Annotated in this window: 60 protein-coding genes (2 of these 60 only partly in view); 48 read left to right on the plus strand and 12 right to left on the minus strand. The window is 58.8% G+C overall.

Annotated features, from left to right (window positions below; all coding sequences use genetic code 11):
• On the plus strand, positions 1–1157 hold the 3' portion of the coding sequence (locus tag D7024_RS00585) for a radical SAM family protein (RefSeq protein WP_121450085.1). The gene continues 88 nt to the left of window position 1, outside the view; only the last 1157 of its 1245 coding nucleotides appear in the window; its start codon lies beyond the left edge, outside the window; the stop codon is at positions 1155–1157.
• Here D7024_RS00585 and D7024_RS00590 read toward each other — a convergent pair.
• Positions 1141–1398: a GGDEF domain-containing protein gene (locus D7024_RS00590; RefSeq protein ID WP_121450086.1), complete on the minus strand. Its 258-nt coding sequence runs from the start codon at positions 1396–1398 to the stop codon at positions 1141–1143. The two genes, D7024_RS00585 and D7024_RS00590, sit on opposite strands and share 17 nt — an antisense overlap.
• A 96-nt stretch (positions 1399–1494) precedes the next feature.
• Here D7024_RS00590 and rpmE point away from each other — a divergent pair, with 96 nt between their 5' ends.
• From rpmE to prmC, 4 genes are all read left to right on the plus strand, one after another.
• Positions 1495–1695 carry a 50S ribosomal protein L31 gene (gene rpmE / locus D7024_RS00595; RefSeq protein WP_121450087.1) on the plus strand — a complete coding sequence of 67 codons (201 nt, stop codon included), beginning with the start codon at positions 1495–1497 and terminating at the stop codon, positions 1693–1695.
• A 130-nt stretch (positions 1696–1825) separates the two neighbouring features.
• On the plus strand, positions 1826–2731 hold the full coding sequence (locus tag D7024_RS00600) for a DUF1385 domain-containing protein (protein ID WP_165859215.1): 906 nt from the start codon (positions 1826–1828) through the stop codon (positions 2729–2731).
• Positions 2694–3767: a peptide chain release factor 1 gene (gene prfA / locus D7024_RS00605; protein WP_121450089.1), complete on the plus strand. Its 1074-nt coding sequence runs from the start codon at positions 2694–2696 to the stop codon at positions 3765–3767. Before D7024_RS00600 ends, prfA begins: the two co-directional genes overlap by 38 nt.
• 17 nt (positions 3768–3784) lie before the next feature.
• Positions 3785–4687 carry a peptide chain release factor N(5)-glutamine methyltransferase gene (prmC, locus tag D7024_RS00610; protein WP_121450090.1) on the plus strand — a complete coding sequence of 301 codons (903 nt, stop codon included), beginning with the start codon at positions 3785–3787 and terminating at the stop codon, positions 4685–4687.
• Here the strand turns inward: prmC and D7024_RS00615 are convergent.
• Positions 4662–5345 carry a nickel/cobalt transporter gene (locus D7024_RS00615; RefSeq protein ID WP_121452396.1) on the minus strand — a complete coding sequence of 228 codons (684 nt, stop codon included), beginning with the start codon at positions 5343–5345 and terminating at the stop codon, positions 4662–4664. The genes prmC and D7024_RS00615 overlap by 26 nt on opposite strands.
• A gap of 171 nt (positions 5346–5516) precedes the next feature.
• Between D7024_RS00615 and D7024_RS00620 the strand changes: the two genes are divergently transcribed.
• The 4 genes from D7024_RS00620 (at position 5517) to D7024_RS00635 (ending at position 8646) form a co-directional block, all read left to right on the plus strand.
• Positions 5517–5942 carry a Fur family transcriptional regulator gene (locus D7024_RS00620; protein ID WP_121450091.1) on the plus strand — a complete coding sequence of 142 codons (426 nt, stop codon included), beginning with the start codon at positions 5517–5519 and terminating at the stop codon, positions 5940–5942.
• A 70-nt stretch (positions 5943–6012) separates the two neighbouring features.
• Positions 6013–6969 carry a metal ABC transporter substrate-binding protein gene (locus D7024_RS00625; RefSeq protein WP_121450092.1) on the plus strand — a complete coding sequence of 319 codons (957 nt, stop codon included), beginning with the start codon at positions 6013–6015 and terminating at the stop codon, positions 6967–6969.
• A complete protein-coding gene (locus D7024_RS00630) occupies positions 6966–7736 on the plus strand; it encodes a metal ABC transporter ATP-binding protein (RefSeq protein ID WP_121450093.1) in 771 nt (256 codons plus the stop codon). The genes D7024_RS00625 and D7024_RS00630 overlap by 4 nt, the downstream gene beginning before the upstream one ends.
• Before the next feature lie 25 nt (positions 7737–7761).
• Positions 7762–8646, plus strand: a complete 885-nt coding sequence (locus D7024_RS00635) for a metal ABC transporter permease (RefSeq protein WP_121450094.1) — start codon at positions 7762–7764, stop codon at positions 8644–8646.
• A 139-nt stretch (positions 8647–8785) separates the two neighbouring features.
• Here the strand turns inward: D7024_RS00635 and D7024_RS00640 are convergent, their stop codons facing one another.
• Both D7024_RS00640 and D7024_RS00645 read right to left on the minus strand, forming a co-directional pair.
• Positions 8786–9487, minus strand: coding sequence for an ABC transporter permease (locus D7024_RS00640; protein ID WP_243113636.1), 702 nt, complete (start codon positions 9485–9487; stop codon positions 8786–8788).
• Positions 9484–10455 (minus strand): ABC transporter ATP-binding protein, encoded by a 972-nt coding sequence (locus tag D7024_RS00645; RefSeq protein ID WP_341466929.1) that lies wholly within the window; start codon positions 10453–10455, stop codon positions 9484–9486. Before D7024_RS00645 ends, D7024_RS00640 begins: the two co-directional genes overlap by 4 nt.
• 195 nt (positions 10456–10650) lie before the next feature.
• Here D7024_RS00645 and D7024_RS00650 point away from each other — a divergent pair, with 195 nt between their 5' ends.
• The 23 genes from D7024_RS00650 to D7024_RS00760 all read left to right on the plus strand — a co-directional run bounded on the left by D7024_RS00650 (position 10651) and on the right by D7024_RS00760 (position 28902).
• Positions 10651–11742, plus strand: coding sequence for an L-threonylcarbamoyladenylate synthase (locus tag D7024_RS00650; protein WP_121450095.1), 1092 nt, complete (start codon positions 10651–10653; stop codon positions 11740–11742).
• Between the two features lie 88 nt (positions 11743–11830).
• Positions 11831–12364: a manganese efflux pump MntP gene (locus D7024_RS00655; RefSeq protein WP_121450096.1), complete on the plus strand. Its 534-nt coding sequence runs from the start codon at positions 11831–11833 to the stop codon at positions 12362–12364.
• A 30-nt stretch (positions 12365–12394) separates the two neighbouring features.
• The gene (locus tag D7024_RS00660) at positions 12395–12943 is read left to right on the plus strand and encodes a low molecular weight protein arginine phosphatase (RefSeq protein WP_121450097.1); all 549 of its coding nucleotides are present in this window, start codon (positions 12395–12397) and stop codon (positions 12941–12943) included.
• Between the two features lie 79 nt (positions 12944–13022).
• Entirely contained in the window at positions 13023–13484 is a 462-nt protein-coding gene (rpiB, locus tag D7024_RS00665) for a ribose 5-phosphate isomerase B (RefSeq protein WP_121450098.1), read from the plus strand.
• Positions 13485–13521: 37 nt separating this feature from the next.
• The gene (gene glyA, locus D7024_RS00670) at positions 13522–14763 is read left to right on the plus strand and encodes a serine hydroxymethyltransferase (RefSeq protein ID WP_121450099.1); all 1242 of its coding nucleotides are present in this window, start codon (positions 13522–13524) and stop codon (positions 14761–14763) included.
• A 64-nt stretch (positions 14764–14827) separates the two neighbouring features.
• Positions 14828–15271 carry a deoxycytidylate deaminase gene (locus D7024_RS00675; RefSeq protein ID WP_121450100.1) on the plus strand — a complete coding sequence of 148 codons (444 nt, stop codon included), beginning with the start codon at positions 14828–14830 and terminating at the stop codon, positions 15269–15271.
• 122 nt (positions 15272–15393) lie between these two features.
• Positions 15394–16047, plus strand: a complete 654-nt coding sequence (locus D7024_RS00680; RefSeq protein ID WP_121450101.1) for an HAD family hydrolase — start codon at positions 15394–15396, stop codon at positions 16045–16047.
• Entirely contained in the window at positions 16038–16646 is a 609-nt protein-coding gene (locus tag D7024_RS00685; RefSeq protein WP_121450102.1) for a hypothetical protein, read from the plus strand. Before D7024_RS00680 ends, D7024_RS00685 begins: the two co-directional genes overlap by 10 nt.
• 97 nt (positions 16647–16743) lie before the next feature.
• Positions 16744–17889, plus strand: a complete 1146-nt coding sequence (gene wecB, locus D7024_RS00690; protein WP_121450103.1) for a non-hydrolyzing UDP-N-acetylglucosamine 2-epimerase — start codon at positions 16744–16746, stop codon at positions 17887–17889.
• 156 nt (positions 17890–18045) lie between these two features.
• Positions 18046–18276, plus strand: coding sequence for an AtpZ/AtpI family protein (locus D7024_RS00695; protein ID WP_121450104.1), 231 nt, complete (start codon positions 18046–18048; stop codon positions 18274–18276).
• A 6-nt stretch (positions 18277–18282) separates the two neighbouring features.
• Complete coding sequence (locus tag D7024_RS00700; RefSeq protein ID WP_121450105.1) at positions 18283–18714, plus strand: ATP synthase subunit I; 432 nt, start codon at positions 18283–18285, stop codon at positions 18712–18714.
• A gap of 17 nt (positions 18715–18731) precedes the next feature.
• A complete protein-coding gene (gene atpB, locus D7024_RS00705; RefSeq protein WP_121450106.1) occupies positions 18732–19472 on the plus strand; it encodes a F0F1 ATP synthase subunit A in 741 nt (246 codons plus the stop codon).
• Between the two features lie 71 nt (positions 19473–19543).
• Positions 19544–19780 carry a F0F1 ATP synthase subunit C gene (gene atpE / locus D7024_RS00710; protein WP_013824414.1) on the plus strand — a complete coding sequence of 79 codons (237 nt, stop codon included), beginning with the start codon at positions 19544–19546 and terminating at the stop codon, positions 19778–19780.
• Positions 19781–19882: 102 nt separating this feature from the next.
• Positions 19883–20377: a F0F1 ATP synthase subunit B gene (gene atpF / locus D7024_RS00715; RefSeq protein WP_121450107.1), complete on the plus strand. Its 495-nt coding sequence runs from the start codon at positions 19883–19885 to the stop codon at positions 20375–20377.
• Positions 20371–20913, plus strand: coding sequence for a F0F1 ATP synthase subunit delta (locus tag D7024_RS00720; RefSeq protein ID WP_121450108.1), 543 nt, complete (start codon positions 20371–20373; stop codon positions 20911–20913). Before atpF ends, D7024_RS00720 begins: the two co-directional genes overlap by 7 nt.
• Before the next feature lie 24 nt (positions 20914–20937).
• Positions 20938–22473 (plus strand): F0F1 ATP synthase subunit alpha, encoded by a 1536-nt coding sequence (gene atpA / locus D7024_RS00725; RefSeq protein ID WP_121450109.1) that lies wholly within the window; start codon positions 20938–20940, stop codon positions 22471–22473.
• Positions 22474–22523: 50 nt separating this feature from the next.
• Positions 22524–23390 carry an ATP synthase F1 subunit gamma gene (atpG, locus tag D7024_RS00730; protein WP_121450110.1) on the plus strand — a complete coding sequence of 289 codons (867 nt, stop codon included), beginning with the start codon at positions 22524–22526 and terminating at the stop codon, positions 23388–23390.
• Positions 23391–23447: 57 nt separating this feature from the next.
• Entirely contained in the window at positions 23448–24851 is a 1404-nt protein-coding gene (gene atpD, locus D7024_RS00735; protein WP_013824409.1) for a F0F1 ATP synthase subunit beta, read from the plus strand.
• A gap of 1 nt (position 24852) precedes the next feature.
• Positions 24853–25254, plus strand: coding sequence for a F0F1 ATP synthase subunit epsilon (locus D7024_RS00740; protein ID WP_121450111.1), 402 nt, complete (start codon positions 24853–24855; stop codon positions 25252–25254).
• Between the two features lie 240 nt (positions 25255–25494).
• Positions 25495–26463 (plus strand): stage II sporulation protein D, encoded by a 969-nt coding sequence (spoIID, locus tag D7024_RS00745; protein ID WP_121452398.1) that lies wholly within the window; start codon positions 25495–25497, stop codon positions 26461–26463.
• Positions 26464–26523: 60 nt separating this feature from the next.
• Positions 26524–27255 carry a murein hydrolase activator EnvC family protein gene (locus tag D7024_RS00750; protein ID WP_121450112.1) on the plus strand — a complete coding sequence of 244 codons (732 nt, stop codon included), beginning with the start codon at positions 26524–26526 and terminating at the stop codon, positions 27253–27255.
• Positions 27256–27445: 190 nt separating this feature from the next.
• Positions 27446–27694 (plus strand): sporulation transcriptional regulator SpoIIID, encoded by a 249-nt coding sequence (spoIIID, locus tag D7024_RS00755; RefSeq protein ID WP_121450113.1) that lies wholly within the window; start codon positions 27446–27448, stop codon positions 27692–27694.
• Between the two features lie 164 nt (positions 27695–27858).
• Entirely contained in the window at positions 27859–28902 is a 1044-nt protein-coding gene (locus tag D7024_RS00760; protein WP_121450114.1) for a rod shape-determining protein, read from the plus strand.
• A gap of 150 nt (positions 28903–29052) precedes the next feature.
• Here the strand turns inward: D7024_RS00760 and D7024_RS00770 are convergent, their stop codons facing one another.
• Together D7024_RS00770 and D7024_RS00775 are read right to left on the minus strand one after the other, a co-directional pair.
• Complete coding sequence (locus tag D7024_RS00770) at positions 29053–29460, minus strand: putative toxin-antitoxin system toxin component, PIN family (RefSeq protein ID WP_121450115.1); 408 nt, start codon at positions 29458–29460, stop codon at positions 29053–29055.
• The gene (locus tag D7024_RS00775) at positions 29457–29717 is read right to left on the minus strand and encodes an AbrB/MazE/SpoVT family DNA-binding domain-containing protein (protein ID WP_034634349.1); all 261 of its coding nucleotides are present in this window, start codon (positions 29715–29717) and stop codon (positions 29457–29459) included. The genes D7024_RS00770 and D7024_RS00775 overlap by 4 nt, the downstream gene beginning before the upstream one ends.
• Positions 29718–30001: 284 nt before the next feature.
• On the opposite strand from D7024_RS00775, the gene D7024_RS15295 reads away from it, so the two are divergent.
• Positions 30002–34474 carry a S8 family serine peptidase gene (locus tag D7024_RS15295; RefSeq protein WP_121450116.1) on the plus strand — a complete coding sequence of 1491 codons (4473 nt, stop codon included), beginning with the start codon at positions 30002–30004 and terminating at the stop codon, positions 34472–34474.
• A gap of 120 nt (positions 34475–34594) precedes the next feature.
• Here D7024_RS15295 and D7024_RS00785 read toward each other — a convergent pair whose 3' ends face one another.
• Positions 34595–35962, minus strand: coding sequence for an anti-sigma factor family protein (locus D7024_RS00785; RefSeq protein ID WP_165859216.1), 1368 nt, complete (start codon positions 35960–35962; stop codon positions 34595–34597).
• A gap of 22 nt (positions 35963–35984) precedes the next feature.
• Positions 35985–36641, minus strand: a complete 657-nt coding sequence (locus D7024_RS00790; protein WP_121450118.1) for a sigma-70 family RNA polymerase sigma factor — start codon at positions 36639–36641, stop codon at positions 35985–35987.
• Positions 36642–37067: 426 nt separating this feature from the next.
• Here D7024_RS00790 and D7024_RS00795 point away from each other — a divergent pair, with 426 nt between their 5' ends.
• Both D7024_RS00795 and D7024_RS00800 read left to right on the plus strand, forming a co-directional pair.
• Positions 37068–40460 carry a S8 family serine peptidase gene (locus tag D7024_RS00795; RefSeq protein ID WP_121450119.1) on the plus strand — a complete coding sequence of 1131 codons (3393 nt, stop codon included), beginning with the start codon at positions 37068–37070 and terminating at the stop codon, positions 40458–40460.
• A gap of 153 nt (positions 40461–40613) precedes the next feature.
• Positions 40614–41237: an NERD domain-containing protein gene (locus D7024_RS00800; protein WP_121450120.1), complete on the plus strand. Its 624-nt coding sequence runs from the start codon at positions 40614–40616 to the stop codon at positions 41235–41237.
• On the opposite strand, the gene D7024_RS00805 is transcribed toward D7024_RS00800, so the two are convergent.
• The 3 genes from D7024_RS00805 to D7024_RS14635 form a co-directional block, all read right to left on the minus strand.
• On the minus strand, positions 41155–41640 hold the full coding sequence (locus tag D7024_RS00805) for a Uma2 family endonuclease (protein ID WP_243113639.1): 486 nt from the start codon (positions 41638–41640) through the stop codon (positions 41155–41157). The genes D7024_RS00800 and D7024_RS00805 overlap by 83 nt on opposite strands.
• A gap of 192 nt (positions 41641–41832) precedes the next feature.
• A complete protein-coding gene (locus D7024_RS00810) occupies positions 41833–42099 on the minus strand; it encodes an AbrB/MazE/SpoVT family DNA-binding domain-containing protein (protein ID WP_242655842.1) in 267 nt (88 codons plus the stop codon).
• Between the two features lie 174 nt (positions 42100–42273).
• Positions 42274–42441 (minus strand): hypothetical protein, encoded by a 168-nt coding sequence (locus tag D7024_RS14635; protein ID WP_165859217.1) that lies wholly within the window; start codon positions 42439–42441, stop codon positions 42274–42276.
• A 215-nt stretch (positions 42442–42656) separates the two neighbouring features.
• On the opposite strand from D7024_RS14635, the gene D7024_RS14885 reads away from it, so the two are divergent.
• Positions 42657–42824: a hypothetical protein gene (locus D7024_RS14885; protein ID WP_166344736.1), complete on the plus strand. Its 168-nt coding sequence runs from the start codon at positions 42657–42659 to the stop codon at positions 42822–42824.
• A gap of 51 nt (positions 42825–42875) precedes the next feature.
• Positions 42876–45059, plus strand: a complete 2184-nt coding sequence (locus D7024_RS00815) for a copper amine oxidase N-terminal domain-containing protein (protein ID WP_121450122.1) — start codon at positions 42876–42878, stop codon at positions 45057–45059.
• 311 nt (positions 45060–45370) lie between these two features.
• Here D7024_RS00815 and D7024_RS00820 read toward each other — a convergent pair whose 3' ends face one another.
• Positions 45371–45757: a DUF4351 domain-containing protein gene (locus tag D7024_RS00820; RefSeq protein WP_243113640.1), complete on the minus strand. Its 387-nt coding sequence runs from the start codon at positions 45755–45757 to the stop codon at positions 45371–45373.
• A 294-nt stretch (positions 45758–46051) separates the two neighbouring features.
• Between D7024_RS00820 and D7024_RS00825 the strand changes: the two genes are divergently transcribed.
• The 11 genes from D7024_RS00825 to D7024_RS00875 form a co-directional block, all read left to right on the plus strand.
• A complete protein-coding gene (locus D7024_RS00825) occupies positions 46052–46531 on the plus strand; it encodes a nucleotidyltransferase domain-containing protein (RefSeq protein ID WP_121450124.1) in 480 nt (159 codons plus the stop codon).
• A 489-nt stretch (positions 46532–47020) separates the two neighbouring features.
• Positions 47021–48157: a TolC family protein gene (locus tag D7024_RS00830; RefSeq protein ID WP_243113641.1), complete on the plus strand. Its 1137-nt coding sequence runs from the start codon at positions 47021–47023 to the stop codon at positions 48155–48157.
• Between the two features lie 315 nt (positions 48158–48472).
• Positions 48473–49006, plus strand: coding sequence for a MarR family winged helix-turn-helix transcriptional regulator (locus D7024_RS00835; RefSeq protein ID WP_121450126.1), 534 nt, complete (start codon positions 48473–48475; stop codon positions 49004–49006).
• Between the two features lie 117 nt (positions 49007–49123).
• Entirely contained in the window at positions 49124–50329 is a 1206-nt protein-coding gene (locus D7024_RS00840) for an efflux RND transporter periplasmic adaptor subunit (RefSeq protein ID WP_121450127.1), read from the plus strand.
• Between the two features lie 169 nt (positions 50330–50498).
• Positions 50499–53663 (plus strand): efflux RND transporter permease subunit, encoded by a 3165-nt coding sequence (locus D7024_RS00845; protein ID WP_121450128.1) that lies wholly within the window; start codon positions 50499–50501, stop codon positions 53661–53663.
• A 69-nt stretch (positions 53664–53732) separates the two neighbouring features.
• Complete coding sequence (locus tag D7024_RS00850) at positions 53733–54386, plus strand: HlyD family secretion protein (protein ID WP_121450129.1); 654 nt, start codon at positions 53733–53735, stop codon at positions 54384–54386.
• 22 nt (positions 54387–54408) lie between these two features.
• Positions 54409–55935 (plus strand): DHA2 family efflux MFS transporter permease subunit, encoded by a 1527-nt coding sequence (locus D7024_RS00855; RefSeq protein WP_121450130.1) that lies wholly within the window; start codon positions 54409–54411, stop codon positions 55933–55935.
• A gap of 54 nt (positions 55936–55989) precedes the next feature.
• A complete protein-coding gene (locus D7024_RS00860) occupies positions 55990–56241 on the plus strand; it encodes a type II toxin-antitoxin system CcdA family antitoxin (protein WP_013824370.1) in 252 nt (83 codons plus the stop codon).
• Positions 56220–56642: a PIN domain-containing protein gene (locus tag D7024_RS00865; protein WP_121450131.1), complete on the plus strand. Its 423-nt coding sequence runs from the start codon at positions 56220–56222 to the stop codon at positions 56640–56642. The genes D7024_RS00860 and D7024_RS00865 overlap by 22 nt, the downstream gene beginning before the upstream one ends.
• A 30-nt stretch (positions 56643–56672) precedes the next feature.
• Positions 56673–57506, plus strand: a complete 834-nt coding sequence (locus D7024_RS00870) for a WecB/TagA/CpsF family glycosyltransferase (protein WP_121450132.1) — start codon at positions 56673–56675, stop codon at positions 57504–57506.
• 122 nt (positions 57507–57628) lie between these two features.
• Positions 57629–57671, plus strand: partial view of a hypothetical protein gene (locus tag D7024_RS00875; protein WP_121450133.1) — the 5' end (the start) only. The gene runs 422 nt beyond the window's last position; 43 of the gene's 465 nt are visible here — the first part of the coding sequence; its start codon is at positions 57629–57631; its stop codon lies off the right edge, out of view.

Below are 57671 nucleotides of genomic sequence, written 5' to 3' on the forward strand. Positions count from 1 at the left end.
TGGAAATAACCCCTTCCGATATGATGCCCCTGCCCCGGGGGGCTTCCCTGGTGCTCATTCCGGCCGGGAGCCCGGTGGGGCTCGACCGGCGGGGTAATTTTGTTCTGGTGGAAGAGGTGGAGGGGGCTCCCGTCTTTGCCGTGGCCGCCCTTTTACCCCAGGGCTACACCCGCACCCTTTTACCGGCCTACCGCCGGCCGGCAGGGGAAAAACCCCTGCCCCTTTTTGGCTATGCAGCGGTGGCCTGGTATAAGGATGGGTTGTGGGTGGCCGCGCGGCAAACAGATAACCCCCATCGTTGGGACCCCCGGCATTATAACACCCCGGAGCTGGCGCAGTTGATTTCCGGGCGCCTGGACCGCCACCCCGGGAATCCCATCCTGGCCCAGCTGGCCCGTTGCGCCCGGGACTACTCCTGTTTTACCGCCCAGAATATTTTTTGCCGCCGCTGGGAGGGAGGAGTACCCGTTTCCCCCCGTTGCAATGCCGGCTGCCTGGGGTGTATCTCCAGGCAGCCGGCCGAATGCTGTCCCTCTCCGCAGGAGCGCATTTCATCCGTTCCCCCGGTGGAAGCGGTGGTGGAGGTAATGGAGGAGCACTTAAGGAGCGCCCCCGGGGCTATCATAAGCTTCGGTCAGGGATGCGAGGGAGAACCGCTCCTGGCTGCCGGTACCATTGCCGCCGCCATTTCCCGGGTGCGGCGGCTGGTATCCCGGGGGACTATCAATATAAACACCAATGCCGGGCATACTGCTGGCATGGAAAAAATCATCGCCAGTGGGGTTGACTCCATAAGGGTGAGTTTAATCAGCGCCAGACCTGATATTTATCGCGCCTACCACCGGCCCCATAATTACGATCTCCATGATGTGCGCCGCTCCATCGTGCTGGCCCGGCAGGCGGGGGTGTTTGTTTCCCTGAACCTCCTGGTTCTGCCCGGCCTGACCGACCGCGAGGAAGAGATGAAAAGCCTCCTGGCCTTTATCCAGGAGACCGGGGTTCAGATGGTACAATTGCGCAATTTGAACATCGACCCGGACTACCTCTTCGGCCGCCTGCCCCCGGCCCGGGGAGAACTGGCCGGTATAGGAGAGTTCATTGGCCGGTTGAAGAAAGTTCCGGGTCTTCTGGTTGGGAATTTTACCCGGGAAGTATAGCCGTGGCGTACCTGTTTTTACCACTCTTCTTAGCCCGGTACATGGCCCGGTCGGCGGCCAGGATCAAACCTTCAGCGTCCCGGGCGTGATCCGGGTAAACCGCTACCCCCAGGCTGATGGTCAGCCGTCCCTCCGTCTGCTTTTCGCCGTGGGGGAAGGAGTGTTTTTCCACCTTCTGGCGCAGCTTTTCCGCCACGGTAACCGCCCCGGCCAGGGTGACAATATCACAGTCCGACGACATACAATACTGACAAATCTTGCTCCTTATTATTCCCTATGTTATAATGATTAAGTATGCGATTAAGATGCAATGAGGTTTTAAGTGAGGTGATTTCCAGTGAAGGAAGGCATCCACCCCAAATACGGGCCGGCGAGGGTAATTTGCGTCTGCGGCAACATCTTTGAAACCGGTTCGACCAAAAAGGAGCTCAAGGTAGAAATTTGTTCCAAATGCCACCCCTTCTTTACCGGTTCCCAGCGGACTGTTGAGACCAGGGGAAGGGCGGACCGGTTCCGCAAAAAATACGGCTTAAAGTAGGGTAGCAGAGCGGGGGCTCTGCTATTTGCTTGGAGATGCCGCCCGTAAAAGTAAAGATCTTTTGACTTTTTTCGCGGCGGGTATGCGCCGCACCGGGCGGTTTCGCCTCCAGTGAGCGTAAGGGGAGAGTATGATGGGCGATTTTCAATACGGCGGGCAGGCCGTTATTGAGGGAGTAATGATGCGGGGACCGGCATTAAGGGCCGTGGCGGTGCGGCGGCCAGATGCCACCGTTGTTCTGGATACCAGGCCCGTGGGTTCCCTGGCTGCCCGGTTCCCCGTGCTGAAATGGCCCCTCGTCAGGGGAGTGGTGGTATTGATTGAATCCCTGGTCATGGGCCTGGAGGCCCTCTCCTTTTCGGCCAACCAGGCCGTGGGGGAGGAGGAGGAACTGAGCACCCGGGACATTGTTTTAACCCTGACAGTGGCCCTGGCTCTGGGGATATTTTTGTTCGTGATCCTGCCCGCCGGTCTCGCTCATTTCCTGGCCGGCTTTGTGCGGGGGGTTCTGGTCCAGAATTTTGTCGAAGGAGTAATTCGTTTGGGCGTCTTTCTCCTTTATGTGGCCTCAATTGGGATGCTGCCCGATATCCGGCGGGTCTTTCAGTACCACGGGGCTGAACACAAGGTGATCAATGCCTATGAGGCCGGCGAGGAGCTTACCGTGCCCAATGTACAGCGCTACTCCACCTTTCACCCCCGTTGCGGCACCAGTTTTATCCTCATAGTGCTGGTGGTAAGCATTTTTCTTTTCTCCCTGCTGGGTGAGCAGGTACTCTGGTGGAGGATTACCTCCCGCATTTTGTTGTTGCCCGTACTGGCGGGAGTTTCCTATGAACTGTTAAAGCTTTCGGCCAGGTATCCCGATTTCTTCCTGTGCCGGCTTTTCATCGTTCCCGGCCGGTGGCTGCAGAGCCTGACCACCCGGGAGCCCGATAATGACCAGGTGGAAGTGGCCATCTCCGCCCTGGGAGCGGTGCTAGGAGGTGATGCAAGGCATGCTCGACAAACTGGACAGCCTGGAGCAGCGCTATGAGGAATTGAGCAACTTGATTGCCGACCCGGAAGTAATTAACGACCGGGCGCGCTGGCAGCAATATGTCAAGGCCCATGCGGAACTGGAAGAGATAGTCGGCGTGTACCGTGAGTATAAAAAGGTGTGCCGGGACATCCAGGAAGCAAAGGAACTCTTGAGGGAAAAGCTGGAGCCGGATTTCCGGGAGCTGGTGGAGACGGAGCTTGAGGCGCAGGAGGAGAAGAAAGAGGAACTGGAGCACAAATTAAAAGTGCTGCTGCTGCCCAGGGACCCCAATGATGAGAAGAACGTCATTATGGAAATACGCGCCGGTACCGGGGGGGAGGAGGCGGCCCTTTTTGCCGCCGACCTGTTTCGCATGTACACCCGGTATGCCGAGCGCCAGGGCTGGAAAATTGATTTGATGAATACCAGCTACACCGATCTGGGCGGTATCAAGGAAGTCATCTTTCTCATCGAGGGCAAGGGGGCTTACAGCAAGTTGAAGTTTGAAAGCGGCGTGCACCGGGTGCAGCGGGTGCCCACCACCGAGTCGGGGGGGCGCATCCATACTTCTGCCGCGACGGTGGCCGTCCTGCCGGAAGCTGAGGAAGTGGATGTGGAGATCAACCCCAACGACCTGCGCATAGATGTCTTTTGTTCCACCGGGCCGGGTGGCCAGTCGGTGAACACAACCCAGTCCGCGGTGCGCATTACCCACCTGCCCACGGGAATCGTGGTCTCCTGCCAGGATGAAAAAAGCCAGCACAAAAACAAGGAAAAGGCCATGCGGGTCCTGCGGGCCCGTTTGCTGGACCGGTTGCAGGAGGAGCAACAGCAAAAAATTGCCTCCGCCCGCCGCTCCATGGTCGGTACCGGGGACCGCAGCGAGCGGATCCGCACTTATAACTTTCCGCAAAACCGCGTCACCGACCACCGCATCGGTTTAACCATCCACCGCCTTGAGGAAGTGCTCATGGGCGAGCTGGATGAAATTATCGACGCCCTGGTCACCACGGATCAGGCCCGGCGCCTGCAGCAGGTGGATAACGCATAAATCGAGGGGAGTTTTTTATGGATATTGCCACCGCCCTGGCCTTGGCCAGGGCTTTCCTGCACCAGAAGGGCATTGACGCCGCACCCCTGGAGGCGGAGGTGCTCTTAGCCCATGTTACCGGCACGGACCGGGTGGGTTTATACCGGGATGCCAACCGCCCCCTCACCGTGGAGGAGGAAGGGAAATTCCAGGAGCTGCTGCAAAGACGCGCCGCCGGGGAACCGGTGGCCTACCTGACGGGTTGCCGGGAGTTTATGGGGCTTTCCTTTCGGGTTACCCGGGATGTGCTCATTCCCCGTCCGGAAACGGAGCTTTTGGTGGAGGTGGCCCTCGAGCTGTTGACCGGCGGGGCGGTGCCGGATGAAGAGCGGCTTTTACTGGCTGATGTGGGCACGGGGAGCGGAGCCATTGCCGTCAGCCTGGCCCACTACCTGGGTAAGGGTACCATCTATGCCACCGACATTTCCCCGGCGGCCCTGGCGGTGGCCGCCGAAAACGCCCGGCGGCACCGGGTAGCTGGCCGTATCATCTTTTTGGCCGGGGACTTGCTGTCCCCGCTGCAAAAAGTCCTTCCACCCGGCAGCCTGTCCCTGGTGGCCGCCAACCTGCCCTATATACCCTCTGACGAAATCAAAAAGCTGATGCCAGATGTGGCCCGCCATGAGCCGCACCTGGCTTTAGACGGCGGCCGTGACGGCCTGGAGCTCTACCGGCGCCTGGTTCCCCAGGCCCGGGAGCTGCTGGCGCCGGGAGGGTACCTGCTCATGGAGATCGACCCCTCCCAGGCTCCCCTCATGTCCCGGCTGCTTCCGGAAGGCGCCTGGCGCTACCGGGTGCGGCGGGACCTGGCCGGCCGGGAGCGGCTGGTGGTAGCACAAAAGAAGGCCGCCGGCCCTATGGAAAGGCCGTCCACGCGGTGAGTACACCAATGAAAACGATTAGCACGCCGCTGGTCACCGTGAGCCAGCGCCAGCTGCGCTGCCCCAGCATGTTCTGAGCCAGGTTGGAAAGCTTCACGAAAAGCAGTCCCACACCCACCAGGGCCAGTGCCCCTCCCAGCCCAAAGGCCAGGACAAGGCTTAACCCCGCCAGGGGGGTGCCGCTGCCGATGGAGAGCAGCATTACCGTCAAAGCCCCCGGACAGGGGACCAGACCGTTTGTGACTCCCACCAGTAACAGCCCCCAGCGGTCCCGGCGTACTCCGGCTCCCACCGGCAGGTATCCCGGCCGGCCGCAGTGGGGGCAGCAGCCACCCCGAGTAAAAAGCAGCCGCAGGCCGATAAAAGCAATGAGCACGCCCGAGATCAGCTGCAGCCACACTTCCAGTTCCTGCCGGGGCATTCCCGCCGTCGCCACGGTGAGCCAGGTGACCCAGCGGGCGCCCATGGCCAGGACCAGCACCACCAGGGTATGGGTGACCGCCGTGATCAGCCCCAATAGCAGTGCATCTACAGCCCGTCCCCGGGAAAGAACCAGGTAGGTCCCCATAATGCCCTTACCGTGTCCCGGTTCCAGGGCATGCAGGAGGCCCAGGCCAAAGGCCGATAAATGGGTAACACCAAAAGTCAAGCCCCTCACCCCGACCGCAAGAATTCCCCGTTTATGCCGCTTATACAACTGCCACAGGACACTACAGCATATTCCCCGGATACCATTTTTTAGAACAGCGGTTCTTGACAAAAGACAGGTTATTTGATTAAATAATAAAAACTAGTACATTGGAATGATTCTGATCTGGGAGGCATACCTATGAAACTGGAGGATGCGCTGCTCAAGCTCAGGGAACAGGGTGTGCGCCTGACACCCCAGCGTCAGGAGGTGTTGCGCGTTTTAATTGAGGATGCAGATAAGGAAGAACACTTCAGCGCCGAGGAAATCTGGCGCCGGGTTCAGAGGCGCTACGCCAGTGTCAGCTTTGACACCATTTACCGCACCCTGCGCCTTTTAACCCGCTGCGGCCTGGCCAGTGAACTGGATTTCTCTGACGGCTGCCGGCGCTTTGAGTTTGCCGGCAATGGGCACCACCACCATCTGGTTTGCCTGAAATGCGGCCGGGCTGAGGAACTGCCCTTATGCCCGGAGGAGTGCCTGGCCCGGGTGCAGGTAGAAAGACCCGGGTTTAAAGTTACCGGCCATGCGTTTGAAATCTACGGATATTGCCAGAGATGTCAGTAAATACTAACCAGAATTAATCATACGGTCGGAGGGAAGTTTATCCGTAATGATCTCCGGGGGGGTTGGGTACTTGAAACCAAAGGGGCCTTTTTTGCTTCTTGCGGGCTTGTTATTACTCATCCTATCCGCTTGCAGCACCACTGCCGCCTCCGGCCCGCCGGGGGAGGAAAAAATAGCAGTGGTGACCACTGTCTATCCCCTTTACGATTTTGCCCGCCAGGTAGGAGGGGATAAGGTGGAGGTCACCAGGCTCTTGCCTGCCGGCGCGGAGCCCCACGACTGGGAACCGACGCCCAAAGATATGGTTACCCTTACCCGGGCAAAGGTTTTCATCTATAACGGCGCCGGCCTGGAACCCTGGGTCCAGCGGCAGCTGGGCATGCTTGCCGGAAAAGGGATAAAAGTGGTCGAGGCCAGCCGCGGCCTGGATCTTATTTCCGGCACCCCGGAGCACGGCCATGAACACCACAAGGGCGAGGAAAAGGCAGGGCCTGCCGGTGTGGATCCCCATGTCTGGCTGGATCCGGTGCTGGCACAGGAAATGGTGCGGCATATACGGGATGCCTTTATCGCCGTGGATCCAGACAACGCATCCTACTATAAATCCCGGGCCGAAGAGTATATGGCCAAACTCCAGGCTCTTGACCGGGAATACCGGGAAGCCGCGCAAAGCTTCAAGAGCCGGGAGTTCGTTACCTCCCACGCGGCCTTTGGCTATCTGGCCCGGCGTTACGGGCTGCAACAGGTTTCGGTGATGGGCCTTTCTCCCGAGAGCGAGCCCGATCCGGCCCGCATGCGCGAGATTGTGGCCTTTTGCCGGGAACACGGGGTGAAGTACATTTTCTTTGAAACCCTGGTTAGCTCTAAAATATCCGAAACCCTGGCTCAAGAGGTGGGGGCCCAAACGCTGGTGCTTAACCCCATTGAAGGCCTGACCCCGGAGGAAGAAAGCCGGGGAGAAAATTACCTTTCCATCATGAGGCAAAACCTGGCCAACTTAAAGATTGCCCTGGGGGGTAAATCATGAACCCTGTAGTGGAAGTAAAGGATCTTTCCTTCAGCTACGGTGAGGAAATGGTTCTCGAACATATTAACCTTACCGTGGCCAGGGGGGATTTTCTCGCCCTGATGGGCCCCAACGGTTCGGGCAAGACTACCCTGGTAAAGTTGATCCTGGGCTTGTTAAAGCCCCTTTCCGGGGAGGTCAGGCTTTTTGGCAGCCCCGTAAACCGCTTTCGCCAGTGGCACCGGGTTGGCTACGTGCCCCAGAAGGCCACCAGTTTTGATACCCGTTTTCCGGCCACGGTGGAAGAAGTGGTTCTTACCGGCCGTTTTGGCCTCCTGGGCCCGGGGCGCCGCCCGGGGAAGGACGACCGCCGGGCAGTGGAGGAAACCCTGGAACTGGTAGGGCTGGCCGGTGCCGGACACCGGACCGTTGGCAACCTTTCCGGCGGGCAACAGCAGCGGGTGTTTATTGCCCGGGCACTGGTGGGCAAGCCCGAATTGCTGGTGCTGGACGAACCGGTGGTGGGTTTGGACAGCCGGGCGCTTGATTCCTTTTATACTTTGCTGGAGCGCCTCAACCGGGATATGGGTATCACCCTGGTCACCGTGTCCCACGATACCGGCACCGTGGCCCGCCGGGTGGGCAAAGTGGCCTGCATCAACCGCTGCCTGATCTGCCACGGTGTCCCATCCCAGGTACTGACCACCGCCAACCTGACCCGTCTTTACGGGATACCGGTCCGGCGGGTAGTGCACGGCCACCAGACAACGCCGCACCTAAGAAGCTGACTCACAATAAAGAAGGGGATTCATTATGGGGGAAATTTTCTCATACGATTTTATGGTCCGGGCGCTACTGGCTGGTTTGGTGGTGGGCATCCTCTGCCCGGCGGCAGGCGTGTTTCTGGTCATGCGCCGGTACGCCTTTATGGCCGACACCCTGGCTCACGTATCCCTGGCCGGGGTGGCGCTGGGCATGATCCTGGGCATTTCCCCGTCCCTGACCACTCTGGCCGTGGCCCTGGCGGCCGCCCTGGGTATCGAACGCCTGCGGGCCGCCGGACGGTTGCACGGGGAGGCCGTCCTGGCCCTGATGATGAGCAGCGGCCTGGCCCTGGCCGTGGTCCTGATCAGCCTGGCACGGGGCTTTAACGTGGACATTATGGGCTACCTTTTCGGCAGCATTCTGACCGTAGGTCCCGGGGATTTACTCCTTATCATGGTGGTAGGGGCGGTAGTGCTGGGGTTACTGGCCTTTTTCTATAAAGAGTTGTTTTTTATCTCCTTTGACGGGGAATGCGCCCGGGTGGCCGGTTTGCCGGTGGACCGCCTGAATGTGCTCTTCATCCTGCTGGTGGCCCTGACCGTATCCGTAGCCGCCAGGGTGGTGGGGATTTTGCTGGTCAGCGCCCTGATGGTCATACCGGTGCTTACCGCCCAGCTGCTTTCCGGCAGTTTCCGGCGCCTTTTCTGGCTTTCCCTGGTCCTGGGTGTAACGGTTTGCTTCTGGGGCCTGGTCCTTTCCTACCACCTGGGCACGGCACCCGGCGGTTCCATTGTACTGCTGGCGGCAGCGTTTTTCGTCCTGGTCCAGGGCGGCACGGCCGTCTGGCGTGCCCGGCAGCGCCGCCGCCTGCTCACTGGATCGGAAGAAAAACTCCCCCTGGTGAAGCTGGGGGAGCGTACGTCCGGACCATGAATTCATGATTGTGTTTTCAGGCGATGGATGTTTTTCACTTCCGCCTCCATGCGGGAGAAAGGGCGGAGAACTATTTAATCACCAGCCGGCGCATCAGGTAGAGGGGCAGGGGAAACAGCACGGCGGTTAATGTCACCAGTCAGATGAAATCCCAGATTAAGCCGCTATGTACCTGGCCCAGCACCAGGCCGCGTGCCAGGTTGACCACGTGGTAAAGGGGGCTGGCCCAGGCCAGCGTTTGTATTATCCGGGGCAGGCCGCTCAAGGGGAAAAAGACGCCGGAAAAGAGAAAAAGGGGCGTCATGATCAGGGAGAAGAAGTAGTTGAAATTTTCCATGTTGGGCACCAGCCCCGTCCAGATCATGGAAAGAACGGCAAATAAAAGCCCCGCCACGGCCAGCACCGGGGGCACCAGCAGCGCCCAGGGCGAGGCCACCAGGCCCAGGGCCAGGATGACCACCAGGATCACCGAGCCGTAGAGGACACTTTTAAAAGTGCCGTACAGTATTTCGGCCACAATTACATCGTCTATGCTCACCGGGGTGGCCACCATGGCGTGAAAGGTTTTCTGGTATTCCATGCGCACAAAGGTGCCGTAGGTGCACTCGTAACTGGTGGCGAACATGGCCGAGGAGGCCACCAGGCCGGGGGCCAGGTAATGCAGGTAAGGCAGCCCTTCCATGGGTTTTACGTAGGCGCCCAGCCCCAGTCCCAGCGCCGCAATGTACAGGAGGGGTTCAAAGAAGTTAAATGAAAGGTTTGTTTTCCAGTTGCGGCTGAACACGATCAGGTGGCGGCGCAGCACCTGCCATACCAGGGGGGAAGTGTCAATCGACCTCAAGAATGCAACCCCCTTCCGGTGAGCTTTAAAAACACGTCCTCCAGGGTGGCGGGGCGCAGCAACAGGTGGGAAAAACGCACGGGCATGGACTGCAAAACCTTTAGCAGCGCCTGGCCGTTATCCCGGGGGAAAAGGAATAGGTTATCCCCCACCGCCAGGTGGTCCCGGAGCAGTTGTTTAGTCCGGCCCACAACCATTTTTATCGTATCATCGCAGTTGACCGCTGGCTGGAACTGTTCGGCGTACTCCATCCGGCCCAGGCCCACCTCCACCACTTCCCGCCCAATGTGTTTGGCCACCAGCCCGCCGGGATCCCCTTCCTCCAGGATTTCCCCTTTGTCCATGATTACCAGGCGGTCGCAGAGCTGGCTGGCCTCCTCCAGGTAATGGGTGGTCAGCAGCAGGGTCACCCCCCGCTCTTTCAGGCGGCGCAGGCGCTGCCAGACCAGGTGGCGCGCCTGGGGGTCGAGCCCGGTGGTGGGTTCGTCCAGGATCACCAGGTCGGGGTTATTGATCAGCGCCCGGGCGATGGTGAGGCGGCGTTTCATTCCCCCGGACAGGCGGTCCACCCGGTCTTGAGCCCGGTCGGCCAGGTCGAAAAACTCCAGCAGTTCCATGGCACGGGCGCGGGCAGTGGACGCCGGGATGCGGAAATAATTGGCGTAGACCAGCAGGTTTTGCATCACCTTTAAATCCGGGTCCAGGTTGTTTTCCTGGGGCACCACTCCCAGGCGGCTTTTTATTTCCCGGGACTTTTTTTGTACATCCATGCCCAGGACGGTGAGCCTCCCGGATGTAACGGGGGACAGGCAGTAGATCATGTTCACGGTAGTGGTTTTCCCCGCCCCGTTGGGGCCGAGAAAGCCGAAGCATTCCCGGGGCCGCACGCGAAAGTCGATGCCGCGTACGGCCACTTTACCGTTATATTCCTTGGTTAGTTTTTCAGCAACTATAACATCCATATCCATAAAACTTGAATGTCTCCCCTGCTGAATCAATCTTAACAATCCGGTCCGTTTCCTCCTCCGTATCTATTGTATTACAAAACAACTTTCCCATCCATTGGTTTTCCGTCTGTAAGGGTTGTATCTTTTGGGCGCCATTTTGTGGTATACTTTTTGTGGTATACTAACCGGCAAAGTTTCCAAAACGAAGGTGTTACCATGGAGCGATCGAAGAATCCGGCGGGGCGGACGGCGTACTGGCGGGTGGATCCTGCCAGACCCGATCCCGGGATCATGGCCCGGGCCGGGTTAATTTTGCGTCAGGGTGGGCTCGTGGCCTTTCCCACCGAAACGGTTTACGGCCTGGGAGCCAATGCCCTGGATGCCCTTGCCGTAGCCCGCATCTTTGAAGCCAAGGGGCGTCCCCAGGACAACCCCTTGATTGTCCACGTGGCCGACCGGGAAACGGTAGGCCGGCTGGCCTGCCGGGTGCCTGCCAGTGCCGGCAAGCTGATGGACGCTTTCTGGCCGGGTCCCCTTACGCTGGTGCTGCCTGCGGCGGATACTATTCCCCGGCAGGTGACGGCAGGGCTGGACAGCGTGGGCATACGCATGCCCGCTCACCCCGTGGCCCTGGCCCTGATTGCGGCCGCCGGGGTGCCGGTGGCGGCGCCTAGCGCCAACCTTTCCGGCCGCCCCAGCCCCACCACCGCCGAGCACGTTCTACAAGACCTGAACGGCCGGATTGAAGTCATCCTGGACGGCGGTCCCGCGGGGGTGGGTCTTGAGTCAACGGTACTGGATCTTACCGGGGATGTGCCCGTGATTCTCCGTCCCGGGGGTATAACTCGCGAGGAACTGGAAAAGGTTATTGGTGAGGTGCGGGTAGACCCGGGCATTGATGGCGTGCCCGACCGTGGTTCTCCTGCCGGCGAATTTCGCCCCCGTTCGCCGGGGATGAAGTACCGGCATTACGCCCCCCGGGCCCCCCTGGTGCTGGTGGAGGGGGAGCCGGAACGGGTGGCGGCCCGGTTGAAGGGACTGGCCGAAAGCTACCTATCCCGGGGCTGGCGGGTAGGTATTCTGGCCACTGCGGAAACAGCGGGAGAATACAAAGAGGGCCAGGTCGTGGTGGCAGGCTGGCGAAAAGATCCTGCCACCATCGCTTCCAGGCTTTTTGGCGCTTTACGCCGGTTTGATGAACTGGGGGTGGACATCATCCTGGCCGAGGGTATAGAGCCCCGGGGCATGGGGCTGGCCGTGATGAACCGCCTGCGGCGGGCCGCGGACAACCGCATTGAGCGGGTGTGAGGCTCACCGGAGCGAGCGAGAGCCAAAACAGGCCAGGTTAGAAATGGGGATAACTCAGTGTAGAAGGAGTTTTCTGGAGGCAACAGCGGTGAGTATTCCAACCTTGCTTTTGCTGGCGGTGGCCCTGGGCACCGATGCCTTTTCCCTGTGCCTGGGCATTGGAATGACCGGAGTCAGACGCCTGCAAATATTGCTCATTACTTTGACCGTGCTTCTTTTCCACATTGCCATGCCCCTTTTGGGCTTTCAAGCAGGGGAACTGGTGGGGGGGTTTTTGGGCCGCGCGGCCACCATAGCGGGAGCAGTGCTGCTCCTTTACCTGGGCCTGCGCATGATCAGGGAAGCCTTTAGCCGGGAAGAGCCGCGCATTGTTTTGCTGAACAACTGGGGGTTGTTTCTTTTGGGGGCCAGCGTAAGCATGGATGCCTTGAGTGTAGGTTTTACCCTGGGTACCCTGCGGACGCAGCTGCTTTTTACCGTGCTTACCTTCGGGCTGGTGGCCGGTCTCATGACCTTTTCCGGGTTGGTGCTGGGCCGCTACCTGGGGCATATAGTGGGGGAACGTGCGCGGCTTTTGGGCGGGCTGATCCTGGTGGGTATCGGGGTTAAGCTGTTTTTGTGAGTGTTGATAGCATTACCGGGAGGCGTGATCATGACCAGGAAAATACTCTTTGTGTGCACCGGCAACACCTGCAGGAGCAGTATGGCGGAGGCTCTGGCCAGGGACATGGTGGCCAGGAAGGGTTTGCAGGGGGAGATTGAAGTTGTTTCCGCGGGGATAGCCGCCCTGCCCGGTAGCGAGGCATCGCCGCAGGCCGTGGCGGTGATGGAGGAAATGGGCCTGGATTTGCGATCCCACCGGGCCACCCTGCTTACCCGCCGGGATGTGGAAGAGGCCGACCTGGTGCTGACCATGACTAAAAGCCACAAACAACTGATCCAGGAACAGGCGCCGGATCTGGCAGAAAAAATTTTTACCCTGGCCGAATACGCCGGCAGGGGTGGTGATGTCCCCGATCCCTTCGGCGGACCGGTGGATGTTTACCGCCAGTGTGCCGGCGAGCTGCGTTATCTGATCTCCCTGGCCCTGGACAGGCTGGCTGCCGAAAAAGCCGGGCCGGCACAAGCAAGCCCGGACCCCGGGGCGGCCCCGCCTTCCGGCGATCAAAAGACAGAACCCGGGCAGCCGGGGCCTGCATAAATTGAAGCAGGAAAATAGCGTTTTTTGTAGAAAGAAACTGGTTGTATTTCTTTTTTGGAGATAGGGGTGAAGTTGGTCCGTGCGGATTGCCCTGGCCGCCGATCACGGTGGCTTTCGCTTAAAGGAAGAGGTTATTTCTTTTTTACGGGAGAACGGCATTTCCTTTCATGATTTCGGCACCTATTCGGAAGAAGCAGTAGATTACCCCGATTTTGCCCTCCTGGTGGCCGAGGCCGTACGCAGCGGGGAATACCAGCTGGGCATCCTTTGCTGTGGTACGGGGATTGGGGTGGCCATTGCGGCCAACAAGGTGCCCGGCATCCGGGCGGCCCTTTGTCACGATACCTTTTCCGCCCGGGCTTCCCGGGAGCACAACGACGCCAATATCCTGACCATGGGCCAGCGGGTAATCGGCCCCGGGCTGGCCCGGGAGATCGTCCGGGTGTGGCTGGCTTCTGAATTTGCCGGCGGGCGCCACGCCCGGCGGGTGGCCAAGATCGCCGAGATTGAAAAGAAATACGGCGGGTGTACTGACCGTTAGCCGCAAAAGCACGTCGTGGGGGAGGAAACTGTATAACATGGAAATGAACAGATCATTAGCTGCAGTGGATCCTGAAATTGCCCGGGCAATTGAGCTGGAGCTGGGCCGCCAGCGCGATACCCTGGAACTGATCGCTTCGGAAAATGCCGCCAGCCGGGCGGTAATGGAGGCCCAGGGTTCAGTGCTGACCAACAAGTACGCTGAGGGTTATCCCGGGCGGCGTTATTACGGCGGCTGCCAGTTCGTGGATATTGCGGAGGAACTGGCAATTAACCGGGCGAAGGAACTCTTTGGTGCCGAGCATGTCAATGTGCAGCCCCACTCCGGTGCCCAGGCCAATATGGCGGTTTATTTCGCCCTGCTGGAACCGGGGGATACCATCCTGGGCATGAACCTGGCCCACGGCGGTCACCTCACCCACGGCAGCCCCTTGAATATGTCCGGGAAATACTTTCGGGTAGCTTTTTACGGGGTGGAAAAGGATACAGGCCTGATCAACTACGAGAAGGTTTTTGCCGCCGCCTTTGAACATAAGCCGAAGATCATCGTGGCCGGGGCCAGCGCCTACCCCCGGGCCATTGACTTTTATAAGTTTAAGGAAATTGCCGGGGAAGTGGGGGCCTACCTGATGGTGGACATGGCCCACATTGCCGGACTGGTGGCCGCCGGGGAGCACATGAACCCGGTGCCCTACGCCGATGTGGTGACCACCACCACCCATAAAACTCTGCGCGGCCCCCGGGGGGGCATGATTTTGTGCCGGGCTAAATACGCCGCGGCCATTGACAAGGCGGTTTTCCCGGGCATCCAGGGGGGGCCCCTGATGCACGTCATTGCCGCCAAGGCCGTGGCCCTCAAAGAGGCGCAGCAGCCGGAATTTAAGGAGTACCAGCGGCAGATCGTCAAAAACGCCCGTGCCCTGGCCCGGGCTCTGATGGACCGGGGCTTTGAACTGGTCAGCGGCGGCACCGATAACCACCTGATGCTGGTGGATTTGCGCAACAAGGGAGTTACCGGCCGTGAGGCGGAAACCGTCCTGGATTCCGTCGGCGTGACGGTGAACAAAAATGCCATTCCCTATGACCCGCAGCCCCCGGCGGTGGCCAGCGGGATACGCATCGGCACGCCGGCGGTGACCACCCGCGGCCTGAAGGAAGCGGATATGGAGACGGTGGCCGAAATCATCCACCTGGCTTTGAGTTTCCGGAATGACCCGGACCGCCTGAATCGGGTGCGTGAAATGGTGGCCGGGCTGTGCCGCCGGTACCCGCTGTATTAGGCGGGGCACTAAGAGAACAAAGGACCGGCGCCCCGCCGTTCCTGGAGACCGGAGGTGAGCAGCCCTGGTTAAAAGGCCTTCATTCGATGAGATTTATATGGAAGTGGTTGACGTTATTGCCCGGCGCTCCACCTGCCTGCGCAAAAAGGTGGGGGCCGTCATTGTGGTGGACCGGCGGATTATTTCCCACGGCTACAACGGGGTGGTCAGCGGAGCGGAGCACTGTATTGATACCGGCCAATGCCTGAAGGATCTGGCCGGCCGGGAAGACTACAAGCCCTGCGTCCACGCCGAGCAAAACGCCATCTGCCTTTGCGCCAAGCGCGGCCTGGCCGTGGGCGGCGGCACCATGTACGTGAACGCCGACATCTGCCTGACCTGCGCCAAGCTGATTGTCTCCTGCGCCCTGTCCCGGGTGGTGGTGCGCCGGGATTACCGGGGCACCGATGAGGGCATAGAATTCCTGCGCCGCCACGGCGTACAGGTGGAACTGTGGGAAAAGCCCTGATCTTTTTAGAACTGTTGTTTGGTTAATAGAATGATGTTTTAAAAAAACAGGAGTGAACGTCCATCGCCAAACGAAAGGCAGCCCTTTTCGATATCGGAGCCACCCTGATCACCGGACCGGAAGTGTCTCCAACAAAACAAATTGCCCGGCTGCTGGGACTGCCCCCGGGGCAGGACCGGCTGGTGGGGGATGTAATTATGTGCCGGGAGTTTGCCGGCCCCCGGGAAGTTTGCGCCGCCCTGGCTGAGGTGACCTCCCTGGACCGGCAGCAAGAGGAGGCCCTCACGCGCCTCTGGGTTGACCAGGAGAAGGCCGCGGTGGAAATACCGGGCGCGGCCAGGGCGGTCATGCGGGCCCGGGAACTGGGCTTTGCCGTGGGCCTGGTCTCGGACATCTGGGTTCCCTACTACCGGGCCTTTTTAGGTGCCTGTCCGGATATCGCCGCTCTGGTGGACTACGCCGCTTTGAGTTTTCGCGTTGGCAGGAAAAAGCCGGCAGAAGAGCTCTATCGGGCCGCACTGGAGGCTCTGGGTGCCGACCCCCGGCGTTCCGTCATGATCGGGGATACCTATGAAAAGGATATCCTGCCGGCCATAAACATGGGGCTGGCCACCATCTGGGTCCTGTCCCGCCCCGAGCGGGAGTACCCGGCCATGGCCCGGGTGTTATGGGGTGAATGGCCCCGGCCGGACATCATTGTGCGGAATACAAGTCGGATTGCCCGGGCCCTCGACGAACTTGAGCAAAAGAGGAGAGGTACTTATTCATGGAAATAACCAAAGTGGTACGCCATACACCCGAGGAACTTGTGGACAAACTGCGCCGGGTTACCATGCTCACCGACCCGGACTGTTACATATACCGGGACGTCTTCATCTCCCTGGAAAAAATCCACACGAATTTTCTGGCCCCGGCTCAATCCTACGTCCTCACCGGTGAACTGCAAAAGGTGCGGGAGCTGAGGTGGGAACTGGCCCGCCACGACTGTGACCTCTTCCACCTCGAAGGGTATGTTACCCTTTACCTGGCCGGTTACGATGAGCCGGTGGACCTCCTGCCGCCTGTCATCGAGGAATCGGTGGAGGCCGACGGATCGGTATTCAACATCATCTGCGACGGCATGCACCGGGTCTACCTGGCCCGCCTGGAATGGACCGTTCCCCAGGTGATCTTTATCCGGGGGGTGCCGAAGGACAAGCCCTATTACGCCTATCCCCTGCCCGGGGGCTGGTCCCAGGTGGTTTTGCGGGAGGACCTGCCGCCGGGATTCATTAAAAAATGGCACCGCATTGCCGGGTATAAATCCCTGTACCGCAACTTTAATTCCGCCTTTTACAATGTGGGTGGCCCCCGGGGGCACTTCCGCAAAGGATGATGGGGATGGAATTTACTCCCTTATATTTCAAGGATAAGCTGCATATAGTTAATCCGCGGGGATTTGTCGTTTAATTACCAGTCCAAGGAGACAAACTATGCTCAAGGTTCTAACTGTTTTCGGCACCCGGCCGGAGGCCATCAAGATGGCCCCCCTCATCAAGGAGCTACAGCGCCACTCGAACCGGGTCCTCTGCCGGGTGGCCGTTACCGCCCAGCACCGGGAGATGCTGGATCAGGTGCTGCATCTTTTTCGGATTACTCCCGACCACGATCTGGATATCATGAGGCCCGGCCAGAGCCTCTTCGACATCACCCGCCGGGCGCTGGACGGCCTGGAGCAGGTCATAGCACAGGAAAGGCCGGACCTGGTGCTGGTGCACGGCGATACTACCACCACCTTTGTGGCCGCTTTAGCCTCCTTTTACTTTCAAATACCGGTGGGCCACGTGGAGGCAGGCCTGCGCACGGGGGACAAATATTCCCCCTTTCCCGAGGAAATAAACCGCCACCTCACGGCGGTGGTGGCCGACCTGCACTTTGCCCCCACCGCCACCGCCCGGGATAACCTGCTGCGGGAAGGGGTGGCCCCGGAAAAGATCTTTGTCACGGGAAATACCGTCATCGACGCACTGCTGGCCACCGTGGACCCAGATTACCGGTTCAGCAATGCTGGACTGGCCGGTATAGATTACCGGCGCCGGCGGGTGCTGCTGGTGACCACCCACCGCCGGGAGAACCTGGGCGAACCCATGCGGGAGATTTACCTGGCTTTGCGGGATATCGTTGCCCTTTATCCCGATGTGGAGATAGTCTTTCCCGTGCACATGAACCCGGCGGTACGCGGGGTAGTGCAGGAAGTGCTGGGGGAGCTGCCCCGGGTGCACCTTATCGAGCCCCTTTCTTACCAGCCCTTCGTCAACTTGATGAACCGTTGCTACCTGGTGCTCACCGACTCGGGCGGGTTGCAGGAAGAGGCCCCGGCCCTGGGCAAGCCCGTACTGGTGCTACGCAACACCACCGAACGTCCCGAAGCCATACGGGCCGGTACCGTACGCCTGGTGGGTACAACCCGGGAGGCGGTTTACAACGAAACCAGGCGCCTGCTGGAAGACGCAGCCCACTACCGGCAAATGGCCGAAGCAGTAAACCCCTATGGGGACGGCCGGGCTTCCCGGCGCATCAGCCAGGCCATTCTGTACCACTTCGGCCTGAGTGACGAACCGCCGGAGCCTTTTGAGTAAATGCAGGACCATTTCTTATGAAAAAAGTCTTCCGGCGGTGAAGGAATAAACGACTTTATGTAGAACAATAACTTTGTGACGGGTGTAACGCAGCCGACATTTTTTCTGACAAAAAGTGACAGGTTGTCGCACCCGCACCAGGAAAGGTGACCTACCATGGGCGAGCGCCGGGTGGGAGGCCGTGTCCTGGCGGCCCTGGCCCTTACCACCACCATCGGCATGGAAATGGCCATCATGGTTACCGCCGGGTTTTACACCGGCCGGTGGCTGGATTACCAGTTACATACCGGGCCCTGGCTGATGACGGCGGGCATCCTGCTGGGGACTGCCGCCGGCATCTGGGGGGTAGTCCAGACCGTGTCACGTTTTTTCAAAGACTGGGGGTAAAGCCCTGTGCCTTCCTTATCACCCGTTCCCGAACTGGATAACCAGTTAAAGCGCACAACCCGCATCACCGGAGCGTTGCTCGTTTTGGTGTTGCTGGCCATTGCGGCCAACCCGGGGGACTCCCTGGCGTGGGGCCTTTTTCTCGGCCTGGCCACCGGGCTGTACAATACCGTCTCCCTGGCCCTGCGGATCAAGCGCCTGGGCTCGCTGGACAGGAGCGGTGCCCGGAGCTACATGCGCCAGGGCTTAATCATGCGCCTGGTGCTGGTGGCAGCCGTGGTTTTGCTGGCCAGCCGGGTGGCAAATGTAAATGTGTACTGGCTGGGGGCGGGCCTTTTGGCCGTCCCCTGTATTACCGCTGTGGACGCGGCTGTTCACGCGGCGCGCCTGAGCCGCTCTGAGGGGGGAGTGTTTTCCAGGATAGAAGAAAAAATTTAAAAAGAAGGAGGTGATAACTGGTGAAAAGCCTGGAACAAATCCACGAGGAATTAAACGTGTGGGGTTTCCCCCACCATCCATGGGAATTTACCCTGGGCAACACCCATATTGTCCTGAATCCCAAGACACTGGTGATGACCTGGATCGTCATGTTACTGGTGATCCTCTTCACCGTGTCGGCCACCCGCAACATGAATATGAAACGGCCGGGTAAACTCCAGTTGATGGTGGAGGAGATCTTCCAGTTTTTGCGGGGCCTGGTTTACGAAAATATGGACCCCAAGAAGGGCGCAGGCCTGATGTCCCTGATCTTTACACTCTTCATCTTCCTTCTCTTCAGTAACCTCTGGGGCCTGGTTCCCACCATGATGTCGCCCACCGCAGACGTGAACACCACCGCCGGGATGGCCATAATGGTTTTCTTCCTTGTCCAATTCATGGGGATCCGCTACAAAGGGGCCGGGCATTTCAAGCACTTCCTGGAACCGTTTCCCTTCTTCCTGCCACTGACCATTGTTGAAGAACTGGCTAAACCGGTAACGCTGGCCTTCCGTCTATACGGGAACATATACGGCGGCGAGGTTCTCATTGCGGTTCTCCTGGGGCTTTTGGGACTGAACACCTTTATCTTTGGCGGGTTTATCCCTTCGGTAGTGTGGCTGGCCTTCAGTATCTTTGTAGGGTTTATCCAGGCCTTTATCTTTACCATGCTTACCATTGCCTACATTTCTCAGGTAGTTAAAGAACACGAACATTAAGTTTTTCCCATCTCTTAATAGAGATATGGTTTTAGCAAAATGGGAATTTTTGGAGAAAGGAGGGGAAAGTGATGGATGTGGGAGCTGCTGCTGCCCTCGGTACCTCTTTAGCCGTGGGTCTGGCCGCCCTGGGTGCCGGTATCGGCGACGGTCTGGTTACCGGTCGCACGGTGGAGGCGATGGCCCGCCAACCCGAATTAAGAGGTAACCTGCTGACCACAATGTTCATCTCTGTGGGTCTGATCGAGGCCCTGCCCATCATCGCGGTAGTTATTGCCTTCATGCTGTTTGGTAAAATCGGTGGTTAACGCAGGTAACGGTGGGTAAAAGGTGGCATAGCGGGTTTTGAATTACCTGCTATTGCCTCCCTTTTGTCCACGGCAACGGGTAGTAAGGAAGGAGGGGAACCGGTGGAAGCGCTGGGAATTAATCATACCCTGGTGGCCCAGATCATTAACTTTGTCATTTTGCTCATATTCCTTCGTTTAGTTGTCTACAAGCCCATCGTCAATATTCTGGAACAACGCCAGCAATATATAGCCAATAACGTGGCCGCCGCCGAAGAAGAGCGGAAACAGGCCGAGGCGCTACGCCAGCAATACCTGGCTGAGATGCAAAAAGCGAGGGAAGAGGCCCAGGCCATCATCCAGCAGGCCACCAAGGCCGGTGAAGAAAAGGCCCAGGAGATTGTTGAGGCAGCCAGGGCCGAGGCGCAACGGATCAAGGAGAGCGCCCTTGAGGAAATTGCCCGGGAGAAGGAGAAGGCGGTTGCAGAATTGCGCGACCAGGTGGCCTCACTGTCCATCCTGGTGGCTCAAAAGATCATCAACCAGACCATCACCCCCGAAATTCAACACAGCCTGGTCCAGGAATTCATTAAAGAAACGGGGGATCTGCCATGTTAAAGGGGGCCGTAGCGCAGCGTTATGCCCAGGCCCTTTATGACCTGGCGGAAGCGCAAGGCCTGGTGGATCAGGTAGAGCAGGAGCTAAGGGCGGTAGATCAGGTCATAGCCGATTCCCGTGAATTCCAAAAGGTGCTCTATCATCCCCGCATTACTGCACAGGAAAAGAAAGATGTGCTGAAAAATATCTTCTCCGGCAAAATTTCCCCCGTTACCGAGAATTTTCTCTTTTTACTGGTAGACAGGCACCGGGAAGCCTTCTTAAGTGATATTGTGGCCCATTATTCCAGCCTGGCCGACCGGGCCCGCAATATCGTGAAAGCTGAAGTAGCCAGTGCCATCGAACTTACTAAAGAAGAAAAGAAAAAACTGGGGGAAGTTTTGAACAAAATTACCCGCAAGAAAGTGCAGACCGCATACAGCGTGGACCCCGCGCTAATTGGCGGGGTGGTGGTGCGCATTGGCGACCGGGTTATCGACGGCAGCCTGCGTACCCGTCTGGCAACCTTAAGAGAGCACCTCAGGCAAATAAGTTAATGCGATAGGGGTGAAATTAGGAGCATGAATTTGCGACCGGAAGAGATCAGCTCGATCATTCGGCAGCAGATTGAAAAATACCAGGCGCAAATTGAAATGCGCGATGTGGGCACCGTTATCCAGGTCGGTGACGGTATTGCCCGCGTCTACGGCCTGGAAGCCTGCATGGCTATGGAACTGCTGGAATTTCCGGCCCCCGAAGAGGGCGCTGAACCGACCCTGGGCATGGCCCTCAACCTGGAAGAGGACAACATCGGTTGCGTCTTGCTCGGTGCCTACACACACATCAAGGAAGGGGACACCGTCAAGCGGACCGGACGTATTGCCTCCGTACCCGTGGGCGATGCCCTGATCGGCCGGGTGGTTAACCCCCTGGGACGCCCCCTGGACGGCAAGGGTCCCATCAAGAGCGACAAGTTCCGTCCCATTGAACGTATTGCCCCCGGCGTTATCACCCGCAAACCCGTGCACCAGCCCCTGCAGACTGGTTTAAAAGCCATCGACTCCATGATCCCCATCGGGAGAGGACAGCGGGAATTGATCCTCGGTGACCGGCAAACCGGTAAAACAGCCATTGCCGTGGACGCCATCATCAACCAGAAAGGTAAGGACGTCATCTGCATCTATGTGGCCATCGGCCAGAAAGCCTCCACGGTGGCCAACGTGGTACAGCGCCTGCGCGATTTCGGCGCCATGGATTACACCATTGTGGTTTCGGCTACCGCGTCCGACCCGGCACCGCTACTGTTCATTGCTCCCTATGCCGGCTGCGCCATGGGCGAGGAGTTTTTAGAGCAGGGTAAACACGTGCTGATTGTCTACGATGACCTTTCCAAGCAGGCCGTGGCCTACCGCGAGCTTTCCCTGCTCTTGCGGCGTCCCCCCGGCCGCGAGGCCTATCCCGGCGACGTGTTCAACCTGCACTCCCGCCTGCTGGAGCGGGCCTGTAAGCTCAACGACGAGCTGGGAGGCGGTTCCATAACGGCCCTGCCCATCATTGAAACCCAGGCCGGTGACGTTTCGGCCTACATTCCCACCAACGTGATTTCCATTACCGACGGCCAGATTTACCTGGAGCCCGACCTGTTCTACGCAGGTGTCCGTCCGGCCATTAACGTTGGTCTGTCGGTATCCCGGGTGGGCGGCGCCGCCCAGATCAAGGCCATGAAGCAGGTAGCCGGACGGCTGCGCCTGGACCTGGCCCAGTACCGCGAGCTGGCCGCCTTCGCCCAGTTCGGTTCCGACCTGGACAAGGCCACCCAGGCCCGTTTGATCCGCGGCCAGCGCATGGTGGAACTGCTCAAGCAAAAGCAGTACGCTCCCATGGCGGTGGAAGACCAGGTTATGGTTATTTATGCTGGTGTAAACGGCTACCTGGACGACCTGCCGGTGGAGAGGGTGCTTCCCTTTGAAGAAGAGTTCTTGAACTATATGCACACCAGCCATCCGGAAGTGGGCGAAGCCATTGCCAGGACCGGTGAGCTGTCCAGGGAAACGGAAGAAAAATTGAAAGCGGCCATTGTCGAATTCAAGAAGGGCTTTGTGGCCCGGACTGCCTGATCAACGCTTCCCGGTCTTCCGGTAGTAGCGACGCGAGGTGGTGAAAAAGAGTGCCAAGTTTACGGGACTTGCGGCGGCGTATTAAAAGTATCAAGAGCACCCAGCAGATCACCAAGGCCATGAAGGCGGTTTCCGCCGCCAAGATGCGCCGTGCCCAGGAGCAGGTTCTGTCGGCCAGGCCCTACGCCCGGCGGATGAAAGACGTCCTGGGGCGGGTGGGCACCGCCGCGGCCGGGGTTAAGCATCCCCTTCTGGAGGTACGGGAGCCCAAAAGAGTGGCCTACGTCCTTATCACTGCCGACCGGGGGTTGTGCGGCGGTTTTAACGCCAACCTGATCCGCAGGACCATTCAGGAAACAAAGAACATCAACGCCGAATTACACCTGGTCTGTGTAGGGCGTAAAGGCCGCGACTACTTCCGCCGCCGGGGTTACAATATCGCCCAGCAGTACGTGGGCCTGGGCGAGACCATCAGGTTAAGCCACGCCCAGGAGATTGCTCGCTACGTTATGGATAAATATGCGGCGGGGGAATTTGACGCCGTCTACCTCATTTACAGCGAGTTTGTCAACGTGCTGGTACAGCGGCCCAGGGTGGTCAAACTCCTCCCCGTGGAGCCTCCCGAGGGGCAGGAAAACGGCGAGGGAAAGCCCGGCAGGGTGGAGTATATCTTCGAGCCTTCGGCAGAAAGCGTATTGTCCGAGCTGTTGCCCATGTACGTGGAGAACATGGTCTTTCACGGCCTTCTGGAATCCAAGGCCAGCGAGCACAGCGCCCGCATGACCGCCATGGACAACGCCACCAAGAACGCTGGCGATATGATCAACAGGCTGACCCTGTCCATGAACCGGGCCCGCCAGGCCGCCATTACCAAGGAAATTTCCGAAATTGTCGGCGGAGCAGCGGCCCTGGAGTAACCGTGACCGTTTCCCGGGCTAACTTAAGCTTCGCGCGAAGGAGGTACGGAGTAGCTGATGAATGTTGGTCATGTAGTACAGGTCATTGGCGTGGTGGTGGACGTCCGCTTCCCACCCGGCCAGGTGCCTGATATCTATAATGCCCTGAAGATCCGCCGCGAAGGGCAGGAGGACCTGACCCTGGAGGTGGCGCAGCACCTGGGCAACAACATCGTGCGCACTGTGGCCATGTCCTCCACCGACGGTCTGGTGCGGGGCATGGAAGTGATTGATACCGGCAAGCCCATCACCGTTCCCGTGGGGCGGGCCGTCCTGGGCCGCCTGGTGGACGTGCTGGGTGAGCCCATTGACGGTAAGGGCCCCATTAAGAGCGACTACTATTATCCCATTCACCGGCCAGCCCCGCCCCTGGCGGAGCAGTCCACCCGGGCCGAGCAGCTGGAAACCGGTCTGAAGGTGGTCGACCTGCTGGTGCCCTTCTTAAAGGGCGGCAAGATCGCCATGTTCGGCGGCGCCGGCGTGGGCAAGACGGTTATCGTGATGGAGCTCATCAACAACATTGCCAAGCAGCACGGCGGTATCTCCGTGTTTGCCGGCGTGGGCGAACGGACCCGCGAGGGCAACGACCTCTACCGGGAGATGACCGAGGCGGGCGTGCTTGACAAGACCATCATGGTGTTCGGCCAGATGAACGAACCGCCGGGATGCCGCCTGCGGGTGGGCCTGACCGGGCTGTGCATGGCCGAATACTTCCGGGATGAAGAAGGGGCAGACGTGCTCCTGTTCATCGACAACATCTTCCGCTTCACCCAGGCCGGTTCCGAGGTTTCCGCCCTCCTGGGCCGGATGCCCTCGGCCGTGGGTTACCAGCCCACCCTGGCCACGGAAATGGGTCAGCTGCAGGAGCGGATTACATCCACCATGAAGGGTTCGGTTACTTCGGTGCAGGCCGTGTACGTGCCCGCTGACGACCTGACCGACCCGGCGCCGGCGACCACCTTTGCCCACCTGGACGCCACCGTGGTGCTCTCCCGGCAAATCGCCGAGCTGGGCATTTACCCGGCGGTGGACCCCCTGGACTCCACCTCCCGCATCCTCGACCCCAACGTGGTGGGCCAGGAGCACTACGAGGTGGCCCGGGGCGTGCAGAAGGTTCTGCAGCGCTACAAGGAATTGCAGGACATCATCGCCATCCTGGGTATGGAAGAACTGTCCGACGAGGACAAACTGATCGTGGCCCGGGCCCGGAAGCTGCAGCGCTTCCTGTCCCAGCCCTTCCACGTGGCCGAGCAGTTCACCGGCCGGCCGGGCGTGTACGTGCCGCTTAAGGAAACCATCCGCGGCTTCAAGGAAATCCTGGAGGGCAAGCACGACGACCTGCCCGAAGAAGCGTTCTACATGGTGGGTACCATCGACGACGCGGTGGCCAAGGCGAAAAGCTTAGCAGAGGGAAGTGCGTAAAATGGCGGAAAAAACCCAACGCCTGGAAATTGTCACTCCCGAGCGCAAGGTATACAGCGGCGATGTCCGCTTTGTGGTGGTGCCGGGCGTGGAAGGCGAACTGGGCTTCCTGCCGGATCACGCTCCCCTGGTTAGCGCCTTAAAGATCGGTGTGATGAAGGTCCAGGAGGATAACAGGACCTTCAAGGTGGCGATAAGCGGGGGATTTGTCGAGGTACGGAACAGCCGGGTCACCGTCCTGGCCCGTACTGCAGAGCGGGACGACGAAATCGACCGGGAGCGGGCCGAAGCGGCCAAAGCCAGGGCCGAACAACGGCTGGCAGCCAGAACGCCGGACATTGATGTGGTCAGGGCCGAACTGGCCTTGAAGCGCGCCCTGGCCCGGTTGAAGGCGGTATCGTAATTGAGGGGTAATTTAAGGTGGCAGTTGGATCTGCCACCTTTAGTTTTTGCCCGCCTGTAAATGTTTAGTGGCCTGCTATGATGCCGTTGGTAACGGTTTTACTGAATAATTACGCCCGCCCGGTATGAACAGGAAATTTTTAGGCAACAATGGGGGATAAGTACGACCCGGACCCTGAAGGCATGTCCGCCGCGCCCGGAGCATATAAATTTCAACAGGTGGACAGGGGAGGTGGAGACGGTGCGCAGGCTGCTGCTGGGCTTGATCTGTATTATGCTGTCCCTCACCATGGGCCTGCCCGTGCTGGTGAATTACCTTTCGCCGGTCCGGATCCAGGAAAGGGAGACCCGGGTACGCCTTTACGTCCACAGCACCGGACGGATCGAGGAAATCCCCCTGGAAGAATACGTCACCGGGGTGGTGGCCGCCGAAATGCCGGCCGCCTTCCCCGTAGAGGCCCTGAAGGCCCAGGCGGTGGCCGCCCGCACCTATATCGTGCGCCGGCTGACCGCCGGCGGGGTAATAAATAACGACCACCCCGGGGCCGACGTCTGCGATGACCATACCCACGGGCAGGCCTGGATTTCCCGGGAGGAGATGCGCCGGCGCTGGGGCACCCTCCGTTATTACGAGTACTATTACAAGATTAAAAAGGCGGTCGATGAAACCCGGGGCATGGTCCTCACCTACGAAGGGCAGCTTATCGACGCCGCCTACCATGCATCCTGCGGCGGGCGTGGCACGGAAAGCGCCTCCGCAGTGTGGGCGGCCGACCTGCCCTACCTGGTAGGGGTGCCCTGCCCCCACGACGCCGATCCGGAACCCGTGCGCACGGTGAGCCTGCCCCTGGCCCAGGTGGACCGGGCCCTGGGCGTGAACCTGGAGGTACTGCCGGTAGCTGCCGGCGGCCGTGCCGGTGAAAAAATTTTTCTTGAGGTATTGGAACGCACTCCCGCCGGCCGTCCCAAAACGGTCCGCATTGGGGAGAAGAAAGTGGCGGCTACGGTGGTACGGGACCGCCTGGGCCTGCGTTCCACCGATTTTACCATGACCTTGAAGGGCGATCGTGTGGAGATTACCACCCGGGGCTACGGCCATGCCGTGGGTATGTGCCAGTACGGGGCAAAGGGTCTGGCTGGGCACGGTTACACTTTTGACCGCATACTGAAGCATTACTACACCGGAGTGGAGATTACCCGAATAAATTAATAACCAAATGGTCACAATACTCCTAAAAGCTTTGTAAAGCTTTTGTCGGGAGTGATTACATTGTGGCCGTTTGGTAAACGCCTTTCCGAACAGGATCCGGTGGAAAAATACCGCCGTTGGCTGCGCCGGTGGCTGCTGGGCAACTGGCTGCGCTATGCGGTGGTGAGCACCGTGGTTATTACCCTGGTGATGGTTTTGCTCTGGGCCATGTTGAGTACCTGGCAGCCCACGGGTTCAATTCCAGTACCGGCTCCGGGTAAAGACCGGGGGGTGCAGCTGATGCACTCCCAACTTTCGGAAACAACTCAACCAGCTGACGGAAAAACATTGGCCGGGGATGACAGTGGCCGGTTTAAGATTTACCTCCCGGTGGACGGCCAGATCGTTCAAGCATACGGGTGGGGCTATTCCGAAGTCTACGGTGACTTTCGATTCAACCAATCGGTGGCCTTTAGCGCCGGTGCCGGTGCCCTGGTAACAGCGGCGGCTCCCGGGACGGTCAGGGCGGTGGAGCCGGGGGCGGCCGTCGGCCAAATCGATGGGGAAAATGTTAAGGGAGCTTCAAGCCACCCGGTTCCCTTTAGCTATACCGTGACCATCGACCACGGTTATGGCTGGCAGACGGTCTACAAGGGCCTGGGGGAAGTGCAGGTGAAGGCCGGGCAGCACCTGAGCGCCCGGGCTCCCCTGGGCACCCTGCCCCGGTCCGGGAAAGTGCTGGAATTTATCCTGCTCAAAGACGGTGCTGCCCGGAACCCGGCCGGGTACCTGGTTGAAAACATTCACCGGTAGCTTTGAGCTGAGCATTAGTTTGGCCCGCGAGGCCCACTGGAGCGAGCGAGAGCCAAAACAGGCCAGGTTGGAAAAAGGTCTGACTCTGTGTAGCGTCAGTAGCGGTCCTGCCCGGCGCGTGGTTTTTGGCAATTTCCCTGCTCCCGGCGCATATATATTTTATCAGGTACCAAGCCGGGGAGGTAGGGCAATGCAGGAATACATCCAGAAAAGGGTGCTGGACATTTGCGCCTATATCCTGGAGACCAGGGCCACCGTACGCCAGGCCGCACAGGTGTTTCAGGTAAGCAAAAGCACCGTGCACAAGGACATGACCGAAAGACTGCCTTCTTTGAATAAAAAACTGGCCCAGGAAGTAAGGGCCATCCTGGAACAAAATAAGGCCGAGCGGCATTTAAGGGGGGGCGAAGCAACCCGGAAAAAATACAGGGAAACATAAAATTTTTCAGCCGGGCTAGAGGAATTTGGCTGAATATGTAGAAACCTACCAAACATGCCTGCCGGGAATAAAGACCCTACCCCCGGCCCGCATTACAAGGGGGACAGGCCGGGCAGGCCCTTTTTAGCTGACTACGTGGTTGAAGTAAGAAAGGAGACCGCCCCATGCTCGGCTTAAACAACGACATCGGCATCGATCTGGGTACCGCCAATGTGCTGGTTTACGTAAAGGGAAAAGGCATTGTCCTGCGGGAACCCTCGGTGGTGGCCATAAACAAAGAAAATGCCCAGGTCATCGCGGTGGGTTCCGAGGCCCGGCGCATGCTGGGCCGCACCCCCGGCAACATTGTGGCCATGCGACCTTTACGGGACGGCGTCATTGCCGACTATGACGTGACGGAAAAAATGCTGCGCTACTTCATCAGCCGGGCCGGCGGGAAAAAAGTCCTTTTCCGCCCCCGGGTAATGGTCTGCATTCCCTCCGGCGTGACCAGTGTGGAGGAACGGGCCGTGCGCCAGGCGGCCATCCAGGCCGGTGCCAGGCAGGCCTACGTCATCGAGGAGCCGCTGGCAGCGGCCCTGGGGGCAGGGCTGGACATTTCCGAACCCACCGGGACCATGGTGGTGGATATCGGCGGCGGCACCACCGATGTGGCCGTTCTTTCGCTGGGCGGGGTGGTATGCAGCCGGTCCCTGCGGGTGGGTGGGGACAGGTTTGACGAGGCCATTGTGCGCTACGTGCGCCGGGTGTTCAACCTGGCCATCGGGGAGCGCAGTGGTGAGGAGATCAAAATCAATATCGGCAGTGCTGACCCAGGGAATGCACCCCGGCGGGAAATGGAAGTCCGCGGGCGGGATCTGGTATCCGGCCTGCCCCGGGCGGTAGTCATCACCACCCATCAGGTTCACGAAGCCATTTCCGAGAGCCTGGAGGCGGTGGTGGGCGCGGTGAAAGAAGTGCTGGAGCACACCCCCCCGGAACTGGCCGCTGATATAGTGGACAAGGGCATCGTCCTGACGGGGGGCGGGGCGCTGCTGCACGGCATCGACACCCTGTTGAGCCGGGAGACGGGCGTGCCGGTACATATAGCCGAAGACCCCCTCTCCTGTGTTGCCCTGGGAACGGGCCGGGCGCTCTCCATGTTAAACGTCCTCAGCGCCAACTCTCAACGCAAAAAGCGGCTGTTAAATTTAAAGAAGATCGGGTAGGTGGCGGCCGCCGGCCGGAAAGCCGGTGGTTGACCCGCCGGAGGGTGAGCAAAACGCCCGGTTTACCCCGGAACTCTTTCCCGGTCTGGTGGTGGAACTGGAGAAGGTCTGGGCGTGAAAAGGCCGTCCTTTTCCACGGAAAATGACGGCCTATGGTTTCAAAATTTCCTGCAATAACTCAGACGCCCTTACTATTTTTATTCCAGCATACTCTCCTAACTGTAAGAGATGCTTGTCACCGGTGACAATGTAACTGGCCCTTCCGGCTATGGCGCATTCGAGAACCATGTTATCGTCCGGGTCCGCTGTAATTATATCCACCTTTTGTACCGGCCGGACAAAGATAATTACCGGCAATAGCCTACCTATAAACCCGTCAATTTCCTCATCCTTGAAACCAAACTTGGGATATTGGGTTACACGGTAAAACTCGCTTAAAATCTGCGCGGAAAGGCAGAGCTCCAATTTTGACTCCAACACCATCTCGACAACGGCGGCCTCTGCACCCTTCCAGCCCAGGGCTGAAATGAAGACATTGGTATCCACCGTTATCCTCATTCTGTGACGCCTCGTGCCCATTTGATGGCCGCCTCGACATCATCAGGGGTTATACCTTCCCTTTTAAATCTTTCCCTGATCGGTCTGGCAAAATCATCGAAATCATTGGGCGGCACCATTTTCTTTATTTCCACGCGGGAACCCTTCTTCTCAAAAAGAATGTAGTCCCCTTTTTTGATGTTCAGGAATTTCCTCAACTCCAGGGGAAGGGTTACCTGTCCTTTTGTGGTTATCCTGGCGATGTAAAGTTCGCTCATAATAATCATCCCCTTGGTAATACATTCTTGCATGTAGGATATCATCACCTTTCTTATCAGTCAAGAACCATGTGTAAAAATTTTTTTGCTCCTAACCCTTCCCGGTGAAACCTTTTACCCCAAAAAAACGTCTTAATGTTGGAGGTCAGAAGAGGGGAGGGGTGGCTGATAGTTAAGAAATTTAAGTATTTATTTTTACCGGCAGGAAAGTCATTTTCTATGTAGAACTTTCATTTCAGTCAGGAACAGGAAATAAGCCCTGCTCTTTTCAAGGAGACCGGATCATGCGTAAATGGTTTCAGCGCTACCGTCTGCCGGCGGTTTTGCTTTTCCTGGCAGCGGGGATTGGTTTGCTTTTTGCCTGTGCCCTGCCGGGCGTGGAAGAGGCGAAGAACCGGGCCGATGCCGGAGCACCTGACGCCCTTCCCGGCGGCGGCAACGATGAACGGGTCATCGACGCCGGCCCGGACGACCTGGGCCTGTATTCTTTATGCCTTTCCCGGCACCTGCAGCCGGCTGAGCTGGAGCAGCTGCGCCGGCTGGCGGAAGTGGGTGATGTCACCGGCGGCGGATCACTTCTGGTGCGCTGTTCCGCAAAACGGGTGAAGGACCTGGCGGCATTGCCTTATATAAAGGAAGTAAAGCCGTATGCACCGGAGGAAAAATTAAAAACCCTGGTTCAGGCCGGTTTATATGCGGATGAAAAGAAAGCTCTGGAAACTCCCGCCCGGGACGCTGCGAAACCCCCTGATCCAGCCCCCGCACCGGAAGGCGGCGCTTCCGGCACGGCGGGAGGAGCTGGCGGCGGCCAGATTACCGTCAACCTGGTGGTTTTTCACCCCCGGGACAAGGATGGCCTGGCCGCACTGGTGAAAACCCGCGGGGGAGAGGTATTGCGGGGGCTAAATGAAGAGGGGAGCGTGCTGCGGGCGCGCCTGCCCAAACGCGAACTGCCCGGACTGGCTTCCTCTCCCCTGGTGCTGCGCATCGAACCATATACCGCCCCACGTTTCTTAAACGACCGGGGGGCCGGCATAGTGGGCGCAAGCCCCCTGCAGGCTCCGGGGTTTGTTGCCCCCGGCGGTTTAAACGGCGCCGGTCAGGTGGTGGCCCTGGCCGACAGTGGCCTGGGAGACGGCGATCTGGAGAACCTGCACCCGGACTTGAAAGACATACCCGGGCAAAAACCAAAGGTAATCATGCTCAAATCATGGTCCGGCCGCGCCAGGGCCGATGACCCGGTAGGGCACGGCACCCACATGGCCGCCACCATAGCCGGCACCGGTGCCGCTTCCGGGGGCCAGTTTGCCGGCCTGGCTCCGGGGGCCAGCCTTTATTTTCAGGGCATTCTCAATAAAGAGGGGAAGATCGATCCCCCGGCGGACCTGACGGCCCTGTTCCGCCCGGCCTACGCGGCGGCCGCCCGCATTCACGTGGACGGCTGGGGCATTCCCGTGAACGCCTACCTGAGCAGTGCCGCCCAGACCGACGCCTTTGTGCGGCAAAACCCGGACTTCCTGGTTATCTTCGGTGCGGGCAACTCCGGGCCGGGCGCCGGGACCCTCACTGCCGAGGCCAACAGCAAAAACGCCCTGGTGGTAGGGGCCAGCGAAAGTGTGCGTCCCTCCTTCGGGCCCGCCAGCGACAATGCGGGGGAAGTGGCCTCCTTTTCCAGCCGGGGGCCGGCCAAAGACGGGCGTATTCGCCCCGACCTGGTGGCCCCGGGGACGGGTATTGTTTCGGCCCGTTCCCCCCTGGTAAAGGGGAATTTCCCGGCCAACCCGCAGTACACCCGTTTACAGGGAACCAGCATGGCGGCGGCCGTCACCGGCGGGGCGGCCGCCCTTTTGCGGCAGTACTTCCAGCAGGAGGGATTAAAGGCGCCTTCGGCGGCCCTGCTCAAAGCGGCCCTGATCAACGGAGCCGCCCCTATGGACGGGGAAGGGGCGGGGTTCGGCCGCCTGGATCTAACCGCCACGGTGCTGGGGCTCGCGGAAAAGACCTTCCTTTACGCCGATGAATCCGCTCCCCTGGCCGCTGGGGACAGTAAGACCTACCGGTTCACGGTGGAAGATACCTCCCGCCCCTTCAAGGCCACCCTGGCCTGGACCGACCCTCCCGCCGAGCCGGGAGCGGGCCGGGCGCTGGTCAACGACCTGGACCTGGTGGTGGTCGGCCCGGACGGCAGGGAATACCTGGGCAACGCTAAGGGTGGGGGCGGGCGGGACGACCGCAACAATGTGGAACAGGTGTTGATATCACACCCCGCCAGGGGTACATATACGGTTATAGTGCGGGGTACGGACGTACGCCGGGGCGCAAAACCCTCCTCACCGCCCGGGCAGGATTTCGCCCTGGTTTACGGCCAGCCCCTGGCCAAAAAGGTTATTGCCGCTGCGGATGAAAAAAGCCGCCAGGTACGCTTTACCGACGGTACCACGGCGGTATTCCCCGAGCAGGGACGCATTGCCCTGGGCAGCAAAACCCCGCCCTGGACCATCAATCACGCCCTGCCCGGCGCGGAAGTCTATTTAGGTGACGGCAACCGCATTCTCTATCTTGCAGGCAGCGTCTGGCGGCAAAATGCGGCGGAGCTGCTGCCCCTGGCCTCCGGAACCCTGCTCCAGGAGGCCAGCCCCGGGGCGCGGGAAGGGGGCTTCTACCTGGACCGGCGGGCAGAAAGCCCCCTGTGGGTCAACGATAGCCCGGCTGGTGTGCGGGATATTCCCCCGGGCGTACGCCTGTGGGCCTCCATCAATCCCACCACCCAGATGGCCTGGCGGGTATGGGTCTGGTTCCGGGAAGAGGAAGGCATTATTGACCGGGTGGATCTGGAGCACAGGCAAATTTACCTGCTGGGGCGGCAGCAGCCCTACCGGCTGGCTGCCGGCGCCACTTACGCCTTTGACGACCGGCTGGCTTCCGCCAGCCCGGAGGATTTGCCCTACGGTTATCCGGTAACCGGGGACCCGTCTCAACTGGCCCCGGGGATGAAAGTAAGGCTGATGCTTTCCCCGGGCCAGGACGAAGTGGTCTACCTGGGGGTGCAGCGCACCCTGGCCGTGGGCACTGTGGAAGAGATGGATCCCGGCCGGAGCTGGTTGAAGCTCCAGGGGGCGGGGCGTTACCGGCTCATGCCCGGCCTTCCGGTAACCCTGGACGGGAGGGCCGCCTCCCCCGGCGATATCGCTCCGGGAGACCATGTATGCCTGCTTTTGGCGGGCGACCAGGCCATATCCATAGACGCCCACCGGCAGGTGATCTACGGGCAGGTAGTTTTTTATAAAGAAGAAGACAGAACCATTCTTCTGGTGGACAGCCGGAATAAAATGCGCTCCCTGGCCATTACCCCGGACACCCTCTTTTTCCGCTGGGGCCGGCCCAATGAACCGTCCTCATTGCTGTCCGGGGAATGGGTACGCGTGATCATGGCCGGGGATGCGAGCTGCGCCCTGCGGGTCGATGTGGCCGAAGTAGCCGCCAGCGGTAACGCCCGGCTGGCCGGGGTGGACCCTGGCCGGGGAACGGTTAATTTCTCCGGGGATCAGGAAGGTCGCCTTTCCTCCCGCACCCTGATCACCAAAAACGGCTATCCCGTGGGCGTGGAAGACCTCCTGCCCGGGGAAGAGGTGGAATTCACCATTCTGGCCGGCCTCCAGGGAGAAACAGGGGTGATGGCGGCCATCAACGCTCGCTCCCGCGAGGGGGTACCTGCTCCTTCCTTGCAGGCTGCCTGCCTGCCGGCAGGTAATGGTTTTGTAGTTCAGGGCAAAACCTCGGCCGACAAAATATATATATATCTGCAAGAAGGCGCCCCACTGCTTGTCTCCCCCGATGTCCGGGGTTACTTCGAAACCCGTCTGCCCCGGAATACCGGTGACACCATCCTGCTGGTGGCCGTGGACCGGCGCAATGGGGGCGTGGCCGGCGAATACCTGACCGTCTCCCTGGAGGCCCTGTTCAGCGACCTGCAGGGCCACTGGGCGAGAAAGGAAATCGGGGAACTGGCTCAGCTGGGGCTGGTCGGCGGCTATCCCGGCGGGAAATTCCACCCCGAAAAGACGGTCACCCGGGCGGAGTTCACCCTGATGCTGGTGCGGGTGCTCAAAGAATCGCACCTTCCAGTTGAGGCGGAGCCCCCGCCGGCGGGTCAACTGCCATCTTCTTCCGGAAATGTTCCGGCACATGGGCCGGGTAACGACAACGACGGCCGGGCCGCAAATTCCGCGCCCTCCGACCTGCCGTCCTGGGCTGAAAAAGGAATCCGGGAAGCCATCCTCCGGGGCATCGTTTCCGGCTACCCGGATGGAACCTTTAAACCGGACCGGCCGGTCAACCGGGCGGAAGCGGCGGCCATCCTGGCCCGGGTGCTGCAGGTGACCGGCCTGGTTGGAGAGGGCGGGGAAGCTGGCAATACCGGGGCAGACCGCCATATACGAAACACAGGTGCTTCCGCCGCCCACGGAGGCGCTTCCGGAGAAACGGGAGATGCAGCTGCCGTTGCTGCTCAGCTCCGGCAGCCGGTCGCCGCGGGCGGTTCGGGTGATCCAGCCATGGCAGGGACGGGCTCTTTACCCGCTTACCGGGACTGGGACGCCGTGCCGGACTGGGTGCGCCCTTCCGTAATCCTGGTTTCTGCCTCGCGGCTGATGGTTGGGTACCCCGATGGGCGCTTCGGCCCGGTAGAGCCCCTCACCCGCGCCCAGGCGGCGGTAATTGCCTGGCGTTTGCGTGCACTGATAACTGCCTCCAGCTGAGGCTTTTCTTACTCCTTATATGGAAAGATTTCCTTACATATGTTTTAAACTTCTCCAGCTTTGAAAGTCAATAAAAAACCGGGTTCAACATTAAGCTGAACCCGGTTTAAAATTCAATGACTACTCCTGCAGCCACACCACCACTACCTGCTGGCCGGCTTCCTGGTCCCACGCGGCCAGCTGCTGTTCCAGGGACTTGATCTGTTGATCCAGGGCGTCCGCTTCGGCCCCGTCAGTGGTCTGGTTGCGTTTGGCTATGAGGGCCTGGTAGCGGTCCAGGGTGGAGGCGAACTGCTGGGAAATGTCCTGGCTCTGCTGCTGCCGGTCCATCACCCGCCCCAGGCCGGAGGCCGTGGCGGTGAAGGACGTGGCCCGCTCCACCGGAACCACAAAGCGCAGGATTTCCACCGTATGCCCATCCACCCGCTGCCGGCCGAAGCTCTGGTAGCTGCTACCTCCCGCTGCGGCCAGCAGTGTCTTTTTCGCCGCCTGCAGGTCGGCCACCTGCACCTTTAACAGCGTACTTTCAATGGTGCGGGTCTGGTTCAGGAATACACGCGGTTCAATGGCAACACCGCTGCCAGCCTTGCTGCTTACAGATTGTCCGGTGTTTGCCGCGATGGCGACGCCCTGTTTGTTGTCACTTTGCCGGGGCTGTTCAGGCCGGCTCTTTTGTCCTTCCCCGTTTGCAGCCCGGCCGGGAGCAGCCGGCACATGGAAACGATTGTCATCATTGTTTGTCTTATCGACCCTGTCACGGGGCCCGGCGGGCGCGTTTTCCCGTTCACCGGGGGTTTGGGTTTCCCGGGGTTCGTTGTTTGAATTTGCCGGCACATCCCCGCCCGGCTTATCCGTCTTTACTATTGCATTACCGCTGCCCGGGGTCTGTTCACTTTGCCCGGAGTTATCCACCACCACGGGTAAACCGTTCAACCCCGCCGGAGGCCACCAGTAACGGGCGGCAAAGCTGGCGGAACCCGCCAGCAATATGACCGCGGCGGCCGCTGCCGCCACTCCTTTGCGCCAGGTGCCGGAAAGCCCCTGCCACCACCTTCCGGGCGTCCATATCCGCGCGGTATGGCCTTTTTTTCGTCCAAAATCGCCCGCCTGGGCGGCAGGAAAAACCTTCGCCCCGGGCAGTCCACCGGCGGCTGCCGGTTCTGCTGCTTTATGCACATGACGGGCAGGCACTTCCGGCCCGGCAGAGGCTTCGCTCGCGCTATAAGCCTCCTGGGCAGATAAGGACTCCTTCAGCCGGGACATTACCTGTGCGCTAAACCCTTCCGGCGGCGCCACCGCTCTGGACATGCCCCTTAACGCCAGGGTTATGGCCTGCCAGTCTGCCAGTTCCCCGGCACAGGCGGGACACTCCCGCAGGTGTTCCTGGAGCCGGCGGGCCTCTTCTTTTGCCAGTTCCCCGTCCAGCCAGGGGTAAAAAAGTTGTCTCGCTTCCCGGCATTTCATGGTGTTCACCTTCTTGTCGCGCATCCACATGCCCCGGAAAGGCAACTCACCTGGTCCGGCCTGCGCCGGCACCTTCTTTTAAGACTACCGCCCGCCCGTGCTTGCTTTTCCCGCCCGGTAACGCCATTCCCGCTTCTTCCGCCAGGGCGGATACTCTTTTCTTCAGGGCGTCCCGCGCCCGGTTCAGCCGGGATTTTACCGTACCCAGGGAAAGATCAAGCATCCGGGCAATTTCATCATAGCTGTAGCCTTCCACTTCACGCAGGATGAGCACGGCCCGCTGTTCGGCGGACAGCTCCTTCAAGGCCCGGCCCACCAGGCCCCGGAATTCCTTTTCCTCCAGCTCCTCCTCCGGGTTGCCGGCAGCGGCCGCCACCTCCCGGGGAACTTCTCCGTCACCGGTATGTACCGGTTCGTCCAGTGAAATGAGGTTCACATTGCCGCGCCGCCGTTTCATGTTCAGCCAGAGGTTGACGGCAATGCGGTGCAACCAGGTGCCGAAATCCGCCTCAAAACGGAAGCTGCCAAGGGAGCGGTACGCCCGGATAAAAACTTCCTGGGCCAGATCCTGGGCATCGGCATGGTTGCCTGTTAACTGGTAGCTCAAGCTGTATACCCTTTGCTGGTACATCTGTACCAGCTGCTCAAAAGCCACCAGATCCTGTTCCTGGGAACGCTGTATGAGGTGTTTGATGGCATCCAAGGGGAAGCCACTCCTAAAAGATGCCCCAAACCTCGTCTTACCTGTTAGACACCTTTTTACGGCCAAAAGTTCCGGCCGGCAGCGGCTTGGGGCAAAAAATTTTGTATCTATACTAAATACGCGCTGGCACGCACAATTTTGGAGGTAATTCCCCACCATTTACTCCCTGAATTTCGTGCAGGAAAACTACCTCCAAACAGGGCGCCTTACGGTTCCATTTCATATATAATACTATAGTACCATGTTTCCCCTGACCGGGCAATTAGTTAACTATGAAAACAATAAAATTGATTAACTATAAAAAGAGCCGCTTTTTGCCCCCGATTACCGCGTATCATTAAAAATATCCGGATTGGTGACGGAGGAAAATCATAGAAACAGTCGAAATATATCTGTGGAAACAACGTTGGAGAAAGGAGACGCATCATGGTGAACTCTCGCAAGGCCATTGCCACCATTTTGACCGCCGTGCTGCTGCTGGCGGCTGTGGCCGGACCGGCGTCCGCGCGCCCTCTGCCCTTGCTGCCCGGTGCGAAGGGCGGGAAGGAGGCGGCGCCGGCGCCCTATGTGCCCGGTGAGGTGATCGTCAAGTTCAAGCCGGGGGTTAAGACGGCAGAAGCCAAAAGCCGGCTGTTTAGCGCCCACCGGGGTCTGGGCCTGGCGGAAAAGAAAGCCCTGCCAAATGGGGTTTCACTTTTTAAAACAAATGAGGACGTACAAGAGGCTATAGAGGCCCTGAAAAAAGACCCCCAGGTGGAATATGTGCAGCCGAACTACATCTACCGCGTTTGTGAGGTAAACGTAAACGACCCTCTCTACAACTTGCAATGGGGCCTGGTGGATGAAGTCTATGGCACAAAGGCTCCCCGGGTATGGAATGATGCTGCAGGAGAGGGTATCATTGTGGCCGTTATTGACACCGGGGTTGACTATAACCATCCTGATTTAAAGGATAACATCTGGCGCAATACCGGGGAAAAGGCTGATAACGGCACGGACGACGACGGCAACGGTTACGTTGATGATACGGCAGGATATGATTTCATTGGCAGTGACTTTCTCAATTCCCGGCCGGATAACGATCCCATGGACGAACTGGGCCACGGCACCCATGTGGCCGGGATCATCGCCGCCGTTGCCGGCAATGGAAAGGGTGTTGTTGGAGTAGCTCCGGGTGTAAAGATTATGGCCCTCAAGGCGGCGGATCGTAACGGCGTTTTCACCACGGAGGCCATTGTGGCGGCTATCGATTATGCCGCAAAAAATGGGGCAAATGTGGTGAACATGAGCTTTGAGACCCCGCAATTTGACCAGTCCATGTACAATGCCGTCAAAAATCACCCGGACATACTTTTTGTTGCTGCTGCCGGAAACGAAGGGCAGGATAATGATACCAGCCCGCATTATCCCGCCGGCTTCTCTATGGATAACGTGATAGACGGCGTTACATATCCGGCCCTGCCCAACATCATCAGCGTGGCGGCACTGGGAAACCCAGCAGGTTCCAATAGGGGAGGTCTTGCTTACTTCTCGAACTACGGGTTGAAGTCCGTAGCTTTAGCCGCGCCGGGAGAGGGTATCTTGAGCACCGTGCCCACCTTTGGTGACGCTGGAGTGGCCCTGGCGGTTTACGACGCTATCTATGGGGGCAGGGCGGTGCTGTGGGGTTTCGGCGCGGAGGCACTGAGTACAGCCGGTGCGGTTTATGACAGTGTGGTGCGGGCTGTATACAACTTCCTGGGCATAACCCCTGAGGAAACAATGGACAGGCCCCTGCTGGTGGTGGACGACGACCAGTCGGGAGAAGAAATAAATACGCCATACTGGTCTTTAACTCTGCCCGATGTAAGCAACTTATATCTTAACGCCCTCTCCACGGCAGGCTACGTTTACACAACCTGCCAGTTAGCTTATGGAAAAGATTGTCCGCCGGTGGATGCGGCGGTCTATGCTGGTGTGCTCTGGTTTACCGGCCTGGCGCCGGGGAGCGCCTGGCACTGGGATGGGAGCTCTGGATTTGTTGTTGACAGCCCGAACCTGACGGTGAGCGACCAGGTTTACCTGGCCAACTACCTGGAAAACGGGGGCAGGCTTTTCTTAAGCGGGTGGGCTGCAGTTGCCGGCGCAGGGGATTTTGTGAAGGATTATCTCCATGCTCAGATGACCGGTCAATCGTACAACCTGCTGGCAGCCGACGGCCTGGAGGAACCGTACCAGGGAGTTTCTTATGAATTTACGGCTCCCGCATACTTTTCACTTTTCCTGACGGCTTCACCTGCCGCGAAAATTGCTTTACTTCCCCGGCCTTACGCTTCCTGGGACGGCACCTCCATGGCCGCGCCTTTTGTATCCGGCGGGGCGGCGCTGGCCCTTTCGCGGGCCCGGACCCTGGGGGTTGAACTTACTCCCGGCCAGTTAATCAGTATATTGAAACAAAGTGTTACTTCCCTGGACAGCCTGAATACCAGGGTGGCTTCTGGCGGCACGCTGAACCTGGAGCAGGCTCTGGACCACGTCAACGCCCTGCAAAAGACCGGCAGCACTGGTGGCACTGGCGGCAGCGGCGGCGGAAGCAGTGGCGGTAGCGTCGGTGGAGGAGGTGGCGGCGGTGCTCCGGCCCCGCAGCCCAAAGTCGAACCTTCCCCGGGAACCGCTGAACTAAAGGCCACGGGTGAAGCACAAAAGGCGGAAGTTTTAAACGGCCTGGTGGCCATAGATGTTCCCGCCGGTGCTTTGCCCAAAGATGCCAGTCTGACCGTTGCGGTGGCCGCGGAAACTCCGGCCGGTGCCCCTGCCGGAGCTATAGCGGCAAGCCCTGTACTGAGCTTCCAAACTTCTACTCCCCTGGCCAGACCGGTGAAGGTCGGCATCAAATACGATGCATCCAGGCTGGGAAGCCTGGACCCGCGGACGCTTCAGGTTTTCCGGCAGAACGACGACGGAACCTGGGCGGCGGTGGGCGGCAGGCTTAACCGGGAAAAGGGCACCGTGGTGGTGGAACTGAGCCACTTCTCCAGCTATGCCCTCTTTGCTCTCAAAAAGACCTTTAATGACGCTGGCGCCCACTGGGCGCAGAAGGACATCGAGCTCATGGCCGCCCGGGGGATAATTGGCGGCTATGAGGACGGCACTTTCCGGCCCGGGAAACCGGTGAGCCGGGCCGAGCTGGCCGCGCTGCTGGTGAAACTCCTGGGCCTCTCCGAAGTGCGTCCGCAGGCCCCCACCTTTGCCGACGTTAAACCGTCTGCCTGGTACTACGGGGCGGTGAAAGCGGCGGCCCGGGCCGGGCTGCTTGCGGGTGACGGGCGCAACTTCCGGCCGGACGCCACCCTCACCCGGCAGGAAATGGCCGCCGTAGCGGTGCGCCTGTCCGGGTTGTCCGGCAGTGCTCCTGCGGCAAACTTTGCCGATGAGAAAGAAATAGCCCCCTGGGCGCGGCAGGCGGTGGCCGCCGCTTATGCCCGCGGTCTGATGCGGGGCGTGGACGACCGGTTGTTTGCACCCGGGTCCATGGTAACCAGAGCGCAGTGTGCAACGCTTCTGGCCCGCCTGGGCGACCGGCTGGGACTCTTCGAGGAAGCCGTCACCCTGGAAGGAAGGCTCGTGATGAGCACCGTCGAGCGGCCGCACTACGAGCTGCTCGTGGGAGACAGGAACTACGTGTTGATTGCAGACCGTTCGGACCAGGCCCTCTCCCTGTGGCTCGATGCCCACCTGGGCCGGAATATACGGGTGAAGGGTTACCTCGTCCCGGGACCCAACATCTACATGCGCGGACCGATCCTGCGGGTGATCAACGCCGAATCAACCGAACAGTAAAGAAAAGGGGCGGGTTTTCCGCCCCCAAAAATTTCTATATTGCTGTGTTCCGGTGGTTGTGGCAGGTGTTCTCTCATGATAAGATTAAATTATGACAGGTGCGGGCAACTTTAATTTAATGGAGGCACCCCCCCTTGAAAGGATGTGTTGCCTTTGAGCACGGTGGCCAAAAAGCTCAGCGCGCTGGAAAAGGCCATGATGGAGCTGGCTTACGAGTCAAGGCTGACGGAGATCAAGTTAAAGCAGCTGGCCGAGGGCATGGAAGAATTTAAAGCGGAGATGAAGGCCTTCAAGGACGAGATGAAGGCTTTCAAAGACGAGATGAAGGCTTTCAAGGACGAGATAAACAAAAAATGGGGTGAACTGGCCCGTAAAATGGGTACTCTCATCGAAGATATTTTTGTGCCTTCTATAGACCTGGCCATAGAGAAATACTTCCATGTGGTCGTAAAAGACGTGATGCCCTGCCGGAAGATACGCCGGGATGGCCGGACCTTTGAGGTAGATATCCTGGCCCTGGCCGGGGACCTGGCCTTTGTGGTAGAGGTGAAGGCCTCGCCCAACCGGGTGGAGTACGTACACGACTTTATGGAAAAGCTCTCCCAGCTGCCCGGGTTTATCCCGGAAGTAAGGGACAAAAAAATTGTGCCCATTTATGCTGCCCTGGACATGGCCGGAAGCACGGTGGACCTGCTCACCAAAAACGGCATTTACGCCATGGTGGTCCGGGGGGACATTCTGGAGATAGTGAACTTCGGCGCGCTGGGGCCTGTGTAGTAAAAAAGGGCCGCCCGGGAGTGGGCGGCCTGCGGCAATTTCTTCCCCGTGGGCGGCAAAACCCTTCCACCACCAGATCCGGCGCGCCTTTCAGGCAATTTTCAGTGAGCAGGTCAAAGCGCTCCCGGGAAAGGTAGAGGACGTCCGGCTGCAGAACCAGGTTGTCGGCCAGCACCACATCGAAAGGTGCAAATAATACCAGCCCCATGTTGTGCTTATCCACGTAAGCCCGTAAAAGCCCGCCGACGCCGGCCGCTATGTGCTGGTGCAAAAAACCGGGAGAAGGTGTCAAAATCAGTTCCCCCTCGATCAATTCGTACTGCCGCCCGTCGTCGATTTGCAGGTAATCGCCGTAAGTCAGTGTACCCCGGAGGGAAGATTCCCTGGGTGCTGTCCCGGTCACAGAAATCACTCCCCGCCTCTCTATTCCCTTTGCCATTCTTCAATCCAGACGGCCACTTCCCGGGTTTCCGCCAGGAGGAAATCGTCAACCACGAGAACATGATCTTCTCGAATGACTTCCAGCAAGCGTCGCTCCGGCCCAGAAAAACCATGCCGGAGATGAGCACGTTGGTATCAAGCATTACTCGCACAGTTAATCTCCCGCCGGATAAAGTTTCTTGATCAGTTGTTCCCGCACGGCCTCGACCTCCCGCTCCAGATCTTCTCTGGTATATCCTTTCTGGCGGGCTTCGGCTTCCAGCTCCTCCAGAAGGCTATCCAGGGGAGACACAGGTTCCAAAACCACTCTGCCCCTATCAGCATACACCCGCAGTTTGGTTTTGGGCGTGAGACCCAGGGCATCGCGGATGGGTTTGGGAATTGTCACCTGACCTTTAGGAGTTGGAGATACGAACTCCACATGCATCTCTCCTTTGGTGGTTTTCTTACTATAGTCTAGCATGAATTCATACGGTAAACAATAGGAAAGAAGGGTGCGCAACCCGGATCGCGGTTGCGGATACCATCAAGACCACCAGTAATATCCTGATAACCTCTTCGTGTATCATTTCCACAGCCTGTGGGGTTATCCACTTCATCTGGAAGCCAGCTCCTCCAGAGCCGGCCTGTACTGCTCAATGATCTCCCTGGCCAGTTCCAGATCCTGCCTGACAACAAGCTTTTCGACAAGCACATCCAGCACCTGCTTCAGCTCACCGGGCGGGAGTTTGAGTAAATCATCTACAGGGACTTCACGGGTCATGAAAACCACACCCGGCTCTGGTTATACATCAAACAGAGTGTTGCTGCGACGAACTTTAAAAACATATCCCTTGACGCAGACCATTTGGCAATCGATGTTTGCATTGTGCCGGCGGCCATCAAAAAATTTTTTTCTTCCGGGTGGAACTTTTTCGCCCTTCCGGTTGTCTAACTAACCAGGTAACCGAGGAAAGCCCGTCCAGTCCAGGAGGAATTATGGCGGGCGATGTAGAATATACCTTCCTCGGTGACTCGCTGGTTAATGAGGGTGCCCACTGCACCCGGAGGAACAAAGCGGCAGCACCAATCGCAGCCCGGATGATCCAGGAGACAGGAAAAACGGCAAAGGGGGGATGGGCGGCAGGAAGAGCCCTTGCCAGGTAAGACGTGGAAAGAAATCAACAAGAAACACTTTCTAAAGGAGGTTAAAACTGGATGCGTAAGTCCAGGAAACTGATTGCCATCCTGGCCACCCTGGCCATGCTGGCGACCCTGCTGGTGCCGATGGTTGGACCGGCGGCGGCGAAGAGTCTTAACAGCGTGGACCGGGTGATAGGGGTAAGTGATACGTTCTCTGGCAAGCTAGGTAATACCGTAACCATTAAAGAAGACAGCGATTTTAAAACTGATTTTAAAGACGGTGACACGTTCAGAGTGAGCCTGCCAAGCCCCATGAAGTGGCTTGTGGGGTCGGGAAATACGACAGTTAAGGTTGTTTATGCTACCACTGAGACCCCAATAACTCCTCTGAAAGTCAGTGATCAGACACTTGAAATTGTTCTCCCTGGCGGAAGTACGAGTAATGCCGAGGTTGATTCAATCATTATCGAGCCGGCTATTGATGTCAACGGCGGTACTGGTGACATCACCTTGACGATTGATCCGCGTGATTCGGCGGTAACTGGTGGTACGCTGGTAATCGGTCGCGTCAGCGGGGACAAGGCCGCCGTTGTGGCCGAGAGTGTGGAAACAATCGGCGAGTCGGGCACGGGCGGCATTATCAGGATCGACGAAGCTGCGGTGGGCGCGCTTGGTACTTCTGAGAACTTGACACTCAAGTTGCCTGCCAACTTCGAGTGGGATGGAATAACCTCCAGCCATATTACTCTGGGTGGTGGTTTCGCAGGAGGTGTCGTAGGTACTCCTAGCGTAGACGGAAGGACCTTAACCGTTTCAATAACTCTTCCGGCATCCCGGACACAGCGTGGCACCATCTACGTGACACCCAAAATCAAGGCCCTGAGCGGTGCAGCCTATGGCGACGTGACGGTGACGGTTTCCAGCGAGGACATTTCCTCGACTGACGTTGTAGTGGCGAAATACGCTGAATGGGGCGTAACCGTCAAGGTCAAGGAAGTTAAGGAGCTCCTGGCCGGTAAGTTTGACGACCAGACGACCGAAAAGATTACCATCGAGGAAACAGTACCAAATTCTTTGATCACCGGCCGCAAACTGAGAGTTGAGTTGCCCGACTGGGTGAAGATTATTGGGATCGATGGTTGGAGCGTTAGCGGTGGCAACCTGAACATTTCGGCGCCCACCGTGGATGGCAAAGACAGCGATTTCGACGTTACAATTTCCCGTAATGCTGGTGATGTCAGTACTACCGGCAAGATTGAGTTCAAGCTTAAACTGAGCATCGAGGGCAATAAGTCGGGCGACATCGAAGCCTCTATCTCCAGCGCTGGGGCGGCAAATACCAAACTTGTGATCGCTAAAGCTGTAGTACCCGTGAGCGCAGAGGCCGAAGTGGCGGACGTGAAGATTGGTGTGCAGAACCAGTCCGCACCAGACCTGGTAATCACCGAGGCCAAGAAGGGCGCAATTGAGCAGAAGGTTGAAAAGAATATAAGCGGTGCAACGCGCAGTGGCGATGGTGAGATAACCATTACTCTGCCCGCGGGTGTAAAGTTTGCCGCGACTCCGAAGGTCGAAGTAACATCGGGAGACCTGGAGCTCAAGGCAGACCAGGCCCGGTTGACGGACAACGATGCAGTGTTCAGGATTCCAGTAAAGTCCGAGAGCACCAAGCCCAGCACCATTAGGGTTTATGGCATCAAGCTGACGCTAGACCGGACTGTCCCCGAAGGGGATCTAATGGTTAAGGTTGGCGGCTTGGCAGTAGTGGAGAACACCCGTGCTAACGGTGATGATGCGAATGCAATTGAAGCTGGCGAATTTGATACTGGCACTGCAGTTAAAGTGAAGCTGGCGAACTGCATTACCCCTGCTCCCGGTGAGCAGAAGTCTACCGTGGTGTTCAAAGTCAGCGACACCAAGTTCACCGTGAACGGCGTGGAGCAGACCATGGATGTGGCCCCGTACATCAAGAACGGCCGGACCTACGTCCCCGTGCGGTACTCCGCCCAGGCCGTGGGTGTGGCTGCTGACAACATCCTCTACAGCGGCGGCAAGGTGACCCTGATTAAGGGCGACAAGGTCGTCCAGTTCACCATCGGCAGCAACGTCATGCTGATCAACGGCGTGGCTATCAACATGGACGTTAAAGCCGAGATCACCAACGGCCGGACCATGCTGCCCTTCCGCTACGTCGCCCAGGCCCTGGGTGCCCAGGTCAACTGGGATCCCACCGAGCAGACCGTCACGATGACCCTGTAAGCTTCTAAAACAAACCGGGCTGGAACCCATGATGATTCCGGCCCGGTTTTTCTTTTGCTAATTTTTATTTGTCGGCTACAACCATTCGAAGCTCTGAACCACGATTATTCCCTTTTCCTTCGCCCTTTCCATAACCCAGTGGGTACTGAAAACGGCAGGGATGGCGGTGGTCGGCTTGAACACGTTAAGGGAGAGCCGCGGCGGTAAGATGCAGCGGGCACGGCGAAAAGCGGGTGCAGGGGAGGGACCGGGTACGTGTAAAGGGCGCCGACCGGGGAGGGTACGGGATAATTACGGGATGAAGGTGACGGTTAGAGGTACTCCTCCAGGTCGGAGAGAGTGTTTATTTCAAAGATGTTATCCAGAATCAGCCCCAGGGCGTATTCATCCAGGGACTTGATTTTATCCACATAGGGGCGCGGTATTTTCTTGAACTTTTTATGCAAAAGCTTCAAAACACTCTCCCTGAGGGTTTCCTGCCGGCCTTTTTCCATACCCTTCTCCATGCCTTTTTCAAAAATTCTCCTGTAGCCGGCCGACTCTTCGATGTTCAGCATCTTTTCCACCTCCCGGAAGATTTGTTCAATGACCGGTTTATCAAAGACAAGTCCAGCGAAAATTTCCGCCCTGAGCAGGGATTGGCGCTTCTCCTCGATGTTTAACGGGGCGTGGACAATGGTCTCCACGCACTCTCTCAAAAACTCTTCTTTTTTCCGGTCGATGAGCAGTAACTATTGTGGCGGTGTGGTTATCCCGGTGGTCTATTCCCTGTTGGCGGTCTAAGAAAAGTGCTTAAAAAGTATGTCAGAGCAGGGGTTGCAGGGACCTGTTCGCACGAACTTCAATAAAGGAGTGTGTTAAAACCACCAGGGCTTCGTTCCCATGGAATGGTGTGAAAATCATGGTCTTCAAGGACCACCGCGATTATATTGCTCCTGCTGACAGGATATGGTATAATCTTGTAATAAATTAACCAGAGGGGTGCATTTTTCTTGAATTTAAGTAAAGTTGAGAAGGAAGTATTGCGCCAGTTCGTTGCTTACCTTAATGATATTTACCCGAAGCAAATTCGATCAGTAATCCTTTACGGTTCAAAAGCCCGGGGCGATGCCCGGCCGGATTCGGACATAGACATTCTCCTTTTAGTCAATGACCGTCATAAAATTGATCGTGACAAGATATACGATTTCATTGTCGATGCAGATCTGGAACACGGTATAGATATTTCGCTAAATATTTACAATGCTGAAGAATTTAACCGGATGGTAACCTGGCAGGCACCTTTCGCTGCCAATGTGGTCCGGGACAGTAAGATTCTTAAAAGCGCCAGGGATCTCCGCGAGGCCGGTGATTATGACGATTTTTACCTCGTAACCAAAGAGGAAGCTCAATTGGCAATAGATAACGCAGAAAAATTTATTAAGGGCGTTAAAGAATTTCTTGATGCTTATTACGGACCGAAAAATTTGTGAAGTGAACCTCCGAAACAAGCGCTGGAAATAAATATGGCGAGAAGGAACAAAAAAGGCAAAGGTCAACCTCATTGAAAATAATTGATAAGGTAGTGTGAGAGGAGGGGACTAGCCGCCCCCTCCTACTCGATGTGCACCCGGCATGGGCGTTAACTTGGTGGTAAAAATCTACTGCAGGCGAGGCAGTACGGGTTTGCTGGCCAAAGGCAAGGGTGTCCATCGCTAGAGGTACTCCTCCAGGTCGGAGTGAGTGTTTATTTCAAAGATGTTATCCAGAATCAGCCCCAGGGCATATTCATCGAGGGACTTGATTTTATCCACATAAGGGCGGGGTATTTTCTTGAACTTTTGTGAAAATCATGGTCCCCGAGGACGAAAAAACCTTGACTGCACCTGTTTGCCAGGGGTATACTGGTGGTGAAAATTAGTTAAACAGTTTAACAATAATTTAACCAGTTGAAACCGGACAGGAAAAAGGAGGGCTTGAACTTGGGCCGCATTCTCACAGTGCTTATCCTCATAGCTTCTTTGCTCGTACCACCTTTTGCCTGGGCCAAAGAGCCGGCCACGCCCGAGCTGACCCTGAACCAGGCGGTAGCCCTGGCCCTGGCGCACAGCGAATCGGTGAAAAAGGCGGAAAAAGAAATCGATCGTACCTATGAGTGGCGTGAGGAAAGGGCTGACCAGCTCGACTACGTGCCCACGGCGCCCCCGGGCAACCCGAAGGTGGAAATAGCCTGGAGCAACCTCCTGGCCGCCGACCTGACCTGGCGCATGGCCAAGAAAAGTTTAACCGCCGAGCAGGACAAGGTGGCCCTGGACGCGTGCAAAAAGTACTGGGATGTATTGAAGGCGCAGGAAAAGGTGCGGGCGGCGGAAGAAGGATTGAAAAAAGCCGACTGGGAGCTGCGCAGGGCGCGGGCCAATTTCCAGGTGGGGATGATCCCGCAGGCCGACCTGGTGGCGGCGGAAGCCGGGCTGGCCCGGGCTAAAGCAGCCCTGGAAGCGGCGAAAAACGATCTCGACAACGCCTATGCCTCTTTCAACCGGCTGGTGGGCCTGTGGCCCCAGGACCGTCCGGTGCTGGTGGACGGGGTGAATTTCGCCCCCCTGGAGGTGCCCGATGTAAATGTGGAGGTGGGCCGGATTGTGGCGGAAAGCCCCACCGTCTGGCTGGCCAACGAGAAGGTGACGCTGCAGAAATACTATGAAGACATGATGTTCTATACCGGTGAGTACCGGCCCTACCAGGTAAGAAAAATAGAAGTCGAGCAGGCCGAGCTGGAAGCCGCAAGCACCAGGAAAATGATGGAGGAGATAACCCGGTCCCTTTACTACAATGCCAAAAGCCTGGAAGAATCCTACCAGGCCCTGCAGGAGGGGGTAAAAACCGCCGAGGAAAACCTGCGGGTGACGAAGGTGAAATACGATGTGGGTATGGCCACCCGGGCCGAGGTGGCGGCCGCCGAAGCGGCCCTGGCGGAGGCGAAACAAAAGGCGCTGGAGATAGCCTGCCAGCACGCCTACCTCAAGCTGGCCTTTGAAAAGCCCTGGGCCTACATCAGCCTGGCCGTCGCCGGCGGCGGTGCGGGCGGCAGCGGTGCTTCGGGAAATGCTCAGGGTTAGCGCGGCAGTGATGAAAAACCCCTGTCCACCAAAAGGGCAGGGGTTTATAACTTGGGGTACGGTTGTGGGTGAACCGGCGAACCATGACCGTATGGCGGAACAGCATTGCTACAGGTATTCCTCTTTTCCCCGCTTCACGGCTCGCAGATGAAGGCTGACTTGCGGCCGGGCCCGTAGCGGTAGACCAGGAAAGGTAAAGACCCGTTCAATGCGCAGCCTCTCCATTTTTCTGTTGACAAGGTCTTCCTTGTGTCCATATACTTAACTTGGTGAACTTTTTGCGGCGTTAATTTTTTCGACGGGAAGGTGACGGGGGTGAGCGATCAAAAATTATCCGCCTGGCTGGACAGGCTGGAAGAGGTGTTCAACCAGGTGGCCAGGCGGCTTCATGCCGAGCTGGATCACCACCTGATGGAGGGCCTGACCGGGAGCCAGTTTATTGTGCTCATGCGCATCTTCCGGCGTGGGCGCATGAGTGTGTCCGAGGTGGCCGGGGATATGAGGGTATCACTGAGTGCCATCACCGCGCTGGTGGACAGACTGCACCGGGCGGGTTTTGTGGAGCGCCGCCGGGATGATGATGACCGCCGTGTGGTGTGGCTTGAACTGACGCCCAAAGGGGAGGAGGTCGTGCGTTCCTGCCTGGCCACCAGAAGGCGGGTGATGGAAAAATATTTGGGCCAGCTTCCGGAAGAAGATGTGAAGCAACTGGTACGAATCTACGAGAAATTGCTGTCCATTTTGATACGGGAGGGGGCGGGAGGCGCCGGGGGAAGGTCCGGCCACAGCAGGGGTACGGAGCTGGAAGCTTCTTCCGGGGACGGCAGCAATGCCCCCAAAGCGGAGTAATTGGGGCAAAAGAAACGGACGATCAATCCCGGAAAGTTGGGGGGATGCCCGTATGAGAGGGGGTCTCCCGACTGCCGGCTATGGTTGAGAGTATTTACCTGGGGAGAGTGAAGAGGAATGCGTGTAGGAAAAATTGCCCTGGCGGCTTTAATGCTGGCCTTGGTCCTGGCGGCCGCCGGATGCGGGAAAAAGCAGGCAGCCGCCCCGGCTGATGCGGGTCCCACGGTGGTCAGTACGGCCAAAGCAGCCATGGGACTGCTGGACAACCGGGCGGTTGTGAGCGGCAAACTGGATGCCGTTCAAACTGCCAGCATCGTATCCAAAGTGCCCGGCAAGGTGGCCAAAGTGCACGTGGATGTTGGGGACCGGGTTAGCGCCGGGCAGGTGCTGGTTACCCTGGAGAACAAAGACCTGGCCGACCGGGTGACCCAGGCGCAGGCTGCTGTAGCTCAGGCCGAAGCGGCTCTGGCCCAGGCGGAAGCGGGGTTAAAGTCGGCCCGGTCAGCCCTGGAGAACGCCCGGGACAACTTTGCCGTGGCCGAAGCCAATTACAACCGGGCTAAAGAACTCCTGGCCGCCGGGGCCATTTCCCCGGCCGTTTTTGAGAGCCAGTACGAGCTTCCCTACAAGCAGGCCAGGCAGGCAGTTGAGGGCACTGTCCCTGCGCAGGTGGAACAGGCTCAGGCAATGGTTAAAGTGCAGCAGGCGGCATTGTCCAGCGCCCGGGCGCAGCTGGCCCTGGCCCGGTCGAGCTATGAGGATAGTTTCATCAGGGCGCCCTTTACCGGCGTGGTTACCGCCCGGAACGTGAATCCCGGGGAGATGGCGTCCACCATGCCTGTAATTTCCATGGCCAACATCGACCGGGTGGTGGTCAAGGCCACCGTCGGCGAGGATCACATCAATCAGTTGAAGCAGGGGGAAAAAGTACAGGTGAAGATCGGCGCCGTATCGGCCCAGCCCTTTACCGGCGTGATCACCAGTATCGCCCCGGCGGCCGATCCGGTGACAAAAGCGTTCCCCGTAAAGGTGGAGATTGACAACCCCAAACACCTCTTAAAACCGGGTATGTTTGCCGAGGTGCAGCTGCCCTCGAGCGGGCAAAAGCAATTGCTGATCCCCCGGGAGGCTCTGGTAAAGGACGGGGAGCGGGATTTCGTCTGGGTGGTTAAAGATGGCAAAGTCCAGCGCCGCGAGATCAAGGCGGGAGAATCGGACGGCAGGTACATTGCCGTTATTTCCGGCCTGGAGGCGGGGGAAGAGGTGGTCACTGCCGGCCAGGAGAGCCTGCAGGATGGAGCCAGGGTGACGGTCAAGAACTGACGGGGGCCGGCTCCGCCGTCACGGGCGCGGCCCCCGTCACCGGCGACGCCCGTGCCCCGGCGAAATAAACGGGGCCAACCGGAAATACACGGTTCCAAAGGCGCCGGTCATCCCCGTGCTAAAGGCGAATTTTTTAATTCTCGCCGTGCTTTCGCAGGAGGTTTATTGAATGAAAATTACCGATGTATCCATCCAGCGCCCCATGCTGGTGGCCGTGCTGGTAACCGTACTGCTGATCCTGGGCGGCGTTTCTTTAAGCCGCCTGGCCATTGACCTGTGGCCCGAAATGAACCTGCCCGTGGCCGCGGTGGTCACCGAATATCCTGGGGCGGGGCCGGAGGAAGTGGAGCAGCAGGTCACCCGGCCCCTGGAGTCCATCCTGGCCACGGTGGGCAACCTGGATACCATCCGGTCCACCAGCAGCATGGGTACTTCCACCATTATCCTCATGTTTGACTGGGGCACGGACATGAACTACGCCGCCCTGCAGATCCGGGAAAAGGTGGATATCATCCGGCAGTACCTGCCGTCGGGGGTCAAGACACCCATGACTTTCAAGATGGACCCCAACATGATGCCCATCATGCAGCTGGCACTGTCCTCTGAAGATTCCCGGCGGTTGAAACAGCTTACCGATGATGTAATTCAACCCCGGCTGGAGCGGGTCGGCGGCGTGGCCAGCGTCTGGTCGGCCGGCGGGTTGGAGCGGGAGATCCGGGTGCTGGTGGACCCGGAGCGGCTGGCCGGGTACGGTCTGACCTTAAACGGCCTGACCCAGGCCCTTTCGGCGGAAAACCTGAATGTTTCCGGGGGCACCGTGCAGGAAGGCACGAAAGATCTGCTGGTGCGGGTGACCGGGGAGTTCCGGGATCTGGACCAGGTGCGCCGGGTGGTGGTGGGTGCTCCGGGAGGGCACCCGGTGCACCTGGGGGATGTGGCCCGGGTGGAGGACGGGCACAAAAAGATCACCCAGTTCAGCCGGGTGGACGGCAAGCCCGGCCTGTCGGTATATATCCAGAAACAGAGCGGCGCCAATACGGTCCAGGTGGCCCGGGCGGTGCACAAAGCCCTGGATGAATTGAAGAAGGAGCTGCCCGGGGTCCGCTTTGACGTGGTCATGGACCAGTCGGAATTCATTGAGCGGAGCATCAACCACGTGGTGAAGGAAATCCTGGTGGGCGGCTTCCTGGCCATGCTGGTGATGTGGATTTTCCTGCGCAACCTGCGCAGCACCCTGATCATCTCCACGTCCATTCCCATTTCCATCATCGGCACCTTTGTGCTCATTTACTTTAACGATATGACCCTCAACCTGATCACCATGGGCGGCCTGGCCCTGGGGGTCGGCCTGATCGTGGACGACGCCATCGTGGTGCTGGAGAACATCTACCGCCACCGCCAGCTGGGTTACGGCCTGGTGGAGGCCGCCCGGGTGGGTACCGGCGAGGTGGGCGGGGCGGTCATTGCTTCCACCCTGACCACCATGGCCGTCTTCCTGCCCGTGGTTTTTGTGAAGGGCCTGGCGGCCCAGCTGTTTACTCCCCTGGCTTTGACGGTATCCTTTGCCATTTTTACCTCCCTGGTGGTAGCCCTCACCCTGGTGCCCCTGATGGCCAGCCGCTGGCTCCACCTTGAGGAGGAGCCAGCGGTGCCGGTACCGGAAGGGAGCGCTTCGCCGGGCAGTGCCGCCTCCGGCCTGCGGGGCTGGCGGAAGCTCTACAAACTGTCGGAGCGCTGGTTCAACAATTTAAATGACGCCTACCGCCGGTTACTGGAGTGGGCGTTGAACCACCGGCGGCGGGTAATCATCATCGTGTCGGCGCTCTTTGTCCTGAGCCTGGCGGCCTTTCCCCTGGTGGGCTTCGAGTTCATGCCCTCCATGGACCAGGGGCAGGTAAACATTACCGTGGAAATGCCCCGGGGAACCTCCCTGGAGGAGACCAACCGGGTGGCCACGCGCATAGAGAAAATGGTGCAGGACCCCTGGGTGGAGAGCGTGTTTACCGGTGTGGGCTTTACCGGCATGCAGGGCATGTGGGGCGAGAGCAATACCGATGTGGCCCAGATTATCCTCCAGCTGGTGGATAAGTCCCGGCGCAGTGTGACCGCCGATGAGGTGGCGGAAATACTGCGCCAGAGGTTTAAAGATATTCCCGGCGCCAAAATCAAGGTGAGCGCCATGGAAGATCAGAGCGGGATGATGGGCGGCACCGCCCCGGTGCAGATCCAGGTGCGGGGCGATGATATGGCCACCCTCACCCGTCTGGGCGACCGGGTGGCGGAGGTGGTGCGCCGCGTCCCCGGCACCCGGGAGGTGACCAGCAGCCTCCAGGAGGGCCGCCCCGAGGTGCAGGTGCTGGTTCACCGGGACCGGGCGGCAGCCTGCGGGCTTTCCCCGGCCGAGGTGGCCTCCACCGTGCGCACGGCCGTTGAAGGCACTGTGGCCACCCGCTACCGCACCGGCGGGGAAGAGGTGGACATCCGGGTGCAGCTTCGCGATGGTGAGGTCACCCGCCTGCCCGATTTATCAACCCTGACCATTTTATCCCCCACCGGTGCGTCCGTACCTTTAAGCCAGGTGGCGGAAATAGTGGAAACCCGGGGGCCCCACGCCATTGACCGGCAGGACCAGACCCGGGTGGTAACCGTTACCGCCCAGCTGGCGGGGCGGGACCTGGGCAGTGTGATCAAGGATATCCAGGCCGGGTTGAAAGGCCTCTCCCTGCCTCCGGGATACACCGTGGAATTCGGCGGTGAGCAGGAACAGATGGCCGAAACCTTCGGCGACCTGAGCCTGGCCCTGGTGCTGGCGGTGGTCCTGGTCTACCTGGTGATGGTGGCCCAGTTTGAGTCAGTGTTGTACCCCTTCATCATCATGTTTTCCGTGCCCGTAACCATGGTGGGGGTTACCTTCAGCCTGCTGGTTACCGGGCGTACCTTTTCCGTGCCTGCCTTCATCGGCCTGATCATGCTGGTGGGCATAGTGGTGAAAAACGCCATAGTTTTTGTGGATTACGTCAACATCCTGCGCCGGCGGGGCCTGGAGCGCCGGGAGGCCATTTTGAAGGCCGGTCCCACCCGCCTGCGCCCCATCCTGATGACGGCGCTCACGGCCATCCTGGCCATGCTGCCCATGGCCCTGGGCATCGGCGAGGGCTCCGAGGGGCAGGCGCCCATGGCCACGGTGGTGGCCGGCGGGCTGGCTTTTTCGACCGTGATCACCCTGGTGCTGGTACCCGTGATTTACACCATCCTGGACGACTGGAAGGAGCGCTGGCAGGCCCGGTGGGCCGGGAGACGGACCGCCCGCCTGGAGGCTGTAAATGGAGGTTAGAGGTTGGAGGTCGGAAGTGGGAAATAAGTTGGAGGCCGGAATCCAGAGAGAGAGAAGGGAGAGTGCGGGATGAGAAACAAAAAGGCTATGCTGGCCGTGGCCGCGGTGATGGTGGCCGTCCTTGCCGCCATATCCTTTTACTACTGGCATATGAACCGCTACTACGTTACTACCGAAGATGCCCGTATCGACGGGGATATTTACCGGGTGAGTCCCCAGGTGTCCGGTAAACTGCTGGAGATAAACGTGGAAGAGGGGCAGGCGGTCAGAGCGGGGGATATCGTTGCCCGCCTGGACGACACCACCCTCCCCCCGGGGGCCAACATTGACCTTGCGGTGGTGCGGTCACCCGTAAGCGGCGTGGTGGTTAAAAAGGTGGCCCATGTGGGTGAAATTGCCGCCCCGGGACAGCCCGTTATCATGGTTGTGGATCCGTCAGCCCTCTATATCACCGCCAATATCGAGGAGACCGACCTGAAAAAGGTGCGTCCGGGTCAGAAGGTGGACATCACCCTGGATGTCCTGCCGGGGCACAAATTCACGGGCTATGTGGCACGCATAGGGCGGGCCTCCCTTTCCACCTTCTCCCTGCTGCCCGCCAACACCGGCGGAAGCTTTACCAAAGTGGTGCAGCGGGTGCCCGTGAAGATCGTATTTGACGAGTATCCCGAAAATTATGTGGAAGTAGGCACCAATGCCCGGGTGAAGATTCATATCCGGTGACCGGGCGGGGGGTTGTATGATCATGTCCAAGGCTAAACCGGCCGTTTCTGAAGGAAACGGGTTTCCCTGGCGGGAATTGTTCATCCTGGTCATCGGTCCCTTTATGGCCATACTGGACGGGAGCATCGTCAACGTGGCCGTACCCAAGCTGATGGCCGTTTTTGGCGTGGGCACGGATAAAGTGCAGTGGGTTTTAACCGCCTACCTGCTCACCTCCGGGGTCGTCATTCCGGTCAGCGGGTATTTGGGGGACGTCCTGGGGTACAGGCGCATGTACATCCTGTCCCTGGCGGCTTTTACCCTCGGTTCCCTTTTCTGCGGCCTGTCGTGGAGCAACACTTCCCTGGTGGTGGCCAGGGTATGCCAGGCCGTGGGGGGCGGGATGCTCGTCCCCATCAGCATGGGCATGCTTTTTAAAGTCGTTCCCCGGGGAAAGATGGGTATGGCCATGGGTATCTGGGGGATATCGGCCATGATGGCCCCCACCATCGGCCCCACCCTGGGCGGCTACCTGGTGGATGAACTTTCCTGGCACATGATCTTTTTAATCAACCTGCCGGTTGGTTTGCTGGGTATGTTCCTTGCCGCCGTTTTTTTGAAGGAAACCCCCTTGCTGAAAGCCAGGTTCGACCTGGTGGGTTGTCTTTTGTGCGGGGCCGGCTGCTTTGCCGTCCTGCTGGCTTTAAGCGAAGGGCAGGACAAGGGGTGGACTTCCCAGTATATCGTTACCCTCCTGGCGGCGGCCTTCTTCTTCCTGCTCCTGTTCGTGCTCTGGGAACTGCAGGAAGAACAACCCATGCTGGACGTCCGGCTGCTGGCGAATCCCGTGTTTGCAGCCAGCCTTTTAACCACGGCCGTGGTGACTATCGGCCTTTTCGGCGGGCTTTTCCTGGTCCCCATTTTTACCCAGAACCTGCTGGGTTTAACACCCATGCAGACGGGTTTGCTCATTATGCCTTCAGCACTGGCCAGCGGCCTGATGATGCCCATCAGCGGCCGGTTGTACGATAAAATTGGGGCGAAGCCGCTGGCCCTGGTGGGGCTGTCGGTGGTTGCCTATACCACGTGGGAACTTCATAAAATAAACCTGGACATTTCCACACACTGGCTGCAGATGATGATGGTGTACCGGTCTCTCGGTATGGGGCTGGCCATGATGCCCATCGGCACGGCGGGTATGGAGGCCGTTGAGGCCAGGCTTTCCGGGCGGGCGTCGGCTTTTAACAACCTGGTGCGCCAGGTTTCGGCTTCCCTGGGCATCGCCTTTCTCACTTACGTTATGACAAAGCGCCAGGCCTACCACTTCAGCTGGCTGGCCGACGGTTTTTCCTGGACTTCCCCGGTGGCTTATGGAGCCCTCCAGCAGGTCAAGCAGGCCCTGGCCCTGTCCGGGGATAGCGCCCTGGCCGTCATCAGCCTGGCCGCCCAGCGGCAGGCCATGGCCAGCGCCATTGCCGATACCTTCATTGTCAGTGCCGTGATGGTGGCCGTGGCCATACCACTTTCGCTGTTTCTGGGAAAGAAGGGGAAGGATGCCAGGGGTGGATAGGGTTGCTTGACGGTAGGGCTAACGGGTAGTATTATAAGGTAGGAGGTGAAGGGTATGAAAACTGTAAAGTTATCGATTACCCTGCCCAAGGATCTTGTTGACCAGATGAAAAACCTCACTACAAATATAAGTTCCTTTATTGCTGCCGGAATGAGGGAATATGTTTCCCGTGAACAAAGCCGGCGGGCGATTAAAGAAAGCGCCGGTGCCTGGTCCGATGAAAACCACCCTGAACTGCAAACTGTTGTAGATGTAGAAAAATATGTACGTGAGGTTAGATCAACATGGCGGCGTGCAGAACATTAGGCTGCCTGCTGGATACCAGCGCGGTGATTTTACACCTGCGCAACTTTCCCGGGATGAAAGAACTTTTGCTCGAACTGCTCGATGCCCGGGGGCAGCTTGCCGTTTCAACGGTTACCCTGGTTGAAGTCTGGCAAGGAGTAAAGGCGGGGGAAGAAGGCAAAACCCGCCGCTTTTTTGAAGGAGTATCAGTAATCCCTCTAGATGCCGAACTGGCGGAAAAAGCGGGTGAACTGGCCCGGTCCTTGCGGGAAAATGGTTTTACCATTGAACTGGCCGATATTATTATTGCCGCAGCGGCGTTGGCAGCAAAAGTACCGGTTTTAACGACCAACCGGCGCCATTTTTCATTTGTTGACGGCCTCGAAGTGCTGGAAATTAAATCACTACTGGGCTGTCGCTAACGTTTATTGCCAGAAGGAGAGTTCTCGCCCATGCAAATCAACCTCTTGGGTGCACGGGTTGATGCGGTCGATCTGGCCGGAGCGGTGGAGAAAGTGGCTGCCTTTATTGCCACGGGACGCCCTCACCAGGTAATTACCTTAAACCCGGAAATTTTGTACCGTGCCCAGCAGGAGCCGGAACTGCTGGCCTTAATTAACCAGGCCGACCTGGTTACCGCCGACGGCATCGGCATCGTCTGGGCGGCAGGGGTGGCCGGCACCCCCGTGCCCGGGCGGGTGACGGGCATCGACCTCATGCTGGCGCTGGTGGAAAGGGCCGCCCGGGAAGGCTGGCGCGTCTTTTTGCTGGGGGCGGCGCCGGGGGTGGCGGAGGAGGCCGCCCGCCGGCTGCAGGAAAAACACCCGGGGCTTGTGGTGGCCGGCACGCAGCACGGCTACTTCAGGCCGGCTGAAGAGGGACCCGCGGGGGGAGCGGTGGGTACGTCGCCCGCTCATACGCCGGGTAACTCTCCGAACAACAGCACTGGTGGCCTGCCCGAGAACCCAAAGGTCCCAACCGAATGGGACGTGGTGCAACAAGTCCGGAGTGCAAAGCCAGACCTGCTTTTTGTAGCCCTTGGGGCCCCAAAACAGGAAAAATTCATCGCCCGGCACAAGGAGGTCCTGGGTGTGCCTGTGGCCATGGGCGTCGGAGGCAGTTTTGACGTGATTGCCGGCCGGGTGGCCAGAGCTCCAGTGTGGATGCAGCGCCTCCACCTGGAATGGCTGGGCCGGCTGCTCCGGGAACCGCGCCGCTGGCGCCGCATGCTGGTGTTGCCCCGCTTTGCCTGGCTGGCCTGGCGGAAAGCGCGGTTGGGGAAATGATTAAGGCTCACCGGAGCGAGCGAGAGCCAGAACAGGGTAGTTGGAAAGTGGGGATAACTCAGGCAGGAAAGAGAAAGCTTTTGTCGAACCTTAAATTAATTATGGCCATTGGAGGGATTCAAATGGGAAAAAAATGGCCTGCCGTGGTGGCAGCCGTGTTATTGT

This window comes from Desulfofundulus salinus, from assembly GCF_003627965.1.
Classification (GTDB): Bacteria; Bacillota; Desulfotomaculia; order Desulfotomaculales; family Desulfovirgulaceae; genus Desulfofundulus; species Desulfofundulus salinus.

Coding starts and splice junctions, on each gene's coding strand:
- D7024_RS00850 (WP_121450129.1), top strand. CDS start 53,733: ATGAGAAACAAAAAGGCTATGCTGGCCGTGGCCGCGGTGATGGTGGCC.
- D7024_RS00840 (WP_121450127.1), top strand. CDS start 49,124: ATGCGTGTAGGAAAAATTGCCCTGGCGGCTTTAATGCTGGCCTTGGTC.
- atpD (WP_013824409.1), top strand. CDS start 23,448: ATGAATGTTGGTCATGTAGTACAGGTCATTGGCGTGGTGGTGGACGTC.
- prmC (WP_121450090.1), top strand. CDS start 3,785: ATGGATATTGCCACCGCCCTGGCCTTGGCCAGGGCTTTCCTGCACCAG.
- D7024_RS00720 (WP_121450108.1), top strand. CDS start 20,371: ATGTTAAAGGGGGCCGTAGCGCAGCGTTATGCCCAGGCCCTTTATGAC.
- D7024_RS14635 (WP_165859217.1), bottom strand. CDS start 42,441: ATGACCCGTGAAGTCCCTGTAGATGATTTACTCAAACTCCCGCCCGGT.
- D7024_RS15295 (WP_121450116.1), top strand. CDS start 30,002: ATGCGTAAATGGTTTCAGCGCTACCGTCTGCCGGCGGTTTTGCTTTTC.
- D7024_RS00855 (WP_121450130.1), top strand. CDS start 54,409: ATGTCCAAGGCTAAACCGGCCGTTTCTGAAGGAAACGGGTTTCCCTGG.
- glyA (WP_121450099.1), top strand. CDS start 13,522: ATGGAAATGAACAGATCATTAGCTGCAGTGGATCCTGAAATTGCCCGG.
- D7024_RS00870 (WP_121450132.1), top strand. CDS start 56,673: ATGCAAATCAACCTCTTGGGTGCACGGGTTGATGCGGTCGATCTGGCC.
- D7024_RS00695 (WP_121450104.1), top strand. CDS start 18,046: ATGGGCGAGCGCCGGGTGGGAGGCCGTGTCCTGGCGGCCCTGGCCCTT.
- prfA (WP_121450089.1), top strand. CDS start 2,694: ATGCTCGACAAACTGGACAGCCTGGAGCAGCGCTATGAGGAATTGAGC.
- D7024_RS00845 (WP_121450128.1), top strand. CDS start 50,499: ATGAAAATTACCGATGTATCCATCCAGCGCCCCATGCTGGTGGCCGTG.
- D7024_RS00620 (WP_121450091.1), top strand. CDS start 5,517: ATGAAACTGGAGGATGCGCTGCTCAAGCTCAGGGAACAGGGTGTGCGC.
- spoIIID (WP_121450113.1), top strand. CDS start 27,446: ATGCAGGAATACATCCAGAAAAGGGTGCTGGACATTTGCGCCTATATC.
- atpE (WP_013824414.1), top strand. CDS start 19,544: ATGGATGTGGGAGCTGCTGCTGCCCTCGGTACCTCTTTAGCCGTGGGT.
- D7024_RS00635 (WP_121450094.1), top strand. CDS start 7,762: ATGGGGGAAATTTTCTCATACGATTTTATGGTCCGGGCGCTACTGGCT.
- D7024_RS00685 (WP_121450102.1), top strand. CDS start 16,038: ATGGAAATAACCAAAGTGGTACGCCATACACCCGAGGAACTTGTGGAC.
- D7024_RS00590 (WP_121450086.1), bottom strand. CDS start 1,398: ATGTCGTCGGACTGTGATATTGTCACCCTGGCCGGGGCGGTTACCGTG.
- D7024_RS00650 (WP_121450095.1), top strand. CDS start 10,651: ATGGAGCGATCGAAGAATCCGGCGGGGCGGACGGCGTACTGGCGGGTG.
- D7024_RS00775 (WP_034634349.1), bottom strand. CDS start 29,717: ATGAGCGAACTTTACATCGCCAGGATAACCACAAAAGGACAGGTAACC.
- D7024_RS00770 (WP_121450115.1), bottom strand. CDS start 29,460: ATGAGGATAACGGTGGATACCAATGTCTTCATTTCAGCCCTGGGCTGG.
- D7024_RS00645 (WP_341466929.1), bottom strand. CDS start 10,455: ATGGATATGGATGTTATAGTTGCTGAAAAACTAACCAAGGAATATAAC.
- D7024_RS00740 (WP_121450111.1), top strand. CDS start 24,853: ATGGCGGAAAAAACCCAACGCCTGGAAATTGTCACTCCCGAGCGCAAG.
- D7024_RS14885 (WP_166344736.1), top strand. CDS start 42,657: ATGGCGGGCGATGTAGAATATACCTTCCTCGGTGACTCGCTGGTTAAT.
- D7024_RS00860 (WP_013824370.1), top strand. CDS start 55,990: ATGAAAACTGTAAAGTTATCGATTACCCTGCCCAAGGATCTTGTTGAC.
- wecB (WP_121450103.1), top strand. CDS start 16,744: ATGCTCAAGGTTCTAACTGTTTTCGGCACCCGGCCGGAGGCCATCAAG.
- D7024_RS00785 (WP_165859216.1), bottom strand. CDS start 35,962: ATGCGCGACAAGAAGGTGAACACCATGAAATGCCGGGAAGCGAGACAA.
- atpA (WP_121450109.1), top strand. CDS start 20,938: ATGAATTTGCGACCGGAAGAGATCAGCTCGATCATTCGGCAGCAGATT.
- D7024_RS00630 (WP_121450093.1), top strand. CDS start 6,966: ATGAACCCTGTAGTGGAAGTAAAGGATCTTTCCTTCAGCTACGGTGAG.
- D7024_RS00660 (WP_121450097.1), top strand. CDS start 12,395: ATGACCAGGAAAATACTCTTTGTGTGCACCGGCAACACCTGCAGGAGC.
- D7024_RS00815 (WP_121450122.1), top strand. CDS start 42,876: ATGCGTAAGTCCAGGAAACTGATTGCCATCCTGGCCACCCTGGCCATG.
- D7024_RS00600 (WP_165859215.1), top strand. CDS start 1,826: ATGATGGGCGATTTTCAATACGGCGGGCAGGCCGTTATTGAGGGAGTA.
- D7024_RS00865 (WP_121450131.1), top strand. CDS start 56,220: ATGGCGGCGTGCAGAACATTAGGCTGCCTGCTGGATACCAGCGCGGTG.
- D7024_RS00760 (WP_121450114.1), top strand. CDS start 27,859: ATGCTCGGCTTAAACAACGACATCGGCATCGATCTGGGTACCGCCAAT.
- D7024_RS00795 (WP_121450119.1), top strand. CDS start 37,068: ATGGTGAACTCTCGCAAGGCCATTGCCACCATTTTGACCGCCGTGCTG.